The following is a 57,671-nucleotide window of genomic DNA, read 5'->3' as shown; positions in this document are numbered from 1 at the left end:
GCCGTAGCGCTCCAGAACATTGGCCATGACGGCGGGCGGCAGCGGCTTTTCAGAGGTGAAGGGCCCGCCGGGGGCAAGGCGCATCAGGTAGAACGAAAAGACGATCAGCACCAGAAGCGTCGGCACCACCGTGAACAGGCGGCGCAGGGTGTAGTTCAACATATGACTGCCTCATCACGCCCCGGCCGCAGGGAGGCGACCGGGGCGATGGGTTGTTGATGTTTCAGAAAGGGTTACTCGGCGACCTTGTAGAGGTCCTTGGAGTACCAGTTCTGCTCGACGTTATGGATCGGCCAGCCCTTGATGTTGCTGCTGAGCATGATGTTCGTCGAGTAGTGATAGACCGGCACCACCGGCATTTCGTCGGCGAGGATCTTTTCGACCTCGGCATAGAGCGGCGTGGTGTCCTGCGAGGATTTTGCCTCGGTCATCAGGGCGTCGACTTTCTCGTTGGAGTATTTGCCGTCGTTGTAGCCCGAGGGCGTGGTCAGCAGGTCGAGGAAGGTCGAAGCCTCGTTGTAATCGCCACACCAGGCACCGCGCGCCATGTCGAAGTTCTGGTTGCCGCGGGTTTCCAGGAACACTTTCCATTCCTGGTTTTCCAGGGTCACGTCGATGCCGAGTTTCTGCTTCCACATCTGCGAGGCGACGATGGCCACCTGCTGGTGCGATTCCGACGTGTTGTAGAGGTAGTTGAAGGCGAGTTTCTCACCGTCCGGACCATAGCCTGCTTCGGCCAGCAGCTCCTTGGCCTTGGCGTCGCGCTCGGCCTGGGTCATGGTGGCATAGGGCACTTCGGGCACCTCGAAGTCGGCGGTCGCGCCGGGGGTGAAGGTGAAGGCCGGGAACTGGCCGCCCTGCAGCACCGCATTGGTGATCACGCTGCGGTCGATCGCATAGGACAGCGCCTGGCGGACGCGGGCGTCCTTGAACGCCTCCGGGCCGCTTTCGACGTTGAAGGTGAAATAGTAGTTGCACAGGCGGGGCAGGGCATAGGCCTCGTCCGGGAACTCTTCCTTCAGGGTCGGGTACTGACCTGCGGGGATCTCGGTCTTGTCGACCTCACCGGCGCGGTAGCGGGTCAGGCCCTGTGCCTCGTCACCGATATTGAGGGTCACGACCTTGTCGATCACGGTCTTGTCGTTGTCCCAGTACATCGGGTTGCGCTCGCGCACGGAGCGTTCCTTCAGCACATGTTCCGTCAGGACGTAAGCGCCGTTGGACACCATGTTCTCAGGCCGGGTCCAGGATTTGCCATGTTCGTCGATCGCCCATTTCGGGGCCGGAAAGGTGGTGGCGTGGGTGACCATCTTGTCGAAATACGGCAGCGGCTGGCTCAGCTGCACAACCAGCGTCTGGTCGTCCGGGGCCGACACGCCCAGATCGGTGATCGGTTTTTCGCCGGCGATGATGGCAGATGCGTTCTGGATCGACATCAGTTCCATGTACCAGGCATAGGGCGAGGCCAGCTCCGGATCGACGGCGCGCTGCCAGGCGTAGACAAAATCACCTGCGGTCACCGGTTTGCCGTCCGACCATTTGGCAGTGTCGCGCAGTTTGAACGTGTAGGTCATGTTGTCTTCGCTGACCTCATGGCTCAGCGCGACGCCGGGGACGTTGTTGCCGTCCGCATCCTGATTGTAGAGCCCCTCAAACAGATCGCGCACCACCTCGGAGCCGACCACGCCCTCGACCACCTGCGGATCAAAGGAGGAAAACTCGTCCAGCACCCGATAGGTGAAGGTCTGGTCCGCGGCGAGATTGGCATCCGCCGGCACATCCGCGGCATGGGCGCTGGTGAGCATGGTTCCCGACAACAGGGCGGGTATCAGAATCGAACGGTAGGTCATGGGACTCCCTCTTTGCTTGGTTATTGTATCCAATACCCTGCATCAGGCCCGAAAGACTGGGAAGCGTTAAATAAGCATAAAATGGCGAGAGAGGCTTGCAGTGCGCAGGTTCTCGCTGATGGATGCGCCGCTCTGGCATGATGGCCTGCCGTTGCGTCAATCTCCCGCGTTGGCGATTTTGCGGCCGCGTGGGGTGCGCACAACCATAGGGGGCATATCCCCGGCGCCAATGCAAGGTGACGCGCACATGCGACCGCAGAAATTCTGTTGGATTGACGGGACCTGCGGCGCGCTAGGGCACGATCGCCCAGCGGATGATCATGGCCACGATGCCCAGCACCAGGACGCTCGCACACCACAGGCCGATGAACCAGAGCCAGCGTCGCATCAGTGATAGCCTTCGTTGGGATCCATTTTGCCGCGAAACACCCAATAGGCATAGGCGGTATAGCTCAGGATCAGCGGCAGCAGGACCAGCGCCCCGACCAGCGTGAAGGACAGGCTCTTGTCGGGGGCGGCGGCGGCCCAGATGCTGAGGCTCGGAGGCACCATCATCGGATAGAAGCTGATGCCGAGGCCGATAAAGCAGGTCACGAATATGCCAAGCGCGGCAAAGAACGGCTGCCGGTCGGCGCCGCCGCGCAGGCCGGAGAACAGCAACCACACAAGCGCCGCCATCAGTGCCGGGACGCAGAAACTCCAGAGGCTGCCGGGCAGGTTGAACCAGCGCGAGAAATAGACCGGGTCGAGGAACGGCGTCCACAGGCTCACCACGCCGATCAAGGCCAGCGTGGCAACGGCGAGGGGCCGGGCGAGGCGGCGCATGTGGTCACAAATGCCGCCTTCGGTCTTCATGATCAGCCAGCAGGCGCCCAGCAGCGCATAGCCGACCGCCACCGCCAGACCACACAGGAGCGAGAACGGGCTGAGCCAGTCGAACCAGCCCCCGGCATAGGCGCGGTCCTCGATCTTGATCCCCTGCACCAGCGCGCCCAGGGCGATGCCCTGACAGAGCGCGGCCACCAGCGAGCCGCCGGAAAAGGCGAGGTCCCAGACCCATTTGAGCTTTTGCGCCCGCCAGCGGTATTCGAAGGAGACGCCGCGAAACACCAGCGCCAGCAGCATCACCATGATCGGCATGTAGAGGGCGGGCATGACGACGGCATAGGCCAGCGGAAACACCGCAAACAGCCCGCCGCCGCCGAGCACCAGCCAGGTTTCATTGCCATCCCAGACCGGCGCGACGGAGTTCATCATCAGATCGCGCTCCGCATGCGATTTGGCAAAGGGGAACAGGATGCCGAGCCCGAGGTCGAACCCGTCGAGGATCACATAGGTGAGAACGGCAAAGGCGATGAGGCCGGCCCAGATGAATGCGAGATCGAATTCCATGATATGCGTCCTCAGTTCGGGGTCTTGGGGGACAGGGCATCGAGTTTGCCGGGGGGCACCAGACCGGCGGCGCGCACCGGCGCATCCCGCAGTCCCAGGCGCGGGGTGGCGGGCCGTTTGTTCATCATCGCCAGGATGTAGGCGGTGCCGGCGCCAAAGACGAAGAAGTAGACCACCACAAAGGCAATCAGCGATGTGGCCACTGCGGGGGCTGCGACCGGGGCAAGGCTGTCGGAGGTGCGCAGCAGCCCATAGACCGTGTAGGGCTGGCGCCCGACTTCGGTGGTGATCCAGCCCGCCAGCACGGCGATGAACCCGGTTGGCCCCATCAGCAGGCAGGCGCGGTGCAGCCAGGGCGCTGTATAGAGCCGCCCCCGCAGCCGCGCGACGCCGCTCCACAGTCCCACGGCCAGCATCGCAAAGCCGAGGCCGACCATCACCCGAAAGCTGAAAAAGACGATCGGGACCGGCGGTTCTTCGGTGTCGGGCACGGTGTCGAGCCCGTCCAGCGGCGCGTTCAGGTCATGTTTCAGGATCAGCGACGACAGCTTGGGGATCTCGAGGGCATAGTCGACGCGCTTTTCCGCCGGGTTCGGAATGCCGAACAGGATCAGGGGCGCGCCCTCGGGGTGGCTGTCGTAATGGCCTTCCATCGCCATCACCTTGACCGGCTGATGCTCCAGCGTGTTGAGGCCATGGGCATCGCCGGCGAAGATCTGGATCGGCGTCACGATCAGCGCCATCCACATCGCCATGGAGAACATCCGCCGCGCCTCGCGGTCGTCGCGATCCCGCAACAGGTGCAGCGCGCCGACCGCGCCGACCACAAAGGCCGTGGTCAGGAAGGCCGCCAGCACCATATGCACCAGCCGGTAGGGGAAGGAGGGGTTGAACACGATCTGCCACCAGTCCTCCGGGATGAACTGGCCGTTGGCGGCGATGGAATAGCCCGCAGGGGTCTGCATCCAGCTGTTCACCGACAGGATCCAGGTCGCCGACATCAGCGTCCCGAAGGCGACCATGCCGGTTGCAAACATATGCAGCTTGTCGCCCACCCGATCACGGCCAAACAGCATGATCCCGAGAAAGCCCGCCTCCAGGAAGAAGGCCGAAAGCACCTCATAAGCCATCAACGGCCCGATGACGGGGCCGGCCTTGTCGGAAAACACCGACCAGTTGGTGCCGAACTGATAGGACATCACGATGCCGGAGACCACGCCCATGCCAAAGGCCACGGCAAAGATCTTTTTCCAGTAGTTGAACAGGGTCAGGTAGGTGGTGTCCCGGGTCCTGAGCCAGAGCGCATTCAGCACCGCAAGGAAACTGGCCAGACCGATCGAGAAGGCCGGAAAGATGATGTGGAACGATACCGTAAAGGCAAATTGGACACGGGCGAGCGTTTCTGCGGATATGCCATCCAGCATGGGAGCCTCCTCGGCTAGGGCTTGGGGCAACAGCTATCCCATGACCCCTAAAAAGCAATATCCCGGATGTGGCTTTGCGCGCCCATGTCGCGCGTCATGCTGTCACCTGCGGCAGGGCGTCACTGCTCCGCGCGTCCCGGTCAGCGTCGTCCTGGGCCGGGGCGGATGCAGGAATAATTTGTCAGAGAAGTTGAAAAATGTTAGCGCCCCCATCAGCGGCGCGCTAAGGTAGCGACCGTGCCCGGGTGGCTGGCCGTTTGGCAGCACCGTGAAACAGGAATGACAGGACGACGCCATGATCCTTTGCTGCGGTGAAGCGCTGATCGACATGATCCCCAACAAAACTCTGGATGGCCAGGAGGCTTTTGTGCCCCATTCGGGCGGGGCGGTGTTCAATACCGCCATTGCGCTGGGGCGGCTGGGGCGGTCAACGGCGCTCCTCAGTGGGGTGTCGACCGATCTGTTTGGTGCGCAGCTTGATGCGGCCTTGGGGCAGAGCGGGGTGGGAACGCAGTATCTGATCCGCTCTGACCTGCCGACGACGCTGGCGTTTGTGAAGTTGGAAAACGGCCATGCAAAATACGCCTTCTATGACGAAAACACGGCTGGGCGCATGATCGCTGCTGCGGCGCTGCCGGTGGTGCAGTCGGATGTGGGGGCCCTGTTCTTTGGCGGCATCAGCCTGGCCTGCGAACCCTGTGCGGACACCTACGCAACGCTCCTGGAGCGGGACGGCGGCCGCCGTGCGGTGGTGATGGATCCCAATATCCGACCGGGGTTTGCGCCGGATGAGCAGCGCTACCGGGCGCGGCTGATGGCGATGCTGGCGCAAGCGGATATGGTCAAGGTCTCGGACGAGGACCTGGCCTGGATCCTGCCGGAGCAGGATGGCCTCCTGTCGCAGGCCCGCGCCTTGCAAGCGCTTGGACCGGCGGTGGTGCTGGTCACCAAGGGCGCCGAGGGAGCCATCGGCGTGCTGCCGGGCGGCGAGACCGTCGAGGTCGCCGCTGAGCCGGCAGAGGTGGTGGATACGGTCGGGGCCGGGGATACGTTCAACGCCGGCGTCATGGCACGGCTGGACGAACAGGGGCTGCTCACCAAGGAGGCGCTGCGCCAGCTTGCGCCCGACGCGCTGAAGCTGGCTCTGGCGCATGGGGCGCGGGTGGCAGCCATCACGGTGGCGCGGGCCGGGGCCAACCCGCCCTGGGCTACCGAGCTCTAGTCGGCTAGTCCTGACCCGTCATGTTGCGGACCAGTCCGGCGCAGGATTGCATGATGTGGTCGCGGGTCAGTTCCGCCGCCTGATCGGCCTCGCCGGCGGCGCAGGCCTGCCAGATCGCCAGATGTTCCGCGTTGGATCTGGCGACATTGCCGGACCGGACCAGCGCGGCCCGCAGGTAGCGATCCACCCGGTCCATCGCCTTGGCAATCGCGTCCTCGTGGTAGGGCAGGCCCGAGGCGCGATAGAGGCGTTCATGAAAACTGCGGTTCAGATCCCCCCAGGCCAGCGGGTCCTGGGTGGTATTCAATCCCTGAAAGAAGGACTTCGCCTCTTCGAGCGTGCTTGCATCCATGTTTGGCACGGCGCGGCGGATCACCTCGGGTTCGATCAGGGCGCGGTATTCGAAGATCTCGCGCAGCTCGTCCAGATGCAGGCCGGCAACCACCGCGCCCTTGAACCGCTGCGAGGTCACCAGACCCTTTTCCTCCAGCCGTGAAATCGCCTCGCGCACCGGAATGCGGCTGGTGTTGAACAAACGCGCGATTTCATCCTGCCGCAGGGGGGTGCCCTCTTCCAGCTCGCCTTCGATGATGGCCTTGCGCAGCGCGTCGAACACGATCGACGCGGCAGAGGCGGTTTTCGAAATATCGATGGGCTGAAGCTTCATGTCGCAGGTCTCCTCGACCGGTTCATAGCGAGGAAGACCGTCCGGGGCAAAACGTTTGGCGCGTGCGGTTGAGAAATCCTGAGCGCTGTTGCGGGTCAGTCCGAGGAGGTGACAAAGCCGCCATTGAGCGCCGAAACCGTGGTTTGCGCGGCGCTGCGATGGGCCATGCGTTCCAGGTTCACGATGGTCGACAGCATGATGCGGTCGTGGCTCCAGTCCCCGGGGCGCTGGATCAGGAAGGCGGTGGCGACCACGGCGCAGGCGATGGCGGCGGCGACGCCGGTCCAGACCAGATGCTGCGGCCCATCGGGGCGCTGTTCGGTGACCGCGATGATGCGGCGGGCAAGGATCGGGGCGCTATGGATCTCGCGCCGTTGCAGCAGCGCCACCGAGGGGCTGCGGGGGCTCAGGTAGATCGGGGTCTTGCGCGCCCGTTCGGTGGAGCGGATCAGGCATTCGCAATAGCTGCGCAGATCAAAGCGGGACCGGGCGCTGAGGGCCTGGTCGCAGGCGAATTCGCGCACCGCACGCATGTCGCGGCGCCAGAGGTAGAAGGCCGGGTTCCAGAACAGCAGCGGCCGCAGGCATTCCATCAAAAAGGCGGTCTCGACATCGCGTTGGCGGAAATGCTGCAGCTCATGCGCCAGGGTCAGGCGCAGATCCAGCGGGTCGTTCAGCAGGGCGGTGGGCAGCACCACATAAAGCCGGCGCAGGCCCCGGGTGGAATAGGCCACCGCGGTGTGGTCGCTGAGCAAGAGCTCGACCCGGCCGATGCGTTTCCAGTGGTAGGCGGAGGCCAGGGCGCGGCGCAGGCGCATCACGGCCCGGACCAGCAGCGCGCCGGAGATCAAGGTGCCGCTGACCAGTGCAACCACCGCGATCTGGCTCCAGATCGCGCTGCCGGCGCTGAGCGTGCGGATCAGATCCTCGCGCAGGCCGATCAGGGTTTCAAAGCGGGAGGCGGACATGCTCACGTTGCCTTGAAGATACTGCGAGACCAGAACATCGGAGAGGGTGGGCGGATGCCCCAGCCCGCTGGCGTTCAGCACCAGCACGAGGCCGGGCATGACGGCCAGCAGCACGGTCATGCCGTTCAGCAATCGCAATTGCGGGCCATAGACAGTCGCCAGGGAGGTGCGCCGCAATCCGGCCCGCGCGACGAGCCACAGCAGCGCGCCGGCGCATACCAGCAGATTGAGGTCGATATAAGCGTTCAGAAGCGCATCAGCTTTCATTGTCCCCCAGCCTTTCGTTCAGCAAGGCACGCATTTCAACGAGCATGTCATCGGTGATGTCCTCGTCATCGACGAGCCGGGCCACGAGGGCAGCGGGTGCGCCGTTGAAGAGTTTGCTCGACAGGTTCTTGAGCGATGTTTTTTGATAATCCGCCTTTGGGATCGCCGGGCGATAGACAAGCGAACGGTCGACCCGTTCACTGGTCAGAAAGCCCTTCTGTTCCATGATCTTGAGAACAGTGGCGACGGATGTATAGGCGCGCTCTTGGACCTTGTTCAGCTCGGCAAGGATGTCGCGCACGGAACCCTGACCCAGATCCCAGACCACGGTCATGAACTCAAGTTCGACCTCGGTCAGCAGAGAGTGGTCCTGTTTCTTGCGCATAATGTCCAAGCTTTGCTTTTGCGGTGCCGCAACCGGGGAGAAGCCGCGGAGATCGCGTTATGATCGGGATCAGGTTAGGGGATTTCGGCGCCTGCGAAAACTATTTTTTTAGAAGATGCGTGGCGGAGCGGCGCCGGGGTGTAAAATTGTGCGCTTCCGCGCGCCGATTCTACGTCTCAGGAGAGGTGATGGCCGGACCGCACAGGGCGCGTGCAGGGCGCGTGTGAGGCGAAGCGGTGCGGGTTTGCTGAGATGGTCCTGAGGGGCAGGTGTGCCCTCAGGACCGTTCTTGAGTGTGTTTGGACTGGCGCGTCAAGGGCAAGCCGCCCGTTGGGCGGGGCCTGCGGCCCCCTTGACCCGCGGGCCCTCTAGACCTTCCAGAAGCAGAAGATGCCCCAGGCGATCGCCAGACCAAGCGGAATCCAGAGCGGTGTTCCGATCAGGCCCAGCCAGGCCAGGAAGATATAGGAGGTGCCCAGCAGCGTGATGAACAATCGGTCTCCCCGGGTGGTGGTGAGGCCGAGGACACCCTTGCGGGCATCGCCGCCGGGGGTGCGGATTTCCAGCAGGATCAGCACGCCGATGGCGGAAAAGATCCCGATGAAGACAAGGGCGGTGGGCCAGGTCCAGGCCATCCAGCTCAGCATATCAAACTCTCCCCATCGCGAAGCCCTTCGCGATGTAGTTGCGGACGAAATAGATCACGATCGCGCCCGGAATGATGGTCAAGGTGCCCGCTGCCGCCAGCAGGCCCAGCTCGTAGCCCGCAGATGAGGCCGTCTTGGTCATGGTGGCGGCGATCGGTTTTGCCGCAACTGCCGTCAGGGTCTTGGCCAGCAGCAGTTCGACCCAGGAGAACATGAAGCAGAAGAAGGCCGCCACGCCGACGCCGGCCTTGATGGCGGGCAGGAAGATCGACACGAAGAAGCGCGGGAAGGAATAGCCGTCCACATAGGCCGTCTCGTCCAGTTCTTTTGGCACGCCGCCCATGAACCCTTCGAGGATCCAGACCGCCAGCGGAATATTGAACAAGCAATGCGCCAGCGCCACCGCGAGATGGGTGTCAAAGAGACCGACGGCGGAATAGAGCTGGAAGAAGGGCAGCGCAAAGACCGCCGCCGGCGCCATCCGGTTGGTCAGCAGCCAGAAGAACAGCTGCTTGTCGCCCAGAAAGCGGTAGCGCGAGAAGGCATAGGCCGCAGGCAGCGCCACGCAGACCGAGATCACCGTGTTGATCGACACGTAGAGGATCGAGTTGATGTAGCCCCAGTACCAGCTGGGATCGGTAAAGATCACCTTGTAGTTCTCCAGCGTGAAGGTCTGCGGAAACAGCGAGAAGCCGGAGAGGATTTCATTGGTTGTCTTGAAGCTCATCGCCACCAGCCAGTAGATCGGCAGCATGAGGAACAGGATATAGACGATGGGGACGATGGAACGTTTCTGCATATCTGGTCCCTCCCTTAGTTCTGATCGTCTTTGGTCATCAGCGTGTAGAACAGCCAGCTGACCAGAAGCGTGATTGCAAAGTAGATGAGCGACATCGCGGCGGCGGGGCCGAGGTCGAACTGACCAAGAGCGATTTTCACCAGGTCGATCGACAGCAGCGTGGTGGAGTTGCCGGGACCACCGCCGGTGAGGACAAACGGCTCGGTGTAGATGTTGAAGCTGTCCATGAACCGCAACAGGATGGCGATGGTGAGGACGGTCTTCATCTTCGGCAGCTGGATGTAGCGGAACACCGACCAGTTGGATGCGCCGTCGATCTTAGCCGCCTGATAGTAGGCGTCCGGGATTGAGACAAGACCGGCATAGGACAGGAGCACCACCAGCGAGGTCCAGTGCCAGACGTCCATGGTGACGATGGTCACCCAGGCCGCGATCGGGTCCTGCGTCATGTCGTAGTTGATGCCCAGCGTGTGGTTCAGGAAGTACCCCAGAAGGCCGATGTCGGGCAGGGTGAAGATGTTCCACATCGCGCCGACGACGTTCCACGGGATCAGCATCGGCAGCGCCATCAGGACGAGACAGACCGGCACCCAGAACCCTTTGCGCGGCATCGACAGGGCGATGGCGATGCCCAAGGGCACTTCGATGATGAGGATCAGGAAGGTGAACAGGAACTGTCGCCCAAGGGCCGCGTGGAAACGGTCCGAGCGCAGGATCTGTTCGAACCAGTCCAACCCTTGCCAGAAGAAGACGTTGTCGCCAAAGGTCTCCTGCACGGAGTAGTTGACGACGGTCATCATCGGGATCAGGGCGTTGAAGGCCACCAGCAGCAGGACCGGCAGCACAAAGAACCATGCTTTTTGGTTTTCGGTTTTCATTTGCTGTTACTCCGGATCAGTGGCGAGCCAGCCGTCGACATAAAGCCGGGTCTGGTCTTGGCGGAAGGCGAGGTGGGTGCTGTCGCCCTTTTGCGGTGCGGCGCCTTCCTCGATCACGGCGTTGACCTTGTGGCCGAGGCAGTCGCATTCGACGACCGTATGGCGGCCCACATCGGAAACCTTGGTGACCGTGGCGGGCAGGCCGCTGTCAGACAGCGAGACAAACTCCGGGCGGATGCCGATTTCGGTCTGGCCGGTGGGGGTGCCGCGCACGGGACCTTCCAAGGTGACGGGCTGGCCCTCGATCCTGGCGCTGCCATCGTAAGAGCAGGGGATGATGTTCATGCCCGGCGAGCCGATGAAATGGCCGACAAACGTATGCGCGGGACGTTCGAAAAGCTCGACCGGGGTGCCGATCTGCACCACTTCGCCCAGCTGCATCACCACCACCTGATCGGCAAAGGTCAGCGCCTCGGTCTGGTCGTGGGTGACGTAGATCATCGTCGCCTTGACGCGCTGGTGCAGTTCTTTGAGCTTGGAGCGCAGCTTCCACTTCAGATGCGGGTCGATCACGGTGAGCGGTTCGTCGAACATCACCACATTGACGTCCTCGCGCACGAGGCCACGCCCCATCGAGATCTTCTGCTTGTTGTCGGGGCTGAGGCCGGCGGCCTTTTGGCCCAGCATTTCGGTGACCTCCAGCATCTCGGCGATCGCCATGACGCGCTGTTCGACAGTGGCCTCGTCCCGACCGCGATTGCGCAGCGGGAAGGCGAGGTTGTCGTAGACGGTCATGGTGTCGTAGATCACCGGGAACTGGAACACCTGCGCGATATTGCGCTGGTCGGGGGGCAGTTTGGTGACGTCCTGACCGTCAAACAGGATCTGGCCCTCGGAGGGCACCAGCAGACCGGAAATGATGTTCAAGAGGGTGGATTTGCCACAACCGGAGGGGCCGAGCAGCGCATAGGCACCGCCGTCGTTCCAGTCGAGGTCGATCTCCTTCAGCGCGTAGTCGCTGTCGGATTTGGGATTGGACAGGTAGCTGTGCCGCAGTTTGGACAGGGTAATCTTGGCCATCTTATCGCCTCACGCCACGCGGGAGCCGTCGGGGGCAAAGACATAAGCCGCCCGGGGATCCATATAGAAATCATGCAGTTCGCCGACCTCGTAGGGGTGCACGCCATGGCTGAGCGACACCCAGGAGGTCTCCTGCCCGGAGGCGGCAAGGTCGAAATGCGCGGAACTCTCAGAACCCGAAAGCTCGGTCACCTGCACCCGGCCGTTGAGCTTCACCAGACCGGCGGCCTCGGCCACCGGCACCACGTGGTGCGGGCGAATGGCGATGGTGTAGGTGCCGTCCTGCAATCCGGCCGCCGCACCGTCGAGAGTCCAGCTGACATCCGCGCCCAGACGCGCCTCAGATCCCTGCTTGGTGATGGTGGCGGTGTTGATCGGCGGATCGGAGAACACCCGCGCGGCCTCCACGTTTTCGGGGTTGCGGTAGATCTCGGCGGTGGGGCCGAATTGCGTCACCCGCCCGTCGCGCATCAGGGCGGTCTTGCCACCCAGGAGCAGCGCCTCTTCGGGTTCGGAGGTGGCATAGACCACCACGGCACCACGACCTGCAAAGAGTTCGGGCAGCTGGTCGCGCAGTTCCTCGCGAAGTTTATAGTCGAGGTTCGCCAGCGGCTCATCCAGGAACACCGCCCGGCTTTCCTTGGCGATGGCGCGGGCCAGCGCGGTGCGCTGCTGCTGGCCACCGGAAAGCTCATGCGGGCGGCGGTGCAGCATCGGGGTCAGTTGCAGGATCTTTGCGGCTTCCTGCACGCGGTCGTCCAGCTCCGACTTGGCCATGCCGGCAACCTTCAGCGGCGAGGCGATGTTGTCGTAGACCGTCATATGCGGATAGTTGATGAAGAACTGATGCACGAGGCTGATGTTGCGCTTTTGCGTGCTGAGGCTGGTCACATCCTGCCCGTCCATCAGGACAGAACCGGAGGCAATCGGGTCAAGCCCGGCCATCATCTTGATAAGAGAGGTCTTTCCCGACCCGGTGGCGCCCAGAAGGACGTTGAAGTGACCGGGTTCGAGCGTCAGGGACGTCTCCTTGATATGGAGATCACCGCCCACGCGCTTGGTCACGGATCTGAGTTCGAGTGCCATGGTGGTTTGGAACTTTCCGGCCCTGCGCTCACGTCGAGGGCGTGCGCGGGGCAATCTGTGTTTCGAGAGGTTCGAAGGAAAAACCCCGGCCGGCGGGCCGCTGTTGCAGAGAGGCCGAACAGCCGGGGCAGGTGGGGCCGGGCCCGATGATCAGGCCCGGCAGTCAGGGGAAGGACCCCAGGGAGATCAGTTCGCGGCCCAGCGGGCGACCAGCTCGTCGTAGTTCACGGTCTGGCCTTGCGGCTTTTCGTTCTCCAGCTTCGGCTTGGCGCCGCCATTGGCGTACCACCACTCCGCGTCTTTTTCTTCGTTCAGACGCGGGCCACAGCCACCGTAGACATTTGCCTGTTCGTCAGCGCGCTGCATGCGGGACATGGTGATGTCCATTTCCTGCGCCAGACGGTCCATCGCTTCCTGCGGGGTGAAGGCACCGGAGTTCACGTCACCGATCTGCTGCCACCAGATTTGCGCCAGCTTGGGATAGTCCGGCACGTTGATGCCGGTCGGGGACCATGCGGTGCGATCGGGCGAACGGTAGAATTCCACCAGACCGCCGAGTTTTTCGGACCGTTCGGTGAAGCTCTCGTGGTTGACGGAGCTGTCGCGGATGAAGGTCAGACCCACGTGGGACTTCTTCACGTCGACGGTTTTCGACACCACGAACTGCGCATAGAGCCAGGCTGCCTGTGCACGGTCGATCGGGGTGGAGTTGAGGAAGGTCCAGGAGCCCACGTCCTGATAGCCGACCTTCTGGCCTTCTTCCCAGTAGGGGCCATGCGGGCTGGGCGCCATCCGCCACAGCGGCGTGCCGTTGTCGTCGACGGTGTTGTTGCCTTCGGACTTCGGCTTCACCATGTCGGCGGTGAAGGCGGTGTACCAGAAGATCTGCTGGGCGACGTTGCCTTGGGCGAGTGCCGGCAGGGACTGGTAAAAGTCATAAGACGCCGCACCCGGAGGCGCGTATTTGCGCAGCCATTCGTCCCACTTGCGGATCGCGTAGACCGCCGCCGGACCGTTGGCAGCCCCACCGCGGGTGACGCTTGCGCCCACCGGGTTACAGGTGCCTTCTTCCATGCGGATGCCCCATTCGTCGATCGGAACACCGTTCGGCTCACCCTTGGAGCCCGCACCGGCCATCGACAGCCAGGCATCGGTCATCCGCCAGCCCAGGTCCGGCGCACGTTTGCCGTAGTCCATATGGCCATAGATCGCGGTGCCGTCGATTTCCTTCACGTCCTCGGAGAAGAACTCGGCGATGTCCTCATAGGCGGACCAGTTGACAGGAACGCCCAGCTCGTAGCCGTATTTCTCCTTGAAGGCCGCCTTCAGGTCTTCGCGGTCGAACCAGTCCTTGCGGAACCAGTAGAGGTTGGCGAACTGCTGGTCGGGCAGCTGGTAGAGGTCGCCATCCGGGCCGGTGGTGAACTGGGTGCCCATGAAATCGTCAAGGTCGAGACCGGGGTTGGTCACATCCTTGAACTCGCCTTCCATCATGTCGCTGAGGTTGTAGGCGAGCTGCAGGCGCGAGTGGGTGCCGATCAGGTCGGAATCGTTGACATAGGCGTCATAGAGGTTCCGCTTGGTCTGCATCTGGGTCTGCACCGCCTGAACCACTTCGCCCTCGCCGAGGATCTGGTGGTTCACCTTGATGCCGGTGATTTCCTCGAACGCCTTGGTCAGCACTTCGGATTCGTAGCTGTGCGTCGGGATGCCTTCGGAGAGCACGTTGATCTCCATGCCCGCGTAGGGCTCGGCAGCTTTGATGAACCACTGCATCTCTGCAAGCTGTTCGTCCTTGGTCAGGACCGAGGGTTGAAACTCCTCGTCAATCCATTTCTGGGCTGCTGCCTCATCGGCATACGAACCCGTTGCCGCAATCACAGCACCAGCTGCAACTGCGGTCAAAAGATACTTCCGCATCTTTCTCCTCCCTAAAGTCTGTAAGGTCGGATGTTTTTTGCGCATCCAACTGGCAAAGAGGGTTCACTGATGACGGGGAATTGTCAAACTAATTTTTTAGTAATCTTGTAGAGCGCTGAAAATAAATGTGATTTTTTTCAACCTGCGCCGCGCCGTTGACCTGCGGTAATCCGCCGGTCGCGGGGTTTTGCGGACCAGACGTCGCTTTGCCACTCCGTGTTGCGACCGGTTTTTTGGGATGTTGAAGCGCCGTGATTCCGGCTATGAGAGCCGTCATGACTGCAGATGCTCCGTTTGAAATATTCCTCATCGCCCCGCCCGGGTTGGAAACACCCCTGTGCCAGGAGGCCCGCGCGGCCGGATTTGCCAATCCCTGGCAGGTGCCCGGCGGGGTTGCCTTTGAGGGGACCTGGCAGGATGTGTATCGTGCCAACCTGTATCTACGGGGCGCGACACGCGTGCTGGCCCGGATCGGGTCCTTCCGGGCGTTTCATCTGGCGCAACTGGACAAACGCGCGCGCAAATTCCCCTGGGGCGAGGTGCTGCGGCCGGATGTGCCGGTCCGGGTCGAGGTGGTCACAAACCGGAAATCCAAGATCTATCACGCCGGCGCTGCCACCCAGCGGATCGAGACCGCAATCACCGAAGAGCTGGGCGCGCCGATCGCCGGCGAGGAGGATCAGGCCGAGCCGGTGACGGTGAAGGTCCGGATCGACGACAATACCTGCATCTTCAGCGTCGACACCTCTGGCGAGGGGCTGCACAAGCGCGGCCACAAGGTCGCGGTGGGCAAGGCGCCGATGCGGGAAACCCTGGCGGCGCTGATGCTGCGGGCCTGTGGCTATGACGGACAGGAGCCGGTGCTGGACCCGATGTGCGGCTCCGGCACCTTTGTGATCGAGGCGGCAGAGATCGCGCGGGGTCTGGCTCCGGGGCGGGGGCGGCCGTTTGCCTTCGAGCGGCTTGCCAATTTTGATGCCGACGTCTGGCAGGCGCTCAAGGCGCAGTTGCCCGCGCCGCTGCATTCCGAGCTGCGCCACCATGGATCTGATCGCAACGCAGGGGCGGTGGAGATGGCAACGCAAAACGCAGAGCGCGCGGGCGTGTCGGACCTGTGTCGCTTTGGCCATGCGGCGGTGAGCGACCTTGAGCGCCCGGAGGGGCCGGCGGGACTGGTCATCGTCAACCCGCCCTACGGCGCGCGGATCGGCAACAAGAAACAGCTCTATGCGGTCTATGGCGCGCTGGGCGAGGTTCTGAAGACCCGGTTCTCCGGCTGGCGTGTCGGGCTGGTGACCAGCGACACCCAGTTGGCGAGGGCGACGGGACTGCCCTTTCTGCCGCTGGGCGCGCCGATCGCCCATGGGGGGCTGAAAGTGCGCCTATTCCGGACCGACCCGCTGCCCTAGGCGCAGGTCTCCTGTCGGAGGGCACGGGGCACGGCGCCTGCCGCACAAATGCAAATGGGGCGCCCGCGAGCGCCCCAAAGCCTGTGTCGGACCGTGCTCGGGTCAGACCATTTCGAGCAGTTCGTCTTCTTCTTCTGCGGTGGTGTCGTCCTCGTCCGAGACCTCCTGCGACATGAGCGCCATGACGTCGTCGAGGTTGGCCGTCTCATCTTCGGATGTGTCCGGATCGTCATAGCCGCCGACGATGACCTCGGGAGAGTCGCTGTCCAGACCGGTGACAAGCGCGATGCGGCTCAGGTCGACGTCTTCCAGCGACAGCGGGCCATTGTCGGACCACAGCGTGAAGGACAGGTTGTCGACATAGCCGTCGGTGCTGTCAGGCGTCTGGCCGAACTGAAGCCCGATGTCGAAGGTCTCCGACAGGGTGGTGCCATCTGCCAGGGAGTTCACCGCGTTGGGGTCGACCTCTGTATTGGTCAGCGGGATCGCGTTGTCATCGGGGTGAATGTTCAACCCTTCGGCGGTTTCGTCATCTGTCAGGTTCATGAAGATGCCGTCGATGTCGGTCTCTTCGCTGTCCCAGGAGGTTGGCACCACCTTGAAGAACAGCTGACCCTGCTCGGTCTGGCTGACCTCAAAGGTCAGCTGTTGGCTGTCGCCGAGGGTGAAGTCGATGGTGACCTTGCCACCGTCGCCACCTGTGTCACCACCGGTGTCGCCCCCCGTATCACCGCCAGTATCACCGCCCGTGTCGCCGCCGTCATCATCGTCGTCGTCGTCATCCCGACCGCAGCCGCCGCGGTCATCGTCGTCGCGGTCCCACCATCTGTGCCCGCGTCCGCCGCGATCATCGTCGTCATCGCGGTCCCACCATCGGTGTCCACGTCCGCCGCGGTCGTCGTCATCGTCGCGGTCCCACCATTTGTGACCACGTCCGCCACGGTCGTCATCGTCGTCCCGGTCACGATGACGCCCCCAGCGTCCGCCGCGATCATCATCGTCGCAGTCGCGCCCGTCGTCATCGTCGTCGTCGCGCTGATGTTTGCCGCGTCCGAAGTGCCAGCCGAATTTGTCGTCATCCCTGTCGTCATCATCGTGATCGCGCCAGGATTTCGCGCGTCCGCTGCAGCCGGACCACGCGTCGTAGTTCCAGCCGTGATTGTTCCAGCTGCTGAACTTGCCCCCGAAATGCGACTTTCCGCCAAAGCTGTAGGATTTCCCCCAGCCAAATGAGAACCATGTCATGGCCACCATCCCCTCAAATCTGATTTACTCACTTCCACCACACGGGGGCCAGCATACCGCTCCCTCATACCGGGACGGGTGGCACTGGCTGACCGCATGGCGCCAGAATAGAAAGGCGGGCGAGGGTGCCTCCAAATTTTCTCAATTTTTATACAAAATCGCCCTTTTTGGGGGCCGCATTCTCGACGGTGCGGCGGCGGCATGCCCATTGTTTCCGTTGCGTCACCAGTCACACGGCACCTTGCAAGGATTCGCGTCGCTGTTGAGGGTAGGGCGGCAACGGGCTGACACCTATCGGGAGGGGCAATGAGGCAAGCCGAGGATTTTCGCGAAGAAAGCCGTGTGCTGGCGGCCTGTATCGGTCGCCAGCCGCAAGAGATCTATGGCATGCAGACCCAGTTCAAGGGCTGGACCGTCGAGGACGTGCTTGGTCATCTGCATTTCTTCAACGCCGCGGCTGCCGCCGCACTGGAGGGGCCGTCGGCGTTTCACACCATGATGGGGCCGGCGCTGGAACGGCTGGATGCGGGGCAGAGCATTCTGAGCTTGCAGCGGCCCTGGTTGAACGGGCTTGGCGGGGCGGCGCTGTTTGAGGCCTGGATGCAGGGCAGCGAACAGCTCGCCGATGCCTTTGCGCAGGCGGATCCGAAATCCAGGGTGTGCTGGGTCGGGCCGGACATGAGCGCCCTGAGCGCGGTCACCGCGCGCCAGATGGAAACCTGGGCGCATGGGCAGGCGATCTTTGACCTGCTGGGGGCGACACGTCCCGAAAGCGGTCGGATCCGGAATATCGTGCATCTGGGTGTTGTCACCTTCGGCTGGAGCTTTCAGGTGCGGGGACAGGAGGTGCCGCCGGTTCCGCCCCAGGTGCGTCTGGAGGCACCATCGGGAGAGGTCTGGAGCTGGAATGCGCCGGATGAGGCCAATCGGATCGAGGGGCAGGCGGTGGAGTTTGCGCAGGTGGTGACGCAAGTCCGCAATCTGGCGGATACCGGATTGCGCGTGACCGGCGCCACCGCGGGTGCCTGGATGGCGCAGGCGCAGTGTTTCGCCGGCCCGCCGGAGACCCCACCTGCGCCGGGCACTCGTTATGCCATGGCCGAGCAGGGTCAGCGCGGGGCCTGAGAGCGGGCCATCCCGCCTGTCGCCACTGATCTGGCCGCGCCTTGGTCTGCCCCGAGCGCGACCATAGCCGACACCGTATCGGTCGCGCACTGGGGCGGCGCGCCGCGCACAGGGGGAGCGCCATCAGGTCCGAACGGGAGTGCCCGGCGTCAGGTGGTGCGATGATAGGCGCGCACCAGGCCAGCCAGCGTCATGCGCGCCTCATCGGCCTGTGTCACCGGGATATACTGGCTCTCGAAGGCTTTGAGGTAGGGCGCGGCAAAGTCTGGGGTGGCGATCAGGGCCATGTTCTGCCCCAGCCAATAGGACCTTGCAGCGGCCAGTTCGGCGCCGAGTACCGCGCCCCAGGTCCGTCCCAGCGCAGCGGCGTCGGAGAGCCGCGCGGCAGCCTGCTGGGACCGGATTTCCGCCAGGCGCAAGGCCAGGGTTTCCGGTTTGGACAGCACATCCTGCAGCGGCTCGGTCAGCGCGGCAACATCAGCCGCGTCCCCTGGCTGTGCCGCGGGGCACATGCTGGCAATCAACGGCCAGCTTGCGAAGCTGAGGAAGCTCACGATTTCCGAGGCGCTGATCAGGACCCAATCGGTGGCAACGGGGCCCGGCACGCAGATCACACCATCCCAAGACGGGTTCAGGCTGAGAAAACCATCGATGCGGCAGACCGATCCGGTAAGGCGCAGATCCGGCTGCGCCTGCGACAGCGGCGGCATGCTCCGGACTCGTCCGCTTGCATGCGCGGTTGCACGGGCGGGCAGATCAGCCGGTTTGGCCGGGACCGGCACCGCCTGCGCGCCCTCTGCGCCGCAGGTGATCAGCGGCGCGCCGGGGGCAAGCGCCAGCGCAGCGTCGAGGTCGGACACCTCCGTTGCCGCCACATTCAGCTGATCGCCGTCGATCGTCCAGGCGCGTGGCGGGCTGTGGTGGGGATCAAAGGCGATCCAAGGTGAGGTGGGCGGTGTGGCGGACATGAGCGACCCCGGGCATCTGGAACTTTGCCGGTACTGATGCCGTGTTTTTTGAAAAAACACAATCGCAGGGCGTCACAATCCTCGGTTTAGTCTGACTATACCTTTGGTTCGCTGAATTAGACCAATGCATTGCTGAAAATTTTAGAGTTTTGGGTAACCTGAGGCTAGATCCCGCTGCCGGACGAAATAAGCGTAGCATGGGTGCCCGAAGGTCCCGCAATCAGAGCGCGAAACTTTGCCTTCTGCGCAACAGTTGGGATCTTTTCCTGCTCTGCGGCTCTATGGACTATGTAAGTTTTTGAAATGTGTTAACGCATCTTAATTTCTAGGAGATGCGTCTGTGTGAGGTCCAGCAATGGGAAGAACTGCCGTATTGGACAAGCGTCGAAACGAGATCGGCGGCCTGAGTACACCTCATCCGCGATGCGGGACCTCCCGACCTGCGGGAGGCGTGTCATGAGTGATGTCTTTGCCCCAAACGGGGGGCCCTTCATAGCGCTGCTTGCACGATACGCGGCGGGCAAGGGGCACAACGTACTCGCATCGTTGCAGCAGGAGGCCACGTCTTCCGATCGCGGGTCCGCTGTGGTGCAGGCCTTGCCTGTCCATGAACACGCCATGGTGCTGGACGCGGCCGAAGACCTGCTCGCCGCGCCGGACATCGGCTACACGCTGGCGCGGGCTTGCGCCCTGCGCGACGCGGGGCTGACCGGATATGCAATCGGAGCCTCCTCGACGCTGCGACAAGCGCTTCAGACTCTCACCCGCCTGAGCGGGCAATTCCGGATCATCCTTCCGGGCGCGCCATTTGGACCCGCCGCGGGATATGCGGATCTGCAGTGGGACTACGGCGCCCAGGGGCAATTGAATCTGCGGCACTGGAGCGAGTTCACTGCCGCGTTCCTGATCCGCACGCTCAAGGAGCTGAGCGGTGGGCAGGTGTCGCCGGTGCAGGTGGACTTCATGCATTCGGAACATGTCCCGGCCCAGGTGGCCCGTTCTGCTCTCGGCGTGGCGCCGGGGTATCGGGCGCGGGTGAACCGGATCTGCTATCGCGAGCGCGACCTGGATCAGCCCCTGCAAAGCGCCGACCCGGGCTTGCTGCGCCTGCTCATGGAGCATGCGGAACTGCTGGAACGCGTTGACACGCTGGCCCAGAATTCCCTGTCGATTACCGTGGAACGGCTGATCATGGACGGCATGTCGGACGGAGAGGCCAGCCTCGCCAAGGTCGCGGAGCTGCTGGACATGAGCCAGCGGACGCTGTCGCGCAAACTCGCCAGCGAGGGCACCAGTTTCTTTGCCATTCTGGAGGGCGTGCGCAAATCGCTGGCGTTGCGCTACCTGCGGCAGAACGAGAAATCGCTGTCCGAGATCTCCTTTCTGCTCGGCTATTCGAGCCTCAGCAGCTTTAACGATGCGTTCCGCCGCTGGACCGACCAGAGTCCCGGAAGCTATCGCAGCGCCGCCACAAAATCGCCTTGATTCCTGCGCCGTTCACATCGCCGATCCTGATTCTGTGTGGCAAGAAAGGATCGCGCTGATGCTCTTTCGTATACAATGTCGGCGGAAGGGTTGGACTGTTTCCCCGAACGGCGTAGGAAGCGCCAAAAGGTAGGGGTTGGTAACCCTTCGATCAGATTTACATCGATTTTTTGTCAAATACAGTAAGTTTATAGACAGAGTTTGGAGGCACGGAGGTGCTTCTGGCGCACTGTCGATCACAGCGGTCCATCGCTTGGGGAGCAGATGGACCAGACGGGATGATGCTCAAGGGGTTTAAAGAGTATCGCTTGTCGCCTGATCCAGGCCACGACCGTGTGCGAGTTATATTGGGGGTTAGACTATGAAAACGCTGGATCGTGGGGCGGTCGCAGTTGCAGGGGTCGGGGACTTGCCGGATATGGCGCTGGCCTCGGCATTCCGGGACGCATCCTATGACTATGACCATGGCGTCTACGTGAAGTTCGGCAAACGTGTGCTGGACGTCACCATCGTGCTGCTTGGGCTGCCATTTGTCCTGCCGCTGGTGATCATCTGCGCCTTGGCCCTGTGGGTCGAGGGCGGGCTGCCGTTCTATCGGCAGAAGCGGATCGGCCAGGGCGGGCGGGTGTTCCATATCCTGAAGCTCCGGACCATGGTGCGCGACGCCGAAGGCATGCTGGAGCGGGTGCTGCGCGAGGATCCCGCGCTGCGCCGTGAATGGGACGAAACCCAGAAGCTGCAGGATGATCCGCGGATTACCCGTGTCGGACGTTTCCTGCGCGCGACCTCTCTGGATGAGCTGCCACAGCTTTGGAACGTGTTGACCGGCGATATGAGCCTGGTTGGCGCGCGGCCGATGATGGTCGACCAGCTGTCGCTCTATGGCAAGCCCGACAGCTATTACACGCTGCGTCCGGGGATCACCGGCCCGTGGCAGGTGGGGGACCGCAATGCCACCAGTTTCCGCCAGCGGGCCGTGATCGACGAGGCCTATTGCCGTGAGGTGTCGCTGGTCCGCGATCTGCACATCCTGATCATGACGCTGCCCGTCATCCTGCGCCGCACCGGGTGCTGAGCGGGTCTCGCGCAGGGGCGTTTTGGCGCAGTGTCGTGAAATGTAGGTGAAATCGTAAAGGTGTTGCGTGAAAGATAGTCTTGATCACAATAGCCAACGATCAGTACCCACATTCGGTGGAGAACAGGATAGTAGCGAGCAGATGACGGACCAGGGGTTCAAGAAATTTCGGCGACGCCGCAAGCGTGAGGACACGCCTGCGGCCGATCCTTTGCGGTCGGACGCGTCGCGGGTTTCTCCTGCACAGGACCTGCCTGCCGATCCGGGCGCACCGGACATCCAACAGGACCCGGTTGCGGCGCCGGGCGACGCAGCGCCCTCGGCCCCGCCACGGGAGGCGGCTGCGCTGTCAGAGCCGGTCAACACCAAAGACGACGACAGCCCGCCCGCGAAAGTGGTCCCCAAACGGCCACAATCGGCAGCCAAATCGGCGCCACAGCCGTCTGTCATGCCGCCGCCGGAGCGCAGCATCCCCCCGATCTTCCAGATCGAGCAGGAGCCCGCCTTGCCGGCCCCGTTGCCGGATCCCTGGCTTGTCATGCGTCAGGTAGAGATCACCGGGCTGGGCCGGCGCCGCAGCCGGTTGCCGCTGGTGGATTATTTTCGCACCTCGCCCACCGCGCGCGCCTTTGACCTGCTGCGGACCCGGATGTTGCACACCTTGCGCGACCACGGGTGGAAACGCGTGGCGATCTGTGCCCCGACCGCCAAATGTGGTGCCAGTTTCACCGCGGCCAACCTGGCTCTCAGCCTGGCGCGCGTGCCCGGCAGCCGCACGGTGCTGATGGACATGAACCTGCGCAACCCGGGGGTGGCCAAGTCGCTGGGCCTGGAGCGCGCGGCGCTCTACAGCGGGGATATGCCCGGGTTCCTGCGCGGCGAATTGCGGCTGGAGGATCATCTGGTTGCGGCCGGCGACAGTCTGGCACTGGGGCTGAACACCTCCGCCTGTTATAATGCCGCCGAAGTGCTGCACGAAGCGACCTGCGCCGCCACGATAACCGACATGATCCGCCGCACCTGCGCCGATGTCGTGCTGTTTGACATGCCGCCGGTGCTTCAGAACGATGACGTGGCCGCCTTTCTGCCGCAGGTCGATGGGGTGCTGCTGGTCTCGGATGCAGAGCAGACGACAGCGCGCCATCTGCGCGCCTGCGAGAAAATGCTGGCAGGTCACACCCAGCTGCTGGGCGTGGTCCTGAACCGGGCGCGCAACGGCGACGGATTGAACAGTACGGACTGAACACACGGACGGCATCCCCGCAGCCGGGCTTGCGGCGGCTTTGAATGCGAACATTAGAAACACGGACCCATGGCTTCGATTTATTCACTCTCGGACTTTCTGGACCTTCTGCGCCGCCGCGCGGGGGTGATCCTGCTGGTCACGTTCCTGGGGTGTGTGGCATCGCTCTGGATCGCGCTGTCGCAGGAACAGGTCTATTCCAGCACCGAGGTGATCCAGATCACCCGGCCCAAGATCGCCGGTGAACTGGCGCGCTCTACCGTCGACGGGTCGTCCGCCAGGCGCATCCAGCTGATCGAGCAGCGTCTGATGGCGCGGGGCACCATTCTCGAAATCGTCGACCAGCTGAACCTCTATGCGGATCGCCCGGGGTTGCTGGCGTCCGAAATCGTACCGCTGGTGCGCCAGTCGGTGACCCTGACCGGCACGGCAGCGGCGCGCGAAGGCATGTCGGATGACGGCGCGATCTCGGTTCTGACCATCACCGCGGTGATGCCGACGCGGGAGCAGGCCCAGGCGGTTGCGCGCGAGTTTTCGCGGCGCACGATCGCGCTGAGCCAATCCACCCGGCTGGAGCAGGCGCAGGAAACGCTGACCTTCTTTACCGAGAAGGAAAAAGCGTTGATCGACCGGATCGCGGCGCTGGAAGAGGAAGTGGCGGATTTCCGGTATGCCAATGCCGTGACCCTGCCGGGCGCGATCGAGATGCGCGGTGCCGAGATCGCCGCGATCAACGAGAGCCTTCTGGAGCTGGCGCGCGAAGAGATCCAGATGCGCAAGGCCGCGGAAGAGGCGGTCGCAACGCAGCGCGAGGGGTATGCCCGCCGGATCCAGGCCGAAACAGAAGCCAAGCAGGAAGCGCTCGAGGCGCAACGCCGGCTGCTGGAAGAGCGGCGCGAGGTGCTTGAGGCGTCATTGGAACTGACGCCGGAAGTGGATCGCCAACTGGCCAATTACGACCGTCGCATGGAGCAGATGCAATCCGAGCTGGAGATCATGACGCAGCGGCGGGCCGAGGCCGAGGTGGGCTTTCGTCTTGAGGCGTCGCGCCAGGGCGAACGGCTGACCGTGATCGAGGCCGCTTCGCTGCCGGATTACGCGGTGGGGAGCGGGCGCAAGGCAACAGCGCTGAAAGGCGGGCTGGTGAGCCTCATCCTTGGGGTTGTGGTCGCATTCCTGCTGGATCTACGCCACCCGGTGCTACGGACCAGTGCGCAGATGACGCGCGAAACCGGCCTGTCGCCTGTGGTCTCCATCCCCGTGCTGGAGCCCCGCCGTCGCGGGCTGCTGACGCGGTTGCTGCGGGCGCGCACCACTGTGGCCCGGGCTGCGCCCAAGACCTGACACACGCCAATTGATCCGGCCTGATGCGACGGGCCTGCGGTGGCCGGGCTGACGGGGCATGTGGCGCGTGGCGGCGCGCCTCCCCACAGGCGCTACATCTGAAGCAGAACCGAGCTGATCTGATCCCAGTGATAGGTCAATGCGCCGCCGCAGATGATCAGGCTTGCCGACAGAAAGCCGATATCGTGCAGCGGATCCTGTGCGGCATAGGGGCGGGTATGGCGCATCAGAACCGGGTAGGAGAAGACCACGGCGAGCCCGAGCGCTGCGATACCGCCGATCAGGCCGAACTGCGTCATCCCGAGGAGAAACAGCGCCGTCTGCAGCATGGCCCGGGTGGCGGTGTAGAAAAAGAACCCTTTGGTATTGCCGGCGGCCAGCGCGGCGCGGTCATAGGTCAGTACGATGATCGAGGGCGCCAGGCTGGCGGCAAGAAGCACGATGATCGCACCGGCGTCGTCATAGCGCGCATCATAGAGCAGGTCGACAAGCCAGGGACCGATCCAGGCCATCAGCCACAGCATGGACAGGATACCCGCGGTCAGGACAAACCGCAGCTGTCGCTGTTTGCGCCGGTTGTGCGGGTTCTCGCGCGCGGGTTTGTCGCGATAGACCGGGATCATCAGACGCTGATTGACGTCCTGACCCAGCTGCACGGGAAAGCTGGCCAGGAAGAAGGCGATATTGTAGATCCCCATCGCCTCGAGTGTCAGATATTTGCCGAGAATGGCGCGGTCGCCCTGGGTGGTCAGGAAAAAGCAGGCGGTGGACAGGAAGATCCACTTGCCCATTCCGATCAGTTCCTTGGTGGCGGCGGGCTCCCAGCGAAACTGGTTCTTGCGTCCGGGCAGCGCCAGATGCGCCAGGGCGAGACGGGCCGCTTCCTGCAGGACGCTGCCGATGGCCAGCGCGACGACCGACTGGGTCAGGATCGCCAGGGTGACCATGCTGGCGATGCCGAACACCTGCGCCGCCAAGGTTATTGCGGTCACCCGCCCGACCATGAGGTGACGATAGGCGGTTTCCACCCGGGTTGGGGTGAACCCCTGCAGGGCCAGGCTGAAACCGGCGATGGGCAGGCAATAGGCCAGTTCGTCCGCGTTGTAGAAGGCCGCCGCCGGTAGGGCGAGCACGCCGGTCAGCGCCCAGAGGAGCCCGCCGCGGCAAATCTGCACGGTCCAGGCGGAGTCGAGGAAATCAGGATCGTCGCCGCGCGGGTTCTGCGCGATCGCATTGGACACGCCCATGTCGGAAAACAGCGACAGCCCGATGATGATCACGGTGACCAGCGCCATCAGGCCGAAGGCTTCGGGAAAGAGCAGCCGGGTCAGGGCAAGATTGGAGGCCAGGCGTAACACCTGCCCGGTGCCGAAACCGAGGATGATCCACGAGGTCGATCTCACGACACGTGCCATCAGGCTTTGGCCAGTCAAGGCGGTTTTCATGGAGGTCCAGAGCATGTGGTTGCGGATCGGCTGCAGGCTAGGCGGCGCGGCGGGCGAGGTCAATTGCGATGCGGCCGTCCGGCGGGGTTCTGTGCTAAAGTGCTAGGACGCTGATCTTTTTTGCCGCCCGTCGCGGGTCGTGGCGCTGGGCAAAACCCGGGCAAACGCGTAGTCTTGGCCGGAAGACAGGCAAGGAAAGACCGACGTGTGAAGATTGCATATGTGCTGAACACCTATCCGCAGCCCTCCCAGAGCTTCATTCGGCGTGAGATCCATGCGCTGGAGCGCCGAGGCATCGAGGTGGTGCGCCTGCCGATGCGCCCGGGGACACAGGAGCTGACGGACCCCGGGGACCGCGCAGAAGCGGAGCGGTGCCACTATGTCCTGCGGTTCGGGGCGGCGCGTCTGCTGTGGGCGTTTCTGGCCTATGTTCCGCGCGCGCCGCAGCGCTGCTGGCGCGCGGTCCGGCTGGCGTTGCGACTGGGGCACATCAGCGGGGCGCGGGGGCGTGCCCTCATCTATCTGCTGGAAGCGGCGATGGTGCGCCGGATCTGCGACCGGCAGCAGTGCGCGCATCTACACGCCCATTTCGGCACCAATGCCACCACGGTTTCCATGCTGGCGCATGCGCTGGGGGGGCCGGGTTACAGTTTCACCACCCATGGGCCGGAGGAATTCGACGCGCCCCACAGCCTTGCGCTGGGACAGAAGGTCGACCGGGCCCGGTTTGCCGTGGCGATCTCCAGTTTTGGCCGCAGCCAGCTGAGCCGCTGGGCGTCCTTTGGCGCCTGGTCGCGGATCAAGGTGGTCCATTGTGGCATCGAACCGGACCGCTTTGCCGCGCCCAAGCCGCTGCCGGAGGGGCCGGTCAGGCTGATCTGCATTGGCCGTTTCGTCGAACAAAAGGGGCAGATGTTGCTGGTGCAGGCCTTGGCGCGCGCCGTGCGGCAGGTCCCGGACCTGCATCTGGCGCTGGTGGGCGACGGTGAGATGCGCGGCGCGCTGGAGGCCGAGATCGCGCGTCTCGATCTGTCTGCGCATGTGACACTCACCGGCTGGCTCACCGAGGCGGAGGTCCGGGCGCAGCTGGAGGCGGCGCATGCGCTGGTCATGCCCTCGTTTGCGGAGGGGCTGCCGATGGTGATCATGGAGGCGATGGCCTCCGCGCGCCCGGTGCTGGCCACTTATGTCGCCGGCACGCCCGAGCTGGTGCAGCCGGGAGAGACCGGCTGGCTGGTGCCCGCGGGGGATGTCGATGCGCTGGCGCAGGCGCTGGTGGATCTGGCCAACACACCGCACAGCGGGTTGGACCGCCTCGGCCGCGCTGCACGGGAGCGGGTGTTGCAACGCCATGACATCGATCATGAAGCAGGCAAGCTGGCCGCACATTTTGCCGAGGCGATCAAGGCAGACGCCTGAGGCGTGGTGCCCGATGCCGGTGGGCAGCGTCTGAAGAGCGCGCTAGCGTCCCCGCTCCCAGTTGGAGCGATTGGCAAAAAGCGGCGAGCGGACGGCCACGGCCACCGCAAGATAGACGAGTAATCCAACAGGGTGGCGCCCCGCGATCCGAAGCAGCCGAGACAGCGTGACCGGGACCTTGTCATCGTTGCGCAAGAGATCAGGGAACCGGCGGGAGATTTCCGCGACGCCCTGATCCTGCCGCCGCCGGACGCGCACCAGATTGCGAAACCCCTCGACCATGGGCCAGGTGTAGCCGGCCGAAAGGCGCTGACGTTCCTGCGGCGTGAACTGGAGCCGGGCGAAGGTGTCGTCCGAGATGATCGCGGGCCAGTGTTCCCAGCGTTGCCGCCCGGCGCGGTTCATCGCAAACACCCCAAAACCGGGCACCCCTTCCTGCACGAAGGGCAGGTTTTGCCAGACCCTGGCGTAGGCGCGCGTGACGATGCTCTGGGCCGCCGCGACCCGGGGGGATCCGCCCCTGTAGGCGGGCCCGGTCACCCGGTGCAGGCTCAGGGCGATCTGCGGCAAGAGGGCAGGGTCGACGGTCACATCGGCGTCCAGATAGACAAGCATATCGCCCTGCGCTTGGGCATCGCCCTGGTTCAGGGCGGCCAGCTTGTCGCCTTTGGCCAGTTCCAGCACATGCAGCGCCCAGCCGGGGGGCGGTGTGCAGGCGCGGGCGCGGTTGGCGGTCTCGTCCGTGCAGCCGTTCGCCAGCACCAGAACCTCGACATTGACATCGGCAGGGAGCGGTTCGGAGGCAAAGAGCGCCGCCAGGCAGCTTGCGATATAGTCCGCCTCGTTGTGGGCCGGGATCAAGACCGACAGCAGGTGGTTCACTTGGCCGCCTCCAGCACGTCCCAGCGCGGGTTGCTGTCTGACAGCGTGCGCAAGGCGCCCCAGCTGCCCCAACGCCCCGCGACGGAGACATCCGAATAGGCCCCGAACAGCGTGCCGCCAAGATCCGGCCAGGCATTCAGGAGCCGGCGGTACAGTTCGGCCATCTCCGCCGTGTAGTTCAGGTGGACGAAAAACTCGGTCAGCATGTCATCGTCGACCAGCGGCCCGTGACCGACGACATGGGTGCCGCCCTCATACATGATGAGGTCGAGGTCGTGTTCCCGTGCAACCTCCGCGTGGTAGGGCAGGACGCGGGTCAGCAGATCGTCGAGCGTTCCCTCCGATTGTGCCGCGTTCAGCCCATCCTGCAATTCGGCCGCAGCCTGTGACACGGCAACGTCAAAGCGATGCGCCGCGACATAATCGCGGGCCGCCGCGCCCCGAAGCCCCTGTTCCGCAGCCGCCTGACGCGCGCGATCCAGACTGTCGGCGATCCAGGCGCGGACCATCGGGGCATGGTCCTGGGTGCCCAGGAACGCGCCGAAATAGCCGGTGACCGCATAGGCATCAAAGCTGTGGTAGGGCGCCTGACGCGCGGGATCCTCGGCGGTCCAGATGGGCGCGGTCAGGATCTGTTCCTCCAGGCCGAGCCAGCCGGTCTGGGTGGAGATCACCCGCACCAGCCGGTGCGACAGGTCAGCATCGGCGCGCCCGTCCGAAAAGACCTCGGTCCAGATCGCCGCGATGTCGCTTGCCCGGCCGGCGTAGTACTGCAGCCAGAGCCCATCGCTGCCCCAGGCGTCGCGGGCCTGATCATCCGCCCATTGCGCCTGCTGGAACTGCCAGTTCCAGACCTCGTTGGAATACTCCACATAGGCGGTGAGGTCTTCGTCCAGCCCCCCGTGCACAAGCTCGGCGAAGTTGCGCGCATAGGTGTCATCGACCTTATGCGGCAGGGTAAACCAGGCATCCGCGCCGATCCGGTTGGCAAGCGTCACCAGCACCTCGGCGGGAACCCCCTTGCGGGTCCAGGTGTAATCGGCGACGCGCGGGCGGTCTTCCCAGCCCACCTGGTCGGAGTTGTTGGTCTCCATCCAATCCATGAACCGCAGCGCCGCAAAGCCTTCGATCTTGTCGAGCCAGTCGGGGTTGAACAGGGCGCCCCGGGCAAAGGCGTCCAGATCCTCTTCGCGCACCACGGTGATATTGCGGACATAATCGCCGGTGCCTTCGCGGTCGCTGCGTTGAATGCGGATGTCGACCGCGCCTTCGCCGGGGGTGAAGTCAAAGGAGACCTCGCCCTTTCCATAGCGCACCTGGGTGGCGCGACCGCCCACTTCGACGATGCCGTCGCCGTCAAACCGCAGCACATAGCGCCCGGCAAGGCCCGTGGCCGTTGGCGGCAGATCGGTCAGCAGCACCGTGCCGATCGAACCCAGTTCGGGCGGAATGGCCAGCGGCCAGCCGTGTGGGTCGAGATAGCCCGCCGCGCGCAGCTCTTGTTCGGTCACCCCGCCCCAGCGCCCCGGCAGATGGCCGATCCAGCTGCGTGCGGTTTTGAAATGATCCAGAAAGGGCGCCTGCGGGCTCCAGTCACGCAGGGCCGCCAGGTTCATCGCAACGGGCTGCTGGCGGACCTCCGGGCGCGGCCCCGCCATGTCAAAGCGGTCGGGCGCGGCGTTGAGCGCAACCGGGATCGGATCGCTCGGCAATGCCACCGGATCGGGCGGCAGGGCCGTGCGCTGGGGGGCGTCGACCGCGGCATTTGCGGCGAGTTCCTGCAACCGTTGCGCCAGCTCCGGTGAGGGCGCGGTGTAGGAGGTGCCCCATTCCGTCTGCAGGACACGTGGCAACCCGTCCGGCGCTGCGCCGGTCAGGACCGCGTATTGCACCAGCGCAAGATAGTAGAACCCGATGTCGTTTGGATGGATGTCGTCGGAGAACACGTCCTGAATGCTGCGCAGCCCGGGCACGGTCCCGGCCTCGATCGCATCCGCCAGACGGCCAAGCGCCTGACCCGTCGGCAGCAGACGAATATCGCCTCCGGTGCGGGCTGCGACCTTGTCGACGATGCCCCGCCAGCGCGGCAAATCATTGTCGAGCCGGTCTCGCCAGGGAACATCCCCGCCATCGTCGAAAGGCACCTCCTCGCCGCTGCCGCTCAGCAGGCTGTGCCAGCCCTCCTGGACATAGAGGGTGACACCGGGATTGCTCTCGGCGGCGAGGGAGTAGAAATTCACCACCGCCTGTTCGGTATTGCTCCAGCGCAGATGATTGGCGAGCGGCACCGCTTCGGTCACGATCAGCGCATCGACGGGCGCCGTGGCCAAGCGGTCGCGCGCGTTGATCCCCTGCGCCTTGTCGGCGTGTTCCCAGTTGTAGCGCAGAGGCGCGCCATTGATGATCTGGTATTCCACTACCGGTCTGCCGTCCTGCCCGGCCGCCAGCAGCTGTTGCAGCATGCGGGGATTCTCCGGTCCGATCAGCGAATGGCCGATCATGACGACAGCACTGAGCAGGTCGGTGGCGCTCATGTCTCCGGGTCCTCGGCTGGCGGCACCGCCACCGCAGGCTGCACGCCGGTGCGGGGCAGGCGGGTGACGACTTCCCAGACCAGCGCCTGCACCCTGGCCGCGCCCTCGGCGTCGAGGGCAGAGACGGCGGTGCCATCAAAGAGCGTGACCTGATGTGGCAGACCCTCCGGCGACCGGTGGTACAGCACGGCATAGTGGGTCAGCGCGATGATATATTCCCCAAGCGGGCTGAGGTGGATCTGGTCGAGGCTGCCATCGGCTGCGCGGGCAAAGAGCTGCGCGCGCTGGTCGAGACCGGGGATCTGTCCCGCCTCGGCGGCGCGCACCACAGCGGCCAGGACCTGCCCTCCCGGGATAAGGTAGATCGGTGCTGTCTCGGGGCGGCTGCGGGTGTCCGTCGCGGTCAGCCGGCCCAGCCAGAGCGTGTCGAGATCGCTGTCAATCCGCTCCAGCCAGCCCACGGGATCATCCAGACGATGCCAGGTCTCGTAGAGATAGAGCCGCACGTCCGGGTTGGCGGAGCGGGCCAGGCTGGCCCAGCGATGCAGGTATTTTGCGCCGTCAAAGTAATCAAGCGCATCGCGCAGTTCGACCATCTCGGTCAGGATCACGGCGTCGTATTCGCCTGCGGCCAGCGCTTCTTTGGGATCGCGCCAGACCGGAGCCTTGTTGACGGCATCGAAATCGAGAATGGGTTCGGAGTCTTCCCAATGTGCCCGCAGGGAGGTGCCGGATCCGCGTTGCATGTTGTAGCGATGGCCCTCACCGGCAAACTGCGCCAGGAGATGCGGGATGTTCTGTCCGACGAGGGAATGCCCCAGGTGGTACACCCGCAAGGGGGCCTCTGGCGCCTCCAGCGCAGGCAGGTCCTGCGGCGCGGGCTGTGCGGAGGTGAACCCCCAGATCCCCAGGAGACCGACCGGAATAAGCGCCGTGGCGGCCAGCAGGGCACGGCGGGGAAGGCGCCTCAGCACGGACATCATGTGCAGGGCTCGTTGTTCAGGATTTCGACCGCGGTGATGATGACGCCGCATCCGATGGCAAATCGCCCCTGCAGCCGGGCGCCGGCGCGAAAGGGGGGCTGTTCGCCTGTGAAGGTTGCGGTGAACCCGCCCGCACCAGTCGCCCCGTCATCAAACGTCAGGTCCAGCCCGTCAAAGCCGAAGAACCGCTGCGAAATGGCGTATTGCGCCTTGTAGGCGGCTTCCTTGGCGGAGAACAGCAGCTTGCCCGCTTGACCCGGGTTCGGATGCCGGGCAAGCCAGTCGCGTTCGGTCGCATTGGCGATGGAAGGCCAGAGATCGGCGGAGAGCGGCGTGTCTTCCTCCACATCGATGCCGAGACCGGGATGGGTGCTGTGGCGGGCAATGGCCGCAAGCGCGCAGCTGCGGCAATGGGTGATGCTGCCCGACACCCCCGCGGGCCAGAGGGGCGCGCGTTTCGGGCCGATCAGGATGGGGGCGGGCTCCCGGTTCAACGCGCGCATTGCCTGATGGGCGGCGGCGCGACCGGCGGCAAATTCCCGGCGGCGCTTGTCCACCGCGTTGGCAGACAGGCAGGCGCGCTCTTCGGGGAAGGGGGCCGGCAGCGGGCCTTGCGGATCGGCGCTGCCGATGGCGACCGCTTTCGAGAGCAGCGACCGCAGCAGCGACAGCCGGTCGGAGCCGAGATCGGAGGTATCCTGTTGCGCCTGCGTCATCCGGATTTGGCCTTGCGGTTGGCACGCATCGCGCGCCGTTTTGACATGGTCTCTGCGCGCCCGGCGGGGGCGGCAACGGAGCTTGGGGGATCATTTTGTGCGGCTGTGGCACCGTTTGCAAGATATTCGATGTGATCCGCCAGCCCATCAAGAGTGGGAAAGCGGAAGATGTCGGTGATGGACAGCCGGTCGACGGCGAGCGCGTTGCGGATGTCGCGGTGCGCCTGAACCGCGAGCAGGGAATGGCCGCCAAGGGCGAAGAAGTTGTCGCCCTGCGCCACGTCGCTTACACCAAGGAGCTTTTGCCAGATCCCGGCGATTTGCGCCTGCGTATGCGAGTGTGGCGCCGCCGCCACCGGGCGGGGTCCGGACCGGGCCGGTTGCGGGTCGGGCAGGGCCTTGCGGTCGATCTTTTTGTTGGGGGTCAGCGGGAACGCCTCAAGCGTCACGATATGTGCAGGCACCATGACCTCTGACAGATGTCGCGCCAGATGGGTCTTGGCCTGCGCTTCGGAAAACGGCGCAGAGGCGGTCACATAGCCGACCAGACGCTCGTCCGTGCCGATTTTGCGCGGGATGACCACGGCGGCTGTCACGCCATCCATCGCGGACAGGGCGGCCTCGATTTCACCGAGTTCAATCCGTTGGCCCCGGATCTTGACCTGATGGTCGGTGCGGCCGAGGAACTCGAGCGTGCCATCCGCGCGCCAGCGCACGAGATCGCCGGTGCGATACATCTGCTGACCGGCCCTGAAGGGATCAGCCGGGAAACGCTCCGCCGTGAGGTCCGCGCGTTGCCAGTAGCCAGCGGTCACACCCGCGCCTCCGATGCACAACTCACCCGCCGCCCCGATCGGCACCGGCTGATCCGTGCCATCGAGGACATAGACGGTGGTATTGGCAACAGGCGTGCCGATGGGCGCGATCCCCTGCGGCGTCCCGTCAAGGGTTTCGACCGTGGACCAGATCGTCGTCTCGGTCGGGCCGTACATGTTGTGAAGCGTCGCGCGGGTCTGACTGCGCAGGGCGTTCACCAAATCACCGGGCAGAGCCTCACCGCCCACCAGCAGATGCTGCAATCGCGCCAGCACCGGGCCAGCGTCCGCGTCGGTGGCGATCATCCGCGCCATTGAAGGGGTGCATTGCATATGCGTGACGCCGTGGCGCACGATCTGGGCCGCGAGCGAGAAATCATCCGCTGCCAGTTCCTGTACGCGATTGGCGCGGCGCAGCACGTCGGCGAGGGGTTTCAGACCCTCCAGCACCACATGCGGCGCGATGCCGTAGTCGATCAGGCAGGCCACCTCATCCACGCCAATGCGTTTGAGGTCTTCGACCCGCGCCACGGCATCCTCAACTGTGCCGAAGAGGCCGGAGTCCTCGAAATAGCGCTCAAAGGCAAAATCGAGGATCGCTTCAAGTTCCTCGGTGCTGAGGCTGCCCAGATCCATCTCGAACGGGTTGTCGACGCCCTTGGGTTTCTTGAACGCCGGGAAGGCCCAGGCGTATTGCTTGATGAGCCCCGCAGCAGAGCGCAGGTAGTCTTTCATCGGCTCGCGCGCCACCTCGCGGGCGGCCTCGCGGGTGTCAGCCAGATAGGTGTGCAGCATGAGCGTGACGGTGAAATCTGCCGGATCATGCCCCGCCTCGCGCAATGCGGCGTGATAGAGGGCGATTTTGTCGCCGACCTCATCGATGCTCTGGCCCAACAGATGCGTGAGCACATTGGCCCCCACGCGCCCCGCTTCGCGCCATGTGTCCGGGTTGCCTGCCGTTGTGACCCAGACGGCAAGCTCGTCCGAAACCGGGCGCGGCTGCGTCACCACCGAATGGAGGCCGCCATCCTTGCGCGGAAAACCCACCTCTTCGCCGCGCCACAGTTTGCGCACGGTCTCAAGCGCTTCGAACAACGCGGGTTTGTTGGCGGGGGGCGTGTTCTCTGGCCGCAGGATAAAGTCGTCCGGCTGCCAGCCCGAGGCAAACCCGATGCCCGCGCGCCCGCCGGTGAGGTTGTCGATCACCGCCCATTCCTCGGCAATGCGGGCCGGGTGGTGGAGCGGGGCCACACAAGAGCCTGCGCGCACACCGATGTTGCGGGTCACGGCGGCGACAGCAGCGCCCGTGACCGACGGGTTCGGGTAGGGGCCACCAAAGGCGTGGAAATGCCGCTCCGGCGTCCAGACCGCGTTAAAGCCATGGGCGTCGGCAAATTTCGCCCCCTCAAGGAGCAGCTCGTATTTCTTCTCACCCGCGCCGTCGTCGTTGCCCCAATAATAGAGGTTGAAGTCCATCTTGCGATCGCTGAGCGCGATGGGGCCATTTGAGAGTTGCAGACGGCTTTCATCGCTGGAGAGCACCAGTTTGAAGCCGCGCGCCAGCGTCCAGAACAGCTCCAGCACGGAAATGTCGAACGACAGGCTGGTGACTGCGAGCCATGTGTCGCCGGCCTGATGCGGGATACGCGCATCCATGGCGGTGAAGAAATTGGCAACATTGCGGTGCCGCACCATCACGCCCTTGGGCAGGCCGGTCGAGCCAGACGTATAGATCAGATAGGCCAGATCCTCGGCAGTGCCTTCGCTGACGGGTTCGGCAGGCGTGCTGAGATCAAGCGTGTCGAGATGCAGGGACTGCGCGCGGCTGTCGGGCAGGTCCGGTGCCAGTGCTGCATGGGTGACAATGACCGAGGCCTGACTGTCGGTGATATAATGCGCGATACGATCACCTGGATAAGCCGGATCAAGCGGGACATAGGCCGCGCCTGCCTTCAGAATACCCAGCGTGGCCACCACCAGATCCATCGAGCGGCGCAAATAGACGCCGACGTGGCTGCCGGGTTTCACGCCCTGCTCTTGCAGATGCCTTGCCAGCGCATTGGCGCGCTGGTTCAGCGCAGCATAACTCAGGTGTTGATCTTCAAAAACGAGGGCCGTTGCATCCGGTGTTCGCGCCACCTGAGCCTCAAACGCGGCATGAATGGTCTGCTCTGCCGGATAGTCCGCGTCGGTTGCATTCCATTGCTCCAGCATCTGCTCGCGCTCGGTGTCGGGTAGCAAGGGCAGGGCTGAAAGTGCGTTGTCTGCCTGCGATGGCAGTGCCGCCAGCAGGCATTCGAGGCGTGCCGCCAGCAGGGACAGTGCCTGTTGGGACAGATGCCGGGACTGTAGCTGCACGCGGTCCCCGGACTGGATCAGGGCCAGCTGGGCGTGGTCCGGCACGCTGTCTGTATCAAGGCACAAGACAACCGCCGGAGGGGCCTGCACAGAAATCTCTGGCGCGCGCAGGATCAGGTCCGTTGCAAAACCACCCTGATCTTCCGCTCGGGTCAGAACCGCCTCAGCACGGGTCGCAAGGGTCGAGAATGCTTCATGCGCTTGGGCATTGAGGGGCACCCAATCTGCCATCAGCCCGGACTTTGCCGCAGACTGTAGCCTGGGCAGGCTGAGCGCGATTGACCCCTCGGTCTCGCCCAGACTGCGCAACACCCATGCAAGCGCAGCCGCAGCCAATGTTGCGGGCGGGCACTCCACAGGCAGTGTGATGTCGGCGGTTTGCGCATCACCCTGTTCAGCAGTCTGCAACGGGACCGGCAGGGGCAGCATGCCGGACAGCGCGCGCCGCCAATAGGCCTCGGGCGTTTGGCTGGTTTGCGCCGCATTTTCCAGCGCGTTGATGTCACTCTCGGCAAGAGCAGGGAGCACATCGCCAGCGCGCAGAAGGTCACGCAGGCTCAGGGGCGTGCCAGACAAGGTCGTCAGCGCACCGAGCCGAATGGCCCCATCGGCGCAAGCAATGGTGACGTCGTCACCCGTGACGGCGAGGATCTCGCCCGCTGCGCCTGCGCCCTTAGCGGCATGCGCCTGACCCACCGCAACGAACTGATCGGCCATGCGGATCTTTGCAGTGGTGAGCGGGTTCCAATAGCCGCCCATATCCAGGCCACGGACAACGCGCAGCAGCTCCGCAACCGGGCGGTCAAAGCGCAAGGTCCCGGCGGCCTCCGGGCGATCCGCGCGGGCGTGGTAGTGGCGCCGGCTCAGATCCTGTGGTTGGCGGTTGAGGGTGCCGCTCTCCAATTGGTCGAGCACCTCGGCAAAGCTATCAAGCGCTGCGCCGTAACATTTCGAGTTGAGGCTAAAGGCGGTTTCATCCTCAGAGACCGCAAAACGGCGCTGGGCGAGGATGTCGCCTTCGTCCACACCGCCCTCGATCAAGTGCCATGTGATGCCGTGTTCCGCGGCCCCTTCGAGAATGGCCCAGTTGGGGGTGTTCAGGCCTGCGCGTTCGGGCAGCGGGCCATCGTGGAAATTCACCGCCCCCCGGCGGGCCTTGGCAATCACTGCTTCGGGCAATACCCGCAGGTTGGCAATCGACAAGAGCCAATCAAAGTCGCCCTCGATGTCACTCGGGGCGGCAAGAACCTGCAGCCCTTTGGATGCGGCCCAGGAGGTGATCTCGGCACTCTCGCTGACCACAGCCCGGATCTCGTGACCACGTGTCAGCAAAGCCTCGCTACACCCGATCAGCAGGGATTCATTGCCAATGACGACGGTTGAAAATGTCATGACTTGTGTTCCTCCAGAACGGCGTCGGACGCAAATGGCCGGGCCGGGTTTGGCGCGGGCAGGGGGCGCAGCAACCGTTTGAAATGATGACGCAGCAGGTCGCGATGAAAATGGGGCGCATCGGCGCGGGGCTTGCCCGAGGTCAGCCGGCGCAGACCATAAACCGCACCGCCCAGCAGCCGTGCAAGGGTCGCGCCAATCGCATAGATCGGACCGTGGGTTTGCGTGAAATAATGCAACCGCGAGTCCAGCCAGAACTCCGGTGTGCGCGCCCATGTCTTCATGCCGGTTGAGGCCGACCCCACATGGGCAACGGTGCTGTATGGGATATAATGCGTCCGCCAGCCCGCACGTGCAGCACGGTGGCAGAGTTCGGTTTCCTCGAAGTATAGAAAAAACGTCTCGTCAAAGCCGCCGATGGCCTCGATGACCTCGCGGCGGATCATCATGCTGGCCCCGGCGGTCCAGTCCACTTGTTGTGCGTCATCCGGGATCTCCAGTGGCACGATGGCGTGTTTCAGCAGGCGCGAGATCACACCGGTGCGCGCGGCCCCTTCAAATTCGCTCGCGATGGTTGGGAAGCGAAACAGCGTGCAATGGGGCGTGCCGTCTTCGCCATGCACATACGACCCCGCCAGCCCCGCACCCGGAGCACTCAGTAGAAAGTCCCGCAATCTGCGAATGCAGTCCTGTTCGGGAAAGGCATCGGAGTTGAGGAGGTAGTAGAAATCGGGGCGCGACCCATCCGAAAGCCGCGCGCGAAAGCCGATGTTCATGCCCGCACCAAAGCCGCCGTTGACAGGTGAGGCCTCAATGCGCAGGCGACCGCTGTCGAGCCAGCCGCGCGCCGTCGCCCCGGCCCGCAGGGCCTCAAAAGAGCCATCGCCCGATCCATTGTCGATAATCAGCACTTCGCCGGGCAGATCTTCCATTTCCTCCAAGGCCGCTTCTGCGGAGCGCAGCGTCATTGCAGGCGTGCGAAAGTTCAGGATGATCGTGAGGATAGAGTTGGCGGCCATGGGTTACTCCGCCGCCTTGGAGATGTCCTGCGGCCCGGCGCTTTGCCGTGCGCTTTGGCCGAGAAGATCGCGGATTTCTTTTCCGAGCACGCTGACGTTGGGCACCAGAACCATACCGTCGTGGTCGCCCGGCACCTCGCGCACGATCAGTGACGGCGCAAAACGGGTCCAGTCGTTGTCCGCGTAGACGTATTCACGGTCTCGGCTGACCCATTGCCCACCCGAGACTTTCCAATGCCGGTCCAGGACAGGTCGATAGAGTGTCACCGGACCCGTCCAGGGCTGAACCTCATACGCGGCCACCGCGCGCAGGAAGGCCAGTTCGATCTTGCGGTTGTTGAAACCGGTGCTCTCGCCGGTTTCCGCCGGGCGGTCCTGGCGCTTGCGAATTTCCCAGGCAATGCGGTTGCGCAACCATTCACCGAGGTAGCCCGGCCCTTTGCTGCGGATCTCAGCGAGCTTGATCAGCGCCTTGTCAATGGGTTTGAGGTCAGGGCGCACCGGCAGCGGCGTATCCAGCAGCACCAGCGCATCCACCGCCTCGCCAGAGGCCTTGAGCTGCTGGGCGATCTCATACGCGGTGATGCCGCCGCCAGAAAACCCACCGATCAGATAAGGCCCTTCGGGCTGCACCTGTCGCATCTCGGCGATATAGTCGCGGGCGGCGTCCTCGATCCGTTCGTGCGGCTCATCCGTGCCGATCAGGCCGCGCGCCTGTAGCCCATAGACCGGACGATCCTCGCCAAGGATCTGTGCCAGATGCCGCAGGTTCAACACGTTGCCAAACATGCCCGCCACGATGAACATCGGTGCGGCTTGGCTGTCCTTGCCGGGGGCAAGGCGCACGAGGTGGCTGAAGCTCTGTGGTGTCGCCTCTTGGTCGCCTGCGGTGTCGCCCTGGGCCTGCATCGGTCCGGTTTCAGCCTCGATCCGGGCCGCCAGCGCGGCGACGGTGGGGGCATCAAACAGCACGGACATCGGCAATTCGACACCGAAGCTGCGTTTGATCTGCGCAAAGAGCCGCACGGCGATGAGGGAATGACCGCCCAGATCAAAGAAACTGTCCTCCACCCCGATTTGCGACAATCCCAGCAGGGTGGCGAAATGACCGGCGAGGGCCTCTTCGGTTGCCGTGCGGGGCGCGACATAGTCGGTATCCAGATCGGGGCGGTCAAAGCTCTGCCCTTCACCTTCGGGGGCGGTTTGCCCGCTGGTGGCTGCTTGCTGGCGCAGGGCGTCGAGGTCCAGCGAGGAGACAATCACCTGCGGCAGACCCGCAGCGAGCGCAAGTTCAAGCGCGATGCCGCCCTCGCTGGTGTGGATGCCATTCTCCAGATTGGCAAGCAGGCGACGCTCGTCCGGCGACAGGGGCTGCGTTTCCGCATCCGAGGTCAGGCCAAGCGCGGCGGCTGTGGTGTCGGTGCGGGTGGGCATAAGGTTGAAGCCGCCGCTCAGCTGCTGCATGCGGAAATGCGAGATTTCCACCAAAACATTCCCTGCCGGGTCGGACAGGGTGATGTCAAACAACACGGCGCCTTGCTCGGCCTGCCCCTCCGCAAGCCGCACATGGCTGTAGATGTCCTTGGTCAACGGGGCGAGCACCCGGATCGTGCCATAGGAGACCGGCACCCAGAGCGTGCTGGGCTCGTAGCCCGGCGCAAGTTCGATGGCCCAGCCGGTTGCGAGATCCAGAAGCCCCGGATGCAACAGCGCGCCGTCTTTTTTTGCAACATCAGGCAAGGACAGTTGCGCGAGCCCTTCGTCCCGACCAAGCGCCATTGATTGCAGAACATGCCAGCGCGGACCAAACCGCAGGTTGGCTTCTTGCGGGGACCTGATGCGTCCGCCCGCGACATCTGCCTCTTGCGGCGTGCAGCGCGCGGAGATCGCATTCAGATCCAGTGTCGTGGCGGCACTGTGGTCCAGCGTCACCACCTCAGCCTGCGCCGTGCGTGCATATCCCTCCGTCGTTTCCGCGTGGATTTGCACCTCATAGCCTGCAGCGCCGGGCCTCAGATGCATCACCGCCTCGCGTGGCATATGATCCTCAACCACAAAGGGTTGCAGGAAATAGAGGTCCCGGATTTCGTAGGGCGCGGTGCTGCCGAGCGCATCCAGCCCTTCGACAATCAGCTCGATATTGCCGGTGCCGGGGATCAGGGCGGTGCCATCATGGGTGCGGTGATCGTCCAGAAGCCAGTCGCGGCGCGCGTCAAAACGGCTGCGGAACACCGGTGCACCGGAGCGATCAAAGCCTTGTGTCTGCCAAAGCGCGGCCTCTGACGGCAGCGGGTCCGAGGGGGCAGCGCCGCCGCGCCGGGCGGCCATAGCGTCCGCTGCCATGCCGGCATCCGCCCAGATCCCCCAGTCGATGGCCATCACGCGGGTTTGCCCGCCCTGACGGGATTTCGCCCAGGCGTTGAGGTATTCGTTGGCGGCCACGTAATCCACCTGCCCGGCAGGGCGCGTCACGGTGGAGGAGGAGGAGAACAGCACCATCAGGTCGAGCGTGCCATCCGGGAAGACCTGATCCAGCACACGCAGGCCGTTCACTTTGGGCGCGAGCACCTCGGCGATCTGGCGATCTGTCTTGGCCAGAAGGGGGGCGTCGGCAATATGGCCTGCACCGTGGAACAGGCCGGTGATGGGGCCAAATGCGGCGCGGGCGGCCTCTGCCGCGTTGCGCATGTCCTGGAGGTTGCAGACATCGGCGCTGAGCGTGAGCACTTCGCCGCGTCCGGTCGCCTCAAGTTTTTGAACGGCGCGAATGCGGGTTGCGATCCGGTCAGCCGGGCTGTGGCGGCGCAGGTAGCGGTCCCATTCGGCACGCGGTGGCAGGGCGTCGCGGGACAGGAGCGTGATGCGCGCTTCATACGACTGCATCAGGTGCTCTGCGATCGTCAGCCCGATGCCACCGTAGCCGCCGGTTATGAGGTAGTGCCCCCCCGTTTGCAGCGGCAGATCGCCTGCCGTTGGTGCCGCGAGGGGTACGGGGCGATAGTCAAGCTCCAGACGTTTTTCGCCACGCCAGGCGGCGGCGTGGTTGCCGGGGGCGGCCAGCAGTTCTTCGAGCAGACGCGACGTGATTGGGGCGGGTTTTGTGCCGGATATGAGGGCTGAGAGGCCCGCAGGGGTTTGCGGCAGCTCGATGTCACAGGTCGCGACGGTGACACCGGGGATCTCGCGCGGGATCACACCGGCGGGGCCGGAGATCATTGCTTTTTCCGGATAGGGCAGGGGCTCCTCGCGCACCTGCGCAGCACCGGTGGTCAGCACACTGAGGTGTACCGGATGCGGCAGTTCTGCCTGCGCCAGCGCTTGTCCCAAGGCGGTGAGCGACATCAGCCCCATCTCGATGTTGCGATCAAAGAAGGAGGAGCCGGGGCGGAAATCCTCGGTGTCGGTGACCAGCCAGAAATGCGCGATCCGCTGCGGCAGAAGATCCGCCTCGGCCAGATCCGCCAGCAGGGCCTCGGTACCAAACCGGCCTTCTTCCGGGGCCAGTTGATAGAGATCGGGCGCAAGCTGCGCATAGGTATCCCCAGCCCGCACGCGGGCCACCCGATGACCGGCGGCAACGAGTGCCTCGGCGCAGGCGGCGGCCTGTCCGGCGGTGTCCTCAAAGATCAGCCAGGTCTGCGGCTCCAGCGTGAGTTCGTTTTCCACATCCAGCGCGCAATCGGCCAGACGAGGCCGCCAGACCGGGCGGTAGCCCCAATCGGCAATGTCCGCGTGCCGTGCGGGCAAGGCAACCTCGGGCGCTTGCACCGACTTTCCGGGTTCGATGAAATAGCGGCTACGCTGGAACGCATAGGTGGGCAGGCTCAGGCGGTTGCGGCGAGCATCGCCCCAGATCTGAGGCCAGTCGGCCTCGACCCCGCAGGCCCAGAGACGGCCGATGATGCCAAAGAAATAGGCATCATCCGCGATATCCTGTTCCGGGTGACGCAGAGAGCTGAGCACCTGACCGGAGGCAACCTGTGGCGACATTTGTGCCAAGGCGCTGAGGGCCTTGCCGGGGCCGACCTCCAGGTAGACGCGGCCCTTGGTGGTTGCGAGCGTTTCGATGCAATCGGCAAAACGCACGGTATTGCGCAGTTGCTCAACCCAGTAGTCGGCGCTGGTGGCCTGTTCCGGCGTCAGCGGCTGGCCGGTGCGGTTCGACATCACCGGCAGGTTCGGCGGTTGCAGATCGAGACGGCGCAGGAAATCGCCATAGGCCGCGAGGATCGGCTCCAGCATGCGGCTGTGGGCGGCGATGTCGATGGGGATACGCTGGAACTCCACATCGCGGGCGCGCAGGTCCTCGGCCAGCGCCTCCAGGCGATCATTCGGGCCGGATACAGCGGTTAGTTCGGGCGCGTTTACGCTGGCGATGTCGAGATCCGCGCCCACAAGTGTCTCGACCTCAGAGAGCGGCAGCGAGATCGACAACATGCCGCCCGGCTCGACCGTGTCAAACAGTCGTCCCCGCAGTTGCACCAGGTCGATGCAATCCTCAAAGTTCATGACACCGGCCAGACAGGCGGCAGTGTTTTCACCCATGGAATGGCCCACCATGGCGGCAGGCCGGACGCCCCAGCTGATCCAGAGCTGCGCCAGCGCATATTCCACGATCATGATGAGCGGCAATTGCACCGAGGGTTTCAGCAGCGCCGCATCAGCATTTGTCTCCTCGCCGGGGTCCGGCAACCACAGGGCGCGGATGTCGAAATCGAGGCTCTTTTCCAGATGGTCCAGCCCCTGATCCATCCAGTCGGCAAACACCGGCTCCGTCTCATAGAGGTCGCGCGCCATGCCTGCAAATTGCGCGCCCCCGCCGGGGAACATAAACACGACCTCGGGATGCGCACCGAGATGGCCGTGGGTGAAGACCTCCCGCGGGTTCGCGGCTTCCAGCATGTCGGCGGCGTCCGTCGCGGTTTCGGCCACCACCACGCGACGTTTGGCAAAGCCGCGGCGACCTTCCTTGAGCGTGTAGGCCACATCCGCCAGCTCCACATCGGGGTTGGCGCGCAGGTAGGTCGCGAGGTTCTGCGTGTTTGCCTCCAGCGCGGCCTTGGTCTGGCCTGAAATACAGAGCACCTGAAACGGGAAATCGCTTTCCTCGGAGGGCGCGCGCACCGGGGCCTCTTCGAGGATCGCATGGGCATTGGTGCCGCCGACACCAAGGGCATTCACAGCGGCGCGCCGGGGTCCTTTGTGCGAAATCCACGGGCAGAGCGTATCGTTCACGCGGAAGGGCGAGGTTTCAAAGTCGATGGTCGGATTGGGTTTTTCATACCCCAGCGACGGCGGCAGCGATTTGTTCTCCAGCGCGAGTGCAGTTTTCACAAACCCCGCCACGCCAGCTGCCGTGTCCAGATGGCCGATGTTGGTTTTGACCGATCCGATCCGGCAATAGCCCTTTGCATCGGTACCGTCGCGGTAGGCGTCCGTAAGGGCGGCAACCTCGATCGGGTCGCCGATATAGGTGCCGGTGCCGTGGCATTCGACGTAATCGATGGTCTCGGGGTTCACCCGCGCAGCCGTCAGCGCCTTGCGCACCGCTGCGGATTGCCCATCCACCGAAGGGGCCAGATATCCCGCCTTGGCCGCGCCATCGTTGTTGATCGCAGAGCCTTTGATGACCGCCCAGATGTGGTCACCATCGGCCACCGCATCGCCGAGACGCCGGAGCGCCACGGCCCCCGCGCCAGAGCCGAACACCGTGCCCTGCGCGCGGTGGTCAAAGGCGTGGCAATGGCCGTCGGGCGACAGGATCTCGTTTTCCTTGTAGAGGTAGCCGCGCCCCTGCGGCAGTTCGATCGTCACGCCACCGGCCAGCGCCATATCGCATTCGCCCTTGCGCAATGCCTCGGCGGCGTAGTGGATCGCCACCAGCGAGGTGGAGCAGGCGGTCTGCACGTTGACCGATGGTCCCTTGAGATCAAAGACATGGCTGACGCGCGTGGTCAGGAAATCCTTGTCGTTGCCGGTGTGGCGCAAGAGGAACATGCCCACGTCATCGACCAGATCCGGGTTCGAGCAGATGTTGAAATAGAAATAGCTGCCCATGCCGCAGCCCGCATAGACACCGACCTGGCCTTTCAGGCTCTCGGGGGTGTGACCGGCATCCTCCATCGCGCCCCATGCGACCTCGAGGAACTTGCGGTGTTGCGGGTCGAGGATCGCGGCCTCTTTGGGCGAAAAGCCAAAGAACTCCGCGTCAAATTCGTCAAAGCCTTGCAGCCGGGCCGAGGCGGGCACGTAGTTGGGATCGCGCAAGGTTTCGGCGCGTTCGCCGGCTGCGAGCAGGCTGTCTTCGTCGACGACCTCGATTGACTCAATGCCATCGCGCAGATTGGCCCAGAAGGCGCGGATGGAGGATGCGCCGGGCAGGGTGACCGACATGCCGACCACGGCAATATCATCGGCGGAGAAGCCTCCTCCGCTGACTGCATTTGCGCTGTTGTGTTCTCGCCCCAAACTATGGCCCCCAAAATCAAGGCGGCGCCCCCACCGCTACTCTTCTGTTCATACCGCCGCCGCATGGGCGGCATACAGCGTTGTCACCGTCGGGCCCCGTCCTGCCCCGTTATGGCCGGTCATGGTCCTGTGCTGCACCAGTCGACATAAGCGAATTTTGCGAAACATCTTGGGCAGGTAAGAGGAGCCATTGTGGCCAAATTGCGATCTCTCGGATGCCCGCGCATGCTTTGCGACTAGTGTATGACGGGTTTCAAACGCTTTCCGTCTGCTGGTGTGTCAATGTCCTGCCGCCCCTGAAACAACGGGCGACGGGGATCAAAAATGCCCGGATGAAGGAGACGTTCCGCATAGCCGAGCAGCGCGCCGGCGCACATCCAGGTGATCGGTACCAGTGTATCATTCAGCAGCATATCCACCATGGTCGCTCCAAGGATCAGTGAAATGCAGGCCACATGCGGCGAGATCTCCCTGTTTCGTCGGCCTCTCAAGGCCCAGTACAACAGCCCCAGCGTTCCGGTCAGAAGCCCCATTTCCGCCAGATAGCCAACCCAGCCGAAGCTGCCGAAGGCAATGATCCAGTGGCCATCGGGGATGGTCAGAATCCGCCCGGTTTCCTCGTCGCGCATCAGGTTGCGCCCCCAGCCGCCCCAGCCGAACAGCGGTTTCTCGGCGGCACGCGCCAGCAACGCCTCCTCGTTTTCAAAGCGATACCCGAGCGATTGCGCCCGGTCCTCGCTGATTGCCTCGACCTGCGCCAGAATAGTGTCCAGCGGGATCACATGGGCGTTTCGCAGCATCGGATAAATGCAACCGATCAGCGCAATGCCCAGAGCCAGCTTAACCTGAAGGCGGTAGGACGCGAGCGCAACGATGGGCGTAAAGGCAAGCCCATAAGAGAGCGACGCCATACTTTTGCACAGGACAAGCAGGCCAAACAGATAGATCGCCGCCCAGACAAAGCGCACCCGGTCGCGTCCCTGGGCGACGCGGGCCAGCGAGGTGGCCGCCAGCAGGGCGCTGAACACAAAAAGCGCCAACCACAGGGCATGGGGCAGGAAGACGATCGGGCGATAACCGCCCTGGCGGATCATCTGCGCAAAGTCATGCTGGAAGAACCCGTAGATCCAGACGTTCATCTGCGGGCTGAGGCGGATTTCGATCAGCGCCGGGATGGAATAGGCCAGTCCCGCAACGCAGAAGGCGATCAGCAGCTCCCGATGCGCTTCGGGCGTGGACAGATGCCGGCGGGCGATGAAAAAGGGGATCAGCACGATGATCTGCCCCATCATCACCGACCCCAGGTCGCGCAGTCGCAAGCCCGGCAGTTCGGAGTTGTAGAAGATGATCGGAGCGGAGTTGGGCACGGATTCAAAGATGATCCGGTCCGAATTGGTCAGCACCGTCGGAATGGCGCAGAGCACGAATATCGCCACCAGCAGGCGCATGAACAGCGCTTTGGGCAAGAGGGGAACCGGTTCCTTGGCGACAAACAGACACCCCACCAGCGCCATGATCGAACTGATCGAGAATTTGTCGAGATCGGGAACAAGCGGCAGGTCGAAGGCCGCCGTCGGGGGCAATATGAGATAGCCGCCCACCAGGCACAGCAGGATCGCCCGGTGCAGCGGCAACCGCTGGAAAAACACCAGCGTCGCAACCGGCCAGGCCAGCAACATCGCAAAGGCAATTGCGTTAGGCACCTATTTTTCGCCCCACTTCGACCTGAATTCAGTTCTATTGATAACCGAAAGATCTGCCACAGACTTCACGAAATTTCGTAAAGAACAGGATCATCAGCCCAAAAGGTGAACCGAATCGCCATGCACTTTGTGTTCAACAATCAGACAGTTGCGGTCAATGTGGCGGACAGGACTGCGCTCACAAAAACTCTGAAACGCCGGTTCGGGCGTTCGGAGGGCTTTGCGCTGGCAACGGTGAACCTGGACCATCTGGTGAAGCTTTCCGAAAATACCGCCTTTCTGACCGCCTACCGGGCGCAAGATTTTGTCGTCGCCGATGGTCGGCCCATCGTGTGGCTGTCGCGACTGGCGGGGCGCCCGGTGGAACTGATGCCGGGGTCGGATCTGGTGGTCCCCCTGTGCGCGCTGGCGGCAGAGGCTGGTGTCAAAGTCGCGTTTGTCGGCTCGACCGCGTCTGTCCTGACGCAGGCGCGGGCGGAATTGATGCAGCGTGTGCGCGGGCTGGAGGTGGCCTATACACATGCGCCCAGCCGAAACTTCGACCCCGAGGGGGAAGAGGCGCGGCAGATCCTGGCGGAGCTGGCCGAGCATGACATCGGCTTGTGTTTTATTGCCCTCGGCGCGCCCAAGCAGGAACAATTCGCGCAACTCGGGCGGCAGCTGGCCCCGGCGGTGGGCTTTGCGTCCATCGGGGCGGGGCTGGATTTTGTTGCGGGGGCGCAGACGCGGGCCCCGCGTTGGGTGCGGGGACTGGCGATGGAATGGCTCTGGCGCATGCTGAGCAACCCGATGCGCCTGCTGCCCCGCTATGCGAAATGCTTTGCGATTCTGCCGCGTCAGATCCTGCAGGCCCTGCGATTGCGGCTGCGGGCGGGTCCCGCCGCGGACTAGCCTATTTGTATTCGATCAGCCCGCGATGCCGCCCGCGTATCCGGTTGAGGTGAAACTCGCACACGCCCAGGGCCTCGGCAAACTTGCCGAGGATCGAAAACCACGCCCGTTTTGGCCCGTCCCGCAGTGACAGCCGCAGGAATTGCGCCGGATAGGCCAGTGCGACAAGCCCTGCCGCAGGCGGCGCAATCGCAAGCAGGGTGAGCATCACCACCGGCAACAGTGCCCCCCAGACGAGGGCGCGGCGGGTTTCCGCAACCCAGTGCCGTTCGGGGGGCGCGCCATGCAGATACGCGCCTTCGGCAAAGGCATGGCCGGCGCGGCGGCTTCGGTTCCACCATTGCCCGAACCGCGTCATGCGGGCATCGTGCCGGGTCATTTCCGCGTCGATGCGCCAGATCTTCCATCCCGCCCGGCGCAGGCGCAGGCACATTTCCGGCTCCTCACCTGCGATGAGGCTGTCCCGGTAGCCGCCAACCTGACCCACGGCGCTGCGGCGCATCAGGGCGTCGCCGCCACAGGCCGTCGCTTCGCCCACGGGCGTATCCCATTCCAGATCACACAGGTGGTTGTAGATGCTGACATCGGGCGCGTCTTCGCGTCGCCGCCCGCAGACCACCGCCACATCCGGGCGGTCAGCAAGGAACGCAACCGCCGCAGGCAGCCAGTCGGACACCAGGCTGCAATCGCCATCCAGAAACTGGACCAGGGCCCCCGCGTGCCCCGCGTTCAGGCGCTCCAACCCGGCATTGCGGGCGCGCGCGGCGGTAAAGGGCAGGGACATGTCCAGCGACACGATTTCTGCCCCAAGCGCCTCTGCCGCCTGAAGCGATCCATCGGTGGAACCGCTGTCCACATAGATGATGCGATTGACCTGCCCGGACAGGCTCTGGAGGCACGCGACCAGCCGCGCGCCCTCGTTGCGGCCGATCACCACGGCATCGACATCTGCAAAACGGGCGGCGGTGGCGGAACAGGAAGCGTCAGTCATGGGTCTCGCGCATTACGGCTCCTGGCGAGCCCTGGTTCGACCCTACGTGACCTGCCCGGCAATGCAACTGGTTCAAAGGGTCAGTAGTCCCGTTTGAAATAGAGGCCGAGGCCGGTTTCACCGACACTGTCGGCCTTGCCGGTCACGGTCAGGGATTTGGTCAGGTCGAGGTTGATGGTGAGTTCGCTGTCCCCTTCGGCGGTGACGTTCAGATCGGTATAGACATTGTCCGCAAGGTACCCGCCCAGACCGAGCTGCCCGACACCGAGGTTGTTGGCCCCGATGTCGACATTGTCCGCGCCGGTGGTGTCCCGCAGCGCCTTTTGCGCGCCGCCGCCGCGCCCGCTGAGCGTGAGCGCGGACCCGGCCAGCCGTGCCAGCGCCAGCGGCGAGATGTCCTGGATATTGTCGCCGAACAACAGCAGTGCCAGGGCTTCTTCGCTGGGGCGCGGTGGCTCTGAGGTCACCTTGATTTCAGGGCCGTCGATACGGCCGGAGATCGACAGGGTGGCGGTGCCCTGTTCCGTATTGGCGGTCGAGATGAACTCCAGATAGGGTTTCAGGTCTCCGAGCAGCGTGATGCGACCCTCATCCAGATTGAGCCGACGTCCCAGAATATCGAAGGTGCCGCGGATAAGCCCGATCTGGCCGGAGGGCGCGATATTCGACGTAGTGCCCCGGACGTTGATCGTGCCGCCCAGCTCCGCATTGAGGCCGCGCCCCCGGGCAAAGATGCGGTTTGGGGCATTGACCTGCACATCGAGCGCAATATCCGAGTTTCTGGCCGCGCCCCCGCCGCCGCCGGTATCCACCAGCCCGGCGCGGATGCGTGTGGCGGTTTGGGCGCGCGACTGGCCGCGATGGCGGATGGGCGGAATGGGCGCGGCAGAGACCGCGCCGCCTGCGGTATTGAGGTTGATGCTGGTCTCGCCCACATCGACGCGCCCGCTCAGGCGGCTGTTGCCCGCCAGGGGGCCGGAGAGGCGGAGGTCTGCGCCCAGGGAGCTGCGATAGGACAGGTTGTCCGTCAGAACCACCTCTGACAACCGGATCTGCAGGTTTCCCGAATAGGGGGCGGTCAGGGACACCGGGCCGCTGACGCTGATGGTGCCGCCATCGCGCGGGCGGGCGTCGAGCGACAGGGAGGCGGAGCCGTTGTTCAGACTGACGCGTGTGCGGATGCCGTCAATCGCCTGCGCTGCTTGTGGCAGAACCAATTGCGCGTCCGAGGTGGTCACGGTTCCGCTCAGCGAACTCAGCTGCGCCGGTCCCCGCAGGGTCAGATCGAATTGCGCGAGCCCCTTCAGGAGGTTGGGCTTGACAAAGGCATTGGCGCCTTCCAGCCGCAACGAACCGTTGGCAGAGATATCCGCCCGGGCTTGGGCCTCATCCCAGGAACCGGAAATTCTGGAATCGATTCCCAGCGGGCCGCGGGCCGTTGAGTCAATCTGCCAGATGCCATCGCTGCGGGCGGCCTCACCCTGCGCCGTCAACACGCCGTCGAGACCCGGTATGATCTGCTGCAATCGTTCGACGGCCGCATCGAAACTGAGCTGCGCGGCGCCGTCACTTTCGTTGAAGTCGCCGGAGAGGTCGATGCGGGCGCCAGCCGGTCCGGCGAGGCGGCCGCGTCCCGCCCAGGTGCCGGAGCGCCGGGTGCCGCTGATCTCGGCGGAGGCAGTACCGCTGAGCGTCGGAGCAAAGACGCTGACACGGCCGACGTCGGCGGTCAGGCTCAGGTCCACATCTCCGGTGGCCTCTGCAAATGTTGCGTCAAACTCTGCAGTGCTGTCGCCGGGGCCGGTGACAGCGCCGGTGCCGTCCCACCTGCCGTCCCGGCGGGTGGCGCTCAGGTTGGTGGTTGCCTGGCCCTGGATCGACGGCACGAACTGCGCGATGCGGGCGACAAGCGCGGACAGCTCCAGATCCATGTCGCCGCGGGCCTCGTCGAACCGGGCGGTCACACGGGCCTGGGTGCCGCCGGTGGCGCTGACGTCGGCTTGGCCGGTCCAGGTGCCATCGCGCCGGTTTGCGTCGCCTGTCAGAGTGAGCGGCGCGCCCGCAAGCTGTGGAGCGAAGGCCTGGGGCTGGTCGATATGCGCGTCAAATCCGAACTGGGCGCTGCCATCCAGGGTAAAGGTGCCGTTCAGATCCAGTCGGGTGTCCTGCGGTCCGCGCAATTTCGCGGTCCCGTCCAGCCGATCACCGGCGCGGTCAAAATTTGCCGTCAGGGTCACCGGACCCGGCAGGTCGGGAACAAATCGCTCCAGCCGGGCCAGCCGTGCGTCCAGCTTGATCGCGCCGGCACCGCTGTCGAGCGTGCCTTGACCGGTGGCAGAGACTTCTGCGGTCTGAAGGTCGAAGCTGTCGATCCGCAGGCCTGACGTGTCACGGGCGGCGACCAGCTCGAGCGTGCTTGTGCCGACGAGCAGCGGATCGACATCCGCGATCCCGGTTTGCAGATCACGTCCATTGAGCGTGAGATCAACACCAAATGCGCCGCTCAGGGGCTGAACATGCGCGGTCACATCCGCGTTCGCAGAGCCGGCAAGCTCCAGTTGCGCGAGACTGGAAAAGCGGCCCAGATCTTCGCTTGTGAGCGCGAGGCTGGTGGCGATCCTCAGATCGTTTTCAACACCGTTGAAACGGATTTCGCCGCGTGCGCCGTAGTCCTCACCCTGCAGATCCAGGTCCCGGATCAGGAAATCGGCGCCATCCTCCGTGGTGAGCCTGCTGCTCAGGGTCAATTCACTGCCGGTGGCGTCTGCCAGGGCGGGGTCGGACAGGACAAAACCGCTGAGCCGTGCGTCGAGGGCGCCGTCCAGTGCAAAACCGCTGCTCTGATCGAGCGATCCGGCGGCGCTGATCACCGCGCGGGAGAGCGCCACATCCGGGGTGCGCAGGCTGTCGATCTCGCCATTGATCTGCCAGTTTTCGCCTGCCGGCTTCTGCAAGGCCAGATCCACCCGCGCCACCGTGGTATCCGCGCCAGAGACCGGCAGGATGACCGCGGTCCGCCCGTCCGGCGGGGTGATGCCGGCTTTGAGGTTTGCGGTCTCCAGCGTGCCACCGACGAGCGAGAGCGCTCCGGTCAGCCGCAGGGCCTGGGTGCGCAGCGCCAGGCTTTCCAGATCCACGCCGCCTTCGGGCAGCGTCTGCCCCTTGACCGTGGCGCGCAGGCCTGGGCCGAAGAAGGGGCGGTAGTCGGGCTTCAGCAACGGGTCGATATTGCCGCCGAGGTCGGCGGAAAAGGCCAATCCGGCGTCGGCGCCCGCTGCAACATCGGCCAGTCCGGTGAGGCTCACGGATCCGTTGATCCGGTCACGGCCGTTTGTGGCCAGCCCGATGTCGGCGGTGAAATCCGACAGCGGCCCTTCGCCCTGGACCGCAAGGCTCAGGTCGGGCCGGCCGGGCAGGTCGAGAGCCGTCGAGACCAGGCCTCCGGCGGCTTCGTCGAGGAGCAGGTCGAGCGCCAGCTGTTCGCTGGAATTGGCAAAGGAGGCGGTCAGGGAGAGCGTGTCTCCGGGCCGATCCAGACGCGCAACCTGCAGCCGGGTATCCAGCGCGCCATCGGCCAGGGTCAGCCCGCCGTCGAGCGACAGGGACGCCTGCTGGCCCACAAGGGCGGTACCGAGCTGGATCTCACCAGCGGCGATTTCACTGATTTCGAGCGACACCGGCAGATCGGGCAGCGAGAAGGGCGTTGCCTCTGGTGTTGGCAGTTCCGGATCCGCCGGGAGCGGTTTGGGGCTGCGCTCCACGATGATGCGGTCGGCCTTCAGCCGGTTCACCGAAAACCGGCCCCGCACCAGCGCCAGCCGGTTCCAGTCCAGTTCGGCCCCTTCGACGGTCAGCCAGATGCCGTCCTCATCCGAGACCGTGAGGCGTTCGATGCGGGCCTGGGAGGAGAACGCGCCATCGAGCCCTTGCACCCGGATGGCGCGCGAGTCGTTGGAAAGCGTATCCTCCAGAAAGGACACCAGCAGCCCCCCGGATTCGGAAGCATCCTGCTGGGCCATGACCGGCGCTGGCGTCAGGGAGACGCCCGCTGCCAGGGTCACGATCATGACGGAACTGCGAGGGGACTGTTTCAAAACGCTTGTCCTATCCCGATGTAAAACTGGAGCCCGTCGTCGGTGTCGCCCGAGACAGGCATCGCGAGGTCGAGCCGGATCGGGCCGATCCCCGTCACGTTATAGCGCAACCCGATCCCGGCACCTGCGTGGTATTCGCTGTCACCACTGACAAAGCTGCTCTCATCCACGAAACCGATGTCGTAGAACCCGACCAGCGAAATCGTATCGGTGATCCGGCCCCGGATCTCGCCCGACATCGCCAGATAGCCGCGACCGCCCGCGGTGTCCCCGCCCACATCAATGCCGAGAGACTGGAATTCCTGCCCGCGCACCGATCCGGCCCCGCCAGAGAAATACAGCAGTGTCGGGGACACATCCCCCGGCGAGGGGCCGATCAGCGACCCCAGTTGCAGCCGGCCGGCCAGCACGATGCGCCCGGAGGCACCAATGGACCTGTAACCACGGGCATCGATATTGATCTGCACGCCGGGATCGCCGCCATCGATGCCGACAAAGGGCACGATCTCACCATCGAGATAGTAGCCCGCGGTCGCATCGGTCTTGATGTTGCGCTTGTCCTTTTCACCGCGCAGTCGGGCAGCGAGATACGTGAACTCCCGGTCATCCCCATAGGCATCATCGGCATGCACGTAGCGCAGCCCAACCGCGCCTTCGACGTATGTGGTATCGGACACGGTGCGCCGCACCCCGATCGCACCGGTGGCGCTGGAGGCGGAATAATGTTCTTCTTCCAGCTGTTCCAACGAGGCGACGTAGAACAGGGTTTCATCGGTTCCAAGCGCGGCCGGACGATCAAGGCGGGCGGAAATGCTGCCGTCGATGTCGTCACCGCCCAGACCGCTGACGGAGAGGTCAATTTTTAGACGCTCTGCAGCACCAAAGAGATTGCGATGCATCCAACTGGTGCTGAGTTCCACCGCCTCGGAGGACGAAACCTCGACCCCGAAGGTGAACCGTCGTTTGGGCAGGTCCTCGACCTTTGCGATGAAATCGAGCGTTCCGTCCGGGTTCGGGGTTTCTGCCTGTCGCAGGGTGACCGCGGAAAAGGCACCGGTGCGCCGCAGCCGGGTTGCGGATTTCGAAACAAGGTCAGGGTGGTACGTATGGTTGGTGGCAAACCCGGCGATCCGCTGGATCGCCTCGCGCCGCACATCCGACTCGCCCTCGATGCGCAACTGGCCGAGGCGCAACCGCGGTCCCGGCGCGATCCGGAGTTCGGCATCAAGCCGTTTTTGCACGGCATTTGCGGTGATGGATTGCGCGGCAAGCTCCGCCTTGGCATGCCCGGCCCGATCCCATGCGCTGAGCCCGGCGGTGGCGGCCTCCTGGATGACGCCGGTGCTGGCAGGGCGTCCCGGGGCGAAATCTTCGGGCAGATCCGTCGGTTCCGTATCGGGCAGCGGTGTAACCTCTGCCTGTCCGAAAGTGAAGGTGGGGCCGGGGTCCACGGTAATCGCAACCTGATCGATTGCGCGCGGCGGGTTGAGCAGATTGATATTGGCAGCTTCGCGCCCGTCGAGCCGGATGTTGACCACCGGGGCGAAATATCCGGCATCATAGAGCACCTGCACCAGCGTGCGGTAATCGGACAGCGCCGCCGCCAGGACTTCCTGCAGTTCCGCCCCGTCGCCCAGTGCCAATGACGCGCTGGCACCCTGCAACCGTTCTGTCAGGTCTTCGGGCGCTTTGGGGGCGGAGAGCCGGGTATCCAGCGCATGCGCTGCCGTTCCAGCGCCGATCAGGCCCAGGCTCAGGGAGGACGTGAACAGAACGGGTCGCAAGGCTCGGAGCAGGCGGCGCGCATGCGGGCGCGTGGGGCGAATGCGAGTCATTGGGTCTCCGGCAGCGGGCAATCAACATAAGGTATGCGGGGGAACTAGCCCCCATGCGAGCATTGTCGACGCTACACGCATGACTGTGCTCTTAAAACCTCCGGCACAGCGGCAGCCTGTGCCGTGGGGTCTTTGGTGGGGCAGGGACGGCAAAAAACTGCCGATCAGGTCTCGCGCGCCATGGCGCTGGCAACATCCAGCATGCGGGCCGAAAAGCCCCATTCGTTGTCGTACCAGCCAAAGATCCGCAGCTGCTGGCCTGCAACCATGCGGGTTTCGGGCGCGGCGACGATCAGGGATTCGGGACGTGCGCGCAGGTCCGACGACACCAGTGGCTGGTCGGTCCAGCCGAGGATCGGCGAATGTTCTGCCGCCGCTTGCAGTGCGGCGAGCAGGTCTTTTTCGTCCCAGGCGCTGTTGAGCTGGGCGACCAGATCCACCGCGGACACGCTGGCGGTGGGGACGCGCACCGCAGCGCCGGAAATGCGGCCTTTGAGGTGCGGCAGCACCACATCGATCAGATGCATGGCGGAGGTGGTGGTGGGCACCATCGACTGCGCGCCACCGCGCGAACGGGCAAAATCGCCACGCGGCGCATCCACCATCGGCTGCGAATTGGTGTAGCAGTGGATCGTGGTCATATGGCCGGTTTCGATGCCGGCCACCTGATCCACCAGTTGCACTAGCCCGGCCACGGCGTTGGTTGTGCAGGACGCGTTGGACACGATCTTGGCGCCCCCAAGGTCGCCATCGTTGACACCATAGACCACCGTGACCTCTGCCGCCGGCGAGGGGCCGGAAATCAGCACCTTGCTGGCGCCGGCGCTCAGGCCGCGCTGGGCCAGGTCGGTGGTGCGGGCGATGCCGGTGCAATCCAGCAGAACATCGGTGTCCGACAGATCAAGCGTGGTGACATTTGCCTGCTGGTGCAACGGGATACGGCGATCTCCGATGCACAGCGCGCCATCCTCCAGCGAGACGTTTCCCGGGTAGGGGCCAAAGGTGCTGTCGTATTGAAACAGGTAGGCGCACATCTCCGGATCTGCGATGTCGTTGATGCACTGAACCTCGATCCCGGAGCCGCGCGGGCTGGTCAGGATCTGGCGCAAGATTGTACGGCCGATGCGGCCGAATCCGTTGATCGCGATCTTCATGGTCAAAGCTATGGCAGCGGTTCCGGGTCCCGGCAATCCACCCGCACAATAAAGCCAACAGCTTGATACAATCGCGGTGTGGTTGGCTTGTGCGATATCGGCTCACACGATTTGCGACAGATTAGGTCCTGATTCCGTCTTGCGCCACTCCCGGCGCGCTGATAGCGTCCGCCCAAGCACATGGGAGAACCGGATCCAGCGCGTTGGTGCGCAGGTTCGGTGCCGAAGGAGCAACCGCCCCGGAAACTCTCAGGCCACCAGGACCGTGTGCATGAACGACTCTGGAGAGAGCCCGGCCAGACCGGGACGCCGAAGGGATAACGATCTCAGGCGAAGGGACAGAGGGGGCATCAAAGCGTGCAGGCGGAGCCTGCGCAAAACCTTGGATGCCGGATGCCAAACGACGCGTTGACATGTTGTGATTTGACCGCACCGGCCGCAGACGCGGAAGGCAGGCCGAAATGTCGGATCTGAAGACCACCCCCCTTACTGAATTGCACGAGAGCCTCGGGGCCAAGATGGTGCCCTTTGCAGGCTATTCCATGCCCGTGCAATATCCGCTGGGGATCATGAAGGAACACACCCATACGCGCGAAAAGGCCGGGCTTTTTGATGTCAGCCACATGGGGCAGGTGATCCTGCGCGGCGAGAGCTACGAGGCCGTCGCGAACGCCTTTGAAAAACTGGTACCGATGGATGTGCTGGGGCTTTCCGAGGGCCGTCAGCGCTATGGTCTGTTCACCAATGATGCGGGCGGCATCGAGGATGATCTGATGTTTGCCAACCGTGGCGACCATCTGTTTGTCGTCGTGAACGCCGCCTGCAAAGACGCCGACATCGCCCGTATGAAAGCCGCGCTGGAACCTGCAATCAGCGTCGAGCCGGTCACCGACCGCGCGCTGGTGGCCCTGCAAGGCCCGGCTGCCGAGGCGGCGCTGGAGGCACTGGTGCCCGGCGTCGCTGCCATGAAATTCATGGATGTGGCGACGTTTGACTATGCGGGGGCCGAGCTGTGGATCTCGCGGTCCGGCTACACCGGCGAAGACGGCTATGAAATCTCCGTACCCGAGGCAGTGGCGGCGCAGTTTGCCCGCGCGCTGCTGGAGCAGCCCGATGTTGAGGCGATCGGCCTGGGTGCGCGGGATTCGCTGCGGCTTGAGGGTGGTCTTTGCCTCTATGGTCACGACATCGACACCGAAACGCGCCCGTTTGAGGCCGCGCTTGGCTGGGCCATCCAGAAGGTACGTCGCCCGGATGGCGACCGCGCGGGCGGCTTTCCCGGTGCGGATGCGGTCTTTGCCGATCTCGGCGGGAATGCCCCGCGCAAGCGTGTGGGCCTGAAGCCCGAAGGTCGCGCGCCGATGCGCGAAGGTGTTGTGCTTTATGCCGCTGCCGAGGGTGGCGCGCCGATCGGCACCATAACCTCTGGTGGCTTTGGCCCAACCGTGGGCGGCCCCGTCGCCATGGGCTATGTCACGGCAGAGCACGCAGCCCTGGAGACCCAGATATTCGGTGAACTGCGCGGCAAGCGCGTGCCGGTCACCGTCGCAAAACTGCCCTTTGTGGCAGCCAACTTTAAACGCTGAACACCCGTCCCCGAAAAGAACGGCCAACACAGGAAGAGAACCCATGAAATATACCGAAGAACACGAATGGCTGCAGGTCGAAGGCGAGATCGTGACCGTTGGCATCACCGCGCACGCGGCAGAGCAACTGGGCGATGTGGTCTTTGTTGAACTGCCCGAAGTCGGCAGTGAAGTCTCCAAGGACGATGAGATCGTGGTGATCGAATCCGTCAAGGCGGCCTCCGACATTCTTGCGCCTCTGGACGGCGAAGTTGTCGAAGTGAACGAGGCCATCGTGGACGAGCCTTCCAAGGTCAATGATGACCCGGAAGGTGAGGCGTGGTTCTTCAAGCTCAAGGTTTCCGACATGTCGCCGATGGACGACTACATGGATGAGGCCGGCTACAAAGACTTCATCGGCTGATGTTTCTGGGCCCGCCGCCAACTGGCGCGGGCCCGTCTTTTACCTGCGAGGGCATCACCGGGCGCGCCCGACCTGTTGTTGCATGCCTTTGTTTCCGAGATCTGACAGACCCTGAAGGAGGCAAGCGATGCCTTTCGAACCGACAGATTACCTTCCCTATGATTTTGCCAACCGGCGCCATATCGGCCCCTCGCCCGAGGAAATGGCCGAGATGCTCAAGGTGGTTGGTGCCGACAGCCTCGATGCGCTGATCGACGAAACCGTGCCAAAATCCATCCGCCAGAAAGCGGCGCTGGACTTTGGTCGCCCGATGTCCGAGCGCGAGTTGCTGTTTCACATGCGTGAGGTGGCAGGCAAGAACAAGGTGATGACCTCGCTCATCGGTCAGGGCTACCACGGCACCGTGACCCCGCCCGCGATCCAGCGCAACATTCTGGAAAATCCCGCTTGGTACACGGCCTATACGCCCTACCAGCCCGAGATCTCGCAGGGTCGCCTGGAGGC

General features: G+C 64.1%; 41 protein-coding genes and 1 riboswitch (2 of these 42 cut by a window edge). Of the genes, 12 read left to right on the top strand and 29 right to left on the bottom strand.

What is annotated here, in order from left to right:
• From MHM97_RS15350 to MHM97_RS15330, 5 genes are all read right to left on the bottom strand, one after another.
• Positions 1–162, bottom strand: the 5' portion of a protein-coding gene (locus MHM97_RS15350) for an ABC transporter permease subunit (RefSeq protein ID WP_239323247.1). The gene continues 768 nt to the left of window position 1, outside the view; only the first 162 of its 930 coding nucleotides appear in the window; its start codon is at positions 160–162; its stop codon lies off the left edge, out of view.
• Between the two features lie 71 nt (positions 163–233).
• Positions 234–1,850, bottom strand: coding sequence for a peptide ABC transporter substrate-binding protein (locus tag MHM97_RS15345; protein WP_239323246.1), 1,617 nt, complete (start codon positions 1,848–1,850; stop codon positions 234–236).
• 292 nt (positions 1,851–2,142) lie between these two features.
• Positions 2,143–2,238: a DUF2474 domain-containing protein gene (locus MHM97_RS15340; RefSeq protein WP_239323245.1), complete on the bottom strand. Its 96-nt coding sequence runs from the start codon at positions 2,236–2,238 to the stop codon at positions 2,143–2,145.
• Entirely contained in the window at positions 2,238–3,242 is a 1,005-nt protein-coding gene (gene cydB, locus MHM97_RS15335; RefSeq protein ID WP_239323244.1) for a cytochrome d ubiquinol oxidase subunit II, read from the bottom strand. The genes MHM97_RS15340 and cydB overlap by 1 nt, the downstream gene beginning before the upstream one ends.
• 11 nt (positions 3,243–3,253) lie before the next feature.
• Positions 3,254–4,666 carry a cytochrome ubiquinol oxidase subunit I gene (locus MHM97_RS15330; protein ID WP_239323243.1) on the bottom strand — a complete coding sequence of 471 codons (1,413 nt, stop codon included), beginning with the start codon at positions 4,664–4,666 and terminating at the stop codon, positions 3,254–3,256.
• Positions 4,667–4,961: 295 nt separating this feature from the next.
• Here MHM97_RS15330 and MHM97_RS15325 point away from each other — a divergent pair, with 295 nt between their 5' ends.
• Complete coding sequence (locus MHM97_RS15325; protein WP_239323242.1) at positions 4,962–5,888, top strand: carbohydrate kinase family protein; 927 nt, start codon at positions 4,962–4,964, stop codon at positions 5,886–5,888.
• 4 nt (positions 5,889–5,892) lie between these two features.
• Here the strand turns inward: MHM97_RS15325 and MHM97_RS15320 are convergent, their stop codons facing one another.
• From MHM97_RS15320 to MHM97_RS15280, 9 genes are all read right to left on the bottom strand, one after another.
• Positions 5,893–6,555, bottom strand: a complete 663-nt coding sequence (locus tag MHM97_RS15320; protein ID WP_239323241.1) for a GntR family transcriptional regulator — start codon at positions 6,553–6,555, stop codon at positions 5,893–5,895.
• Between the two features lie 95 nt (positions 6,556–6,650).
• Entirely contained in the window at positions 6,651–7,790 is a 1,140-nt protein-coding gene (locus MHM97_RS15315; RefSeq protein ID WP_239323240.1) for a M56 family metallopeptidase, read from the bottom strand.
• Positions 7,780–8,175 carry a BlaI/MecI/CopY family transcriptional regulator gene (locus MHM97_RS15310; protein ID WP_239323239.1) on the bottom strand — a complete coding sequence of 132 codons (396 nt, stop codon included), beginning with the start codon at positions 8,173–8,175 and terminating at the stop codon, positions 7,780–7,782. The genes MHM97_RS15315 and MHM97_RS15310 overlap by 11 nt, the downstream gene beginning before the upstream one ends.
• Positions 8,176–8,543: 368 nt before the next feature.
• The gene (locus MHM97_RS15305) at positions 8,544–8,822 is read right to left on the bottom strand and encodes a DUF2160 domain-containing protein (protein WP_239323238.1); all 279 of its coding nucleotides are present in this window, start codon (positions 8,820–8,822) and stop codon (positions 8,544–8,546) included.
• A 1-nt stretch (position 8,823) separates the two neighbouring features.
• Entirely contained in the window at positions 8,824–9,621 is a 798-nt protein-coding gene (locus tag MHM97_RS15300; protein ID WP_239323237.1) for a carbohydrate ABC transporter permease, read from the bottom strand.
• A gap of 14 nt (positions 9,622–9,635) precedes the next feature.
• Positions 9,636–10,499, bottom strand: coding sequence for a carbohydrate ABC transporter permease (locus MHM97_RS15295; protein WP_239323236.1), 864 nt, complete (start codon positions 10,497–10,499; stop codon positions 9,636–9,638).
• 6 nt (positions 10,500–10,505) lie between these two features.
• On the bottom strand, positions 10,506–11,579 hold the full coding sequence (locus MHM97_RS15290) for an ABC transporter ATP-binding protein (protein ID WP_239323235.1): 1,074 nt from the start codon (positions 11,577–11,579) through the stop codon (positions 10,506–10,508).
• A gap of 9 nt (positions 11,580–11,588) precedes the next feature.
• Positions 11,589–12,665, bottom strand: coding sequence for an ABC transporter ATP-binding protein (locus MHM97_RS15285; protein WP_239323234.1), 1,077 nt, complete (start codon positions 12,663–12,665; stop codon positions 11,589–11,591).
• A 186-nt stretch (positions 12,666–12,851) separates the two neighbouring features.
• Positions 12,852–14,585 (bottom strand): ABC transporter substrate-binding protein, encoded by a 1,734-nt coding sequence (locus tag MHM97_RS15280; RefSeq protein WP_239323233.1) that lies wholly within the window; start codon positions 14,583–14,585, stop codon positions 12,852–12,854.
• Between the two features lie 275 nt (positions 14,586–14,860).
• Between MHM97_RS15280 and MHM97_RS15275 the strand changes: the two genes are divergently transcribed.
• Complete coding sequence (locus tag MHM97_RS15275; RefSeq protein ID WP_239323232.1) at positions 14,861–15,994, top strand: THUMP domain-containing class I SAM-dependent RNA methyltransferase; 1,134 nt, start codon at positions 14,861–14,863, stop codon at positions 15,992–15,994.
• 102 nt (positions 15,995–16,096) lie between these two features.
• Here MHM97_RS15275 and MHM97_RS15270 read toward each other — a convergent pair whose 3' ends face one another.
• Positions 16,097–17,239, bottom strand: a complete 1,143-nt coding sequence (locus tag MHM97_RS15270; RefSeq protein ID WP_239323231.1) for a hypothetical protein — start codon at positions 17,237–17,239, stop codon at positions 16,097–16,099.
• A 306-nt stretch (positions 17,240–17,545) separates the two neighbouring features.
• Between MHM97_RS15270 and MHM97_RS15265 the strand changes: the two genes are divergently transcribed.
• Positions 17,546–18,364 (top strand): TIGR03084 family metal-binding protein, encoded by an 819-nt coding sequence (locus tag MHM97_RS15265; RefSeq protein WP_239323230.1) that lies wholly within the window; start codon positions 17,546–17,548, stop codon positions 18,362–18,364.
• Between the two features lie 149 nt (positions 18,365–18,513).
• Here MHM97_RS15265 and MHM97_RS15260 read toward each other — a convergent pair whose 3' ends face one another.
• Positions 18,514–19,332, bottom strand: coding sequence for a 2-dehydro-3-deoxygalactonokinase (locus MHM97_RS15260; protein ID WP_239323229.1), 819 nt, complete (start codon positions 19,330–19,332; stop codon positions 18,514–18,516).
• A gap of 456 nt (positions 19,333–19,788) precedes the next feature.
• Here MHM97_RS15260 and MHM97_RS15255 point away from each other — a divergent pair, with 456 nt between their 5' ends.
• The 4 genes from MHM97_RS15255 (at position 19,789) to MHM97_RS15240 (ending at position 24,479) form a co-directional block, all read left to right on the top strand.
• Entirely contained in the window at positions 19,789–20,817 is a 1,029-nt protein-coding gene (locus tag MHM97_RS15255; protein ID WP_239323228.1) for a helix-turn-helix transcriptional regulator, read from the top strand.
• Between the two features lie 361 nt (positions 20,818–21,178).
• Positions 21,179–21,892 carry a sugar transferase gene (locus tag MHM97_RS15250; RefSeq protein ID WP_239323227.1) on the top strand — a complete coding sequence of 238 codons (714 nt, stop codon included), beginning with the start codon at positions 21,179–21,181 and terminating at the stop codon, positions 21,890–21,892.
• Between the two features lie 142 nt (positions 21,893–22,034).
• A complete protein-coding gene (locus MHM97_RS15245) occupies positions 22,035–23,135 on the top strand; it encodes a CpsD/CapB family tyrosine-protein kinase (RefSeq protein WP_239323226.1) in 1,101 nt (366 codons plus the stop codon).
• Between the two features lie 69 nt (positions 23,136–23,204).
• Positions 23,205–24,479 (top strand): DUF874 domain-containing protein, encoded by a 1,275-nt coding sequence (locus MHM97_RS15240; RefSeq protein WP_239323225.1) that lies wholly within the window; start codon positions 23,205–23,207, stop codon positions 24,477–24,479.
• A gap of 92 nt (positions 24,480–24,571) precedes the next feature.
• Here MHM97_RS15240 and MHM97_RS15235 read toward each other — a convergent pair whose 3' ends face one another.
• Positions 24,572–25,924 carry an oligosaccharide flippase family protein gene (locus MHM97_RS15235; RefSeq protein ID WP_239323224.1) on the bottom strand — a complete coding sequence of 451 codons (1,353 nt, stop codon included), beginning with the start codon at positions 25,922–25,924 and terminating at the stop codon, positions 24,572–24,574.
• 207 nt (positions 25,925–26,131) lie between these two features.
• Between MHM97_RS15235 and MHM97_RS15230 the strand changes: the two genes are divergently transcribed.
• Positions 26,132–27,343: a glycosyltransferase family 4 protein gene (locus MHM97_RS15230; RefSeq protein WP_239323223.1), complete on the top strand. Its 1,212-nt coding sequence runs from the start codon at positions 26,132–26,134 to the stop codon at positions 27,341–27,343.
• Positions 27,344–27,385: 42 nt separating this feature from the next.
• Here the strand turns inward: MHM97_RS15230 and MHM97_RS15225 are convergent, their stop codons facing one another.
• The 8 genes from MHM97_RS15225 to MHM97_RS15190 form a co-directional block, all read right to left on the bottom strand.
• Positions 27,386–28,225 (bottom strand): glycosyltransferase, encoded by an 840-nt coding sequence (locus MHM97_RS15225; protein ID WP_239323222.1) that lies wholly within the window; start codon positions 28,223–28,225, stop codon positions 27,386–27,388.
• A complete protein-coding gene (locus MHM97_RS15220; protein WP_239323221.1) occupies positions 28,222–30,759 on the bottom strand; it encodes a hypothetical protein in 2,538 nt (845 codons plus the stop codon). The genes MHM97_RS15225 and MHM97_RS15220 overlap by 4 nt, the downstream gene beginning before the upstream one ends.
• Entirely contained in the window at positions 30,756–31,742 is a 987-nt protein-coding gene (locus MHM97_RS15215) for a hypothetical protein (protein ID WP_239323220.1), read from the bottom strand. Before MHM97_RS15215 ends, MHM97_RS15220 begins: the two co-directional genes overlap by 4 nt.
• The gene (locus MHM97_RS15210) at positions 31,739–32,458 is read right to left on the bottom strand and encodes a 4'-phosphopantetheinyl transferase family protein (RefSeq protein WP_239323219.1); all 720 of its coding nucleotides are present in this window, start codon (positions 32,456–32,458) and stop codon (positions 31,739–31,741) included. Before MHM97_RS15210 ends, MHM97_RS15215 begins: the two co-directional genes overlap by 4 nt.
• Entirely contained in the window at positions 32,455–37,023 is a 4,569-nt protein-coding gene (locus MHM97_RS15205) for a MupA/Atu3671 family FMN-dependent luciferase-like monooxygenase (RefSeq protein WP_239323218.1), read from the bottom strand. The genes MHM97_RS15210 and MHM97_RS15205 overlap by 4 nt, the downstream gene beginning before the upstream one ends.
• A complete protein-coding gene (locus MHM97_RS15200; RefSeq protein ID WP_239323217.1) occupies positions 37,020–38,042 on the bottom strand; it encodes a glycosyltransferase family 2 protein in 1,023 nt (340 codons plus the stop codon). Before MHM97_RS15200 ends, MHM97_RS15205 begins: the two co-directional genes overlap by 4 nt.
• A 3-nt stretch (positions 38,043–38,045) precedes the next feature.
• A complete protein-coding gene (locus tag MHM97_RS15195; protein ID WP_255729729.1) occupies positions 38,046–44,510 on the bottom strand; it encodes a type I polyketide synthase in 6,465 nt (2,154 codons plus the stop codon).
• Between the two features lie 236 nt (positions 44,511–44,746).
• On the bottom strand, positions 44,747–46,213 hold the full coding sequence (locus tag MHM97_RS15190) for a hypothetical protein (protein ID WP_239323216.1): 1,467 nt from the start codon (positions 46,211–46,213) through the stop codon (positions 44,747–44,749).
• A 120-nt stretch (positions 46,214–46,333) separates the two neighbouring features.
• On the opposite strand from MHM97_RS15190, the gene MHM97_RS15185 reads away from it, so the two are divergent.
• Positions 46,334–47,104 carry a WecB/TagA/CpsF family glycosyltransferase gene (locus MHM97_RS15185; protein ID WP_239323215.1) on the top strand — a complete coding sequence of 257 codons (771 nt, stop codon included), beginning with the start codon at positions 46,334–46,336 and terminating at the stop codon, positions 47,102–47,104.
• A 1-nt stretch (position 47,105) separates the two neighbouring features.
• On the opposite strand, the gene MHM97_RS15180 is transcribed toward MHM97_RS15185, so the two are convergent.
• From MHM97_RS15180 to MHM97_RS15165, 4 genes are all read right to left on the bottom strand, one after another.
• A complete protein-coding gene (locus MHM97_RS15180; RefSeq protein WP_239323214.1) occupies positions 47,106–48,095 on the bottom strand; it encodes a glycosyltransferase in 990 nt (329 codons plus the stop codon).
• A gap of 80 nt (positions 48,096–48,175) precedes the next feature.
• A complete protein-coding gene (locus MHM97_RS15175; protein WP_239323213.1) occupies positions 48,176–52,189 on the bottom strand; it encodes a translocation/assembly module TamB domain-containing protein in 4,014 nt (1,337 codons plus the stop codon).
• Complete coding sequence (locus MHM97_RS15170; RefSeq protein ID WP_239323212.1) at positions 52,186–54,024, bottom strand: autotransporter assembly complex protein TamA; 1,839 nt, start codon at positions 54,022–54,024, stop codon at positions 52,186–52,188. Before MHM97_RS15170 ends, MHM97_RS15175 begins: the two co-directional genes overlap by 4 nt.
• Positions 54,025–54,188: 164 nt before the next feature.
• Positions 54,189–55,178, bottom strand: coding sequence for a type I glyceraldehyde-3-phosphate dehydrogenase (locus MHM97_RS15165; RefSeq protein ID WP_239323211.1), 990 nt, complete (start codon positions 55,176–55,178; stop codon positions 54,189–54,191).
• 171 nt (positions 55,179–55,349) lie between these two features.
• Positions 55,350–55,454, top strand: a riboswitch (glycine riboswitch).
• 185 nt (positions 55,455–55,639) lie between these two features.
• Here MHM97_RS15165 and gcvT point away from each other — a divergent pair.
• The 3 genes from gcvT to gcvP form a co-directional block, all read left to right on the top strand.
• Positions 55,640–56,764 carry a glycine cleavage system aminomethyltransferase GcvT gene (gene gcvT / locus MHM97_RS15160; RefSeq protein ID WP_239323210.1) on the top strand — a complete coding sequence of 375 codons (1,125 nt, stop codon included), beginning with the start codon at positions 55,640–55,642 and terminating at the stop codon, positions 56,762–56,764.
• Between the two features lie 43 nt (positions 56,765–56,807).
• Positions 56,808–57,167, top strand: coding sequence for a glycine cleavage system protein GcvH (gene gcvH / locus MHM97_RS15155; RefSeq protein WP_110362483.1), 360 nt, complete (start codon positions 56,808–56,810; stop codon positions 57,165–57,167).
• A 127-nt stretch (positions 57,168–57,294) separates the two neighbouring features.
• Positions 57,295–57,671: the 5' portion of an aminomethyl-transferring glycine dehydrogenase gene (gcvP, locus tag MHM97_RS15150; protein ID WP_239323209.1), read on the top strand. It continues 2,473 nt past the right edge of the window; 377 of the gene's 2,850 nt are visible here — the first part of the coding sequence; the start codon lies at positions 57,295–57,297; its stop codon lies beyond the right edge, outside the window.

The organism is Epibacterium sp. Ofav1-8 (assembly GCF_022348185.1).
GTDB lineage: Bacteria > Pseudomonadota > Alphaproteobacteria > Rhodobacterales > Rhodobacteraceae > Epibacterium.
The sequence above is the reverse complement of the archived record's forward strand: the minus strand, read 5'-3'. Positions and strand labels throughout refer to the sequence as shown.

What these genes read in the sequence shown, in the direction of transcription:
- MHM97_RS15320 (WP_239323241.1), bottom strand. Translation starts at nt 6,555, where the DNA reads ATGAAGCTTCAGCCCATCGATATTTCGAAAACCGCCTCTGCCGCGTCG.
- MHM97_RS15270 (WP_239323231.1), bottom strand. Translation starts at nt 17,239, where the DNA reads ATGACATGGTTCTCATTTGGCTGGGGGAAATCCTACAGCTTTGGCGGA.
- gcvH (WP_110362483.1), top strand. Translation starts at nt 56,808, where the DNA reads ATGAAATATACCGAAGAACACGAATGGCTGCAGGTCGAAGGCGAGATC.
- MHM97_RS15330 (WP_239323243.1), bottom strand. Translation starts at nt 4,666, where the DNA reads ATGCTGGATGGCATATCCGCAGAAACGCTCGCCCGTGTCCAATTTGCC.
- MHM97_RS15325 (WP_239323242.1), top strand. Translation starts at nt 4,962, where the DNA reads ATGATCCTTTGCTGCGGTGAAGCGCTGATCGACATGATCCCCAACAAA.
- MHM97_RS15290 (WP_239323235.1), bottom strand. Translation starts at nt 11,579, where the DNA reads ATGGCCAAGATTACCCTGTCCAAACTGCGGCACAGCTACCTGTCCAAT.
- MHM97_RS15165 (WP_239323211.1), bottom strand. Translation starts at nt 55,178, where the DNA reads ATGAAGATCGCGATCAACGGATTCGGCCGCATCGGCCGTACAATCTTG.
- MHM97_RS15255 (WP_239323228.1), top strand. Translation starts at nt 19,789, where the DNA reads ATGAGTGATGTCTTTGCCCCAAACGGGGGGCCCTTCATAGCGCTGCTT.
- MHM97_RS15220 (WP_239323221.1), bottom strand. Translation starts at nt 30,759, where the DNA reads ATGAGCGCCACCGACCTGCTCAGTGCTGTCGTCATGATCGGCCATTCG.
- MHM97_RS15170 (WP_239323212.1), bottom strand. Translation starts at nt 54,024, where the DNA reads ATGACTCGCATTCGCCCCACGCGCCCGCATGCGCGCCGCCTGCTCCGA.
- MHM97_RS15260 (WP_239323229.1), bottom strand. Translation starts at nt 19,332, where the DNA reads ATGTCCGCCACACCGCCCACCTCACCTTGGATCGCCTTTGATCCCCAC.
- MHM97_RS15300 (WP_239323237.1), bottom strand. Translation starts at nt 9,621, where the DNA reads ATGCAGAAACGTTCCATCGTCCCCATCGTCTATATCCTGTTCCTCATG.
- MHM97_RS15180 (WP_239323214.1), bottom strand. Translation starts at nt 48,095, where the DNA reads ATGACTGACGCTTCCTGTTCCGCCACCGCCGCCCGTTTTGCAGATGTC.
- MHM97_RS15200 (WP_239323217.1), bottom strand. Translation starts at nt 38,042, where the DNA reads ATGGCCGCCAACTCTATCCTCACGATCATCCTGAACTTTCGCACGCCT.
- MHM97_RS15210 (WP_239323219.1), bottom strand. Translation starts at nt 32,458, where the DNA reads ATGACGCAGGCGCAACAGGATACCTCCGATCTCGGCTCCGACCGGCTG.
- MHM97_RS15295 (WP_239323236.1), bottom strand. Translation starts at nt 10,499, where the DNA reads ATGAAAACCGAAAACCAAAAAGCATGGTTCTTTGTGCTGCCGGTCCTG.
- MHM97_RS15310 (WP_239323239.1), bottom strand. Translation starts at nt 8,175, where the DNA reads ATGCGCAAGAAACAGGACCACTCTCTGCTGACCGAGGTCGAACTTGAG.
- MHM97_RS15235 (WP_239323224.1), bottom strand. Translation starts at nt 25,924, where the DNA reads ATGAAAACCGCCTTGACTGGCCAAAGCCTGATGGCACGTGTCGTGAGA.
- MHM97_RS15215 (WP_239323220.1), bottom strand. Translation starts at nt 31,742, where the DNA reads ATGATGTCCGTGCTGAGGCGCCTTCCCCGCCGTGCCCTGCTGGCCGCC.
- cydB (WP_239323244.1), bottom strand. Translation starts at nt 3,242, where the DNA reads ATGGAATTCGATCTCGCATTCATCTGGGCCGGCCTCATCGCCTTTGCC.
- MHM97_RS15275 (WP_239323232.1), top strand. Translation starts at nt 14,861, where the DNA reads ATGACTGCAGATGCTCCGTTTGAAATATTCCTCATCGCCCCGCCCGGG.
- MHM97_RS15285 (WP_239323234.1), bottom strand. Translation starts at nt 12,665, where the DNA reads ATGGCACTCGAACTCAGATCCGTGACCAAGCGCGTGGGCGGTGATCTC.
- MHM97_RS15250 (WP_239323227.1), top strand. Translation starts at nt 21,179, where the DNA reads ATGAAAACGCTGGATCGTGGGGCGGTCGCAGTTGCAGGGGTCGGGGAC.
- MHM97_RS15305 (WP_239323238.1), bottom strand. Translation starts at nt 8,822, where the DNA reads ATGCTGAGCTGGATGGCCTGGACCTGGCCCACCGCCCTTGTCTTCATC.
- MHM97_RS15265 (WP_239323230.1), top strand. Translation starts at nt 17,546, where the DNA reads ATGAGGCAAGCCGAGGATTTTCGCGAAGAAAGCCGTGTGCTGGCGGCC.
- MHM97_RS15205 (WP_239323218.1), bottom strand. Translation starts at nt 37,023, where the DNA reads ATGACATTTTCAACCGTCGTCATTGGCAATGAATCCCTGCTGATCGGG.
- MHM97_RS15245 (WP_239323226.1), top strand. Translation starts at nt 22,035, where the DNA reads ATGACGGACCAGGGGTTCAAGAAATTTCGGCGACGCCGCAAGCGTGAG.
- gcvT (WP_239323210.1), top strand. Translation starts at nt 55,640, where the DNA reads ATGTCGGATCTGAAGACCACCCCCCTTACTGAATTGCACGAGAGCCTC.
- MHM97_RS15340 (WP_239323245.1), bottom strand. Translation starts at nt 2,238, where the DNA reads ATGCGACGCTGGCTCTGGTTCATCGGCCTGTGGTGTGCGAGCGTCCTG.
- MHM97_RS15345 (WP_239323246.1), bottom strand. Translation starts at nt 1,850, where the DNA reads ATGACCTACCGTTCGATTCTGATACCCGCCCTGTTGTCGGGAACCATG.
- MHM97_RS15280 (WP_239323233.1), bottom strand. Translation starts at nt 14,585, where the DNA reads ATGCGGAAGTATCTTTTGACCGCAGTTGCAGCTGGTGCTGTGATTGCG.
- MHM97_RS15315 (WP_239323240.1), bottom strand. Translation starts at nt 7,790, where the DNA reads ATGAAAGCTGATGCGCTTCTGAACGCTTATATCGACCTCAATCTGCTG.
- MHM97_RS15240 (WP_239323225.1), top strand. Translation starts at nt 23,205, where the DNA reads ATGGCTTCGATTTATTCACTCTCGGACTTTCTGGACCTTCTGCGCCGC.
- MHM97_RS15185 (WP_239323215.1), top strand. Translation starts at nt 46,334, where the DNA reads ATGCACTTTGTGTTCAACAATCAGACAGTTGCGGTCAATGTGGCGGAC.